General features: G+C 73.5%; 52 protein-coding genes and 1 riboswitch (2 of these 53 only partly in view). Of the genes, 16 read left to right on the top strand and 36 right to left on the bottom strand.

Going from position 1 to position 55,737, the window contains the following annotated elements; genetic code table 11:
* Together ACQ1X7_RS14230 and ACQ1X7_RS14225 are read left to right on the top strand one after the other, a co-directional pair.
* A protein-coding gene (locus ACQ1X7_RS14230) for a hypothetical protein (RefSeq protein ID WP_432478872.1) crosses the window boundary here: on the top strand, positions 1-470 show its 3' portion. It extends 178 nt beyond the left edge of the window; the window shows 470 of its 648 coding nt (coding positions 179-648); the start codon falls outside the window, past its left edge; its stop codon occupies positions 468-470.
* 29 nt (positions 471-499) lie between these two features.
* On the top strand, positions 500-844 hold the full coding sequence (locus tag ACQ1X7_RS14225) for a UBP-type zinc finger domain-containing protein (RefSeq protein ID WP_432478871.1): 345 nt from the start codon (positions 500-502) through the stop codon (positions 842-844).
* A gap of 16 nt (positions 845-860) precedes the next feature.
* Here the strand turns inward: ACQ1X7_RS14225 and ilvD are convergent, their stop codons facing one another.
* The 7 genes from ilvD to ACQ1X7_RS14190 all read right to left on the bottom strand — a co-directional run bounded on the left by ilvD (position 861) and on the right by ACQ1X7_RS14190 (position 8,562).
* A complete protein-coding gene (gene ilvD / locus ACQ1X7_RS14220) occupies positions 861-2,555 on the bottom strand; it encodes a dihydroxy-acid dehydratase (RefSeq protein WP_432478870.1) in 1,695 nt (564 codons plus the stop codon).
* A gap of 10 nt (positions 2,556-2,565) precedes the next feature.
* The gene (locus tag ACQ1X7_RS14215) at positions 2,566-3,105 is read right to left on the bottom strand and encodes a helix-turn-helix domain-containing protein (protein ID WP_432478869.1); all 540 of its coding nucleotides are present in this window, start codon (positions 3,103-3,105) and stop codon (positions 2,566-2,568) included.
* Between the two features lie 295 nt (positions 3,106-3,400).
* Positions 3,401-3,859, bottom strand: coding sequence for an SRPBCC family protein (locus ACQ1X7_RS14210; RefSeq protein WP_432478868.1), 459 nt, complete (start codon positions 3,857-3,859; stop codon positions 3,401-3,403).
* Between the two features lie 9 nt (positions 3,860-3,868).
* The gene (locus ACQ1X7_RS14205; RefSeq protein WP_432478867.1) at positions 3,869-5,512 is read right to left on the bottom strand and encodes an alkaline phosphatase D family protein; all 1,644 of its coding nucleotides are present in this window, start codon (positions 5,510-5,512) and stop codon (positions 3,869-3,871) included.
* Between the two features lie 81 nt (positions 5,513-5,593).
* Positions 5,594-6,688 (bottom strand): exo-alpha-sialidase, encoded by a 1,095-nt coding sequence (locus ACQ1X7_RS14200; RefSeq protein WP_432478866.1) that lies wholly within the window; start codon positions 6,686-6,688, stop codon positions 5,594-5,596.
* Between the two features lie 9 nt (positions 6,689-6,697).
* Entirely contained in the window at positions 6,698-7,552 is an 855-nt protein-coding gene (locus tag ACQ1X7_RS14195) for an ABC transporter permease (protein ID WP_432478865.1), read from the bottom strand.
* Complete coding sequence (locus tag ACQ1X7_RS14190) at positions 7,549-8,562, bottom strand: ATP-binding cassette domain-containing protein (RefSeq protein WP_432478864.1); 1,014 nt, start codon at positions 8,560-8,562, stop codon at positions 7,549-7,551. The genes ACQ1X7_RS14195 and ACQ1X7_RS14190 overlap by 4 nt, the downstream gene beginning before the upstream one ends.
* A gap of 108 nt (positions 8,563-8,670) precedes the next feature.
* Between ACQ1X7_RS14190 and ACQ1X7_RS14185 the strand changes: the two genes are divergently transcribed.
* The 4 genes from ACQ1X7_RS14185 (at position 8,671) to ACQ1X7_RS14170 (ending at position 12,038) form a co-directional block, all read left to right on the top strand.
* Entirely contained in the window at positions 8,671-9,525 is an 855-nt protein-coding gene (locus ACQ1X7_RS14185) for an EamA family transporter (RefSeq protein ID WP_432478863.1), read from the top strand.
* A gap of 102 nt (positions 9,526-9,627) precedes the next feature.
* Complete coding sequence (locus ACQ1X7_RS14180; protein ID WP_432478862.1) at positions 9,628-9,834, top strand: hypothetical protein; 207 nt, start codon at positions 9,628-9,630, stop codon at positions 9,832-9,834.
* A gap of 90 nt (positions 9,835-9,924) precedes the next feature.
* Positions 9,925-10,851, top strand: coding sequence for an alpha/beta fold hydrolase (locus ACQ1X7_RS14175; protein WP_432478861.1), 927 nt, complete (start codon positions 9,925-9,927; stop codon positions 10,849-10,851).
* Positions 10,851-12,038 (top strand): PQQ-dependent sugar dehydrogenase, encoded by a 1,188-nt coding sequence (locus ACQ1X7_RS14170; protein ID WP_432478860.1) that lies wholly within the window; start codon positions 10,851-10,853, stop codon positions 12,036-12,038. The genes ACQ1X7_RS14175 and ACQ1X7_RS14170 overlap by 1 nt, the downstream gene beginning before the upstream one ends.
* Before the next feature lies 1 nt (position 12,039).
* On the opposite strand, the gene ACQ1X7_RS14165 is transcribed toward ACQ1X7_RS14170, so the two are convergent.
* Genes ACQ1X7_RS14165 through ACQ1X7_RS14140 form a run of 6 tightly spaced genes read right to left on the bottom strand, consistent with a single transcriptional unit; the run spans position 12,040 to position 17,138 of the window.
* A complete protein-coding gene (locus ACQ1X7_RS14165) occupies positions 12,040-12,777 on the bottom strand; it encodes an adenosylcobinamide-GDP ribazoletransferase (RefSeq protein ID WP_432479073.1) in 738 nt (245 codons plus the stop codon).
* Positions 12,778-12,806: 29 nt separating this feature from the next.
* Positions 12,807-13,856: a nicotinate-nucleotide--dimethylbenzimidazole phosphoribosyltransferase gene (gene cobT / locus ACQ1X7_RS14160; protein WP_432478859.1), complete on the bottom strand. Its 1,050-nt coding sequence runs from the start codon at positions 13,854-13,856 to the stop codon at positions 12,807-12,809.
* Positions 13,853-14,428: a bifunctional adenosylcobinamide kinase/adenosylcobinamide-phosphate guanylyltransferase gene (locus tag ACQ1X7_RS14155; RefSeq protein ID WP_432478858.1), complete on the bottom strand. Its 576-nt coding sequence runs from the start codon at positions 14,426-14,428 to the stop codon at positions 13,853-13,855. The genes cobT and ACQ1X7_RS14155 overlap by 4 nt, the downstream gene beginning before the upstream one ends.
* On the bottom strand, positions 14,425-15,204 hold the full coding sequence (locus ACQ1X7_RS14150; RefSeq protein WP_432478857.1) for an ABC transporter ATP-binding protein: 780 nt from the start codon (positions 15,202-15,204) through the stop codon (positions 14,425-14,427). Before ACQ1X7_RS14150 ends, ACQ1X7_RS14155 begins: the two co-directional genes overlap by 4 nt.
* Positions 15,201-16,298 carry a FecCD family ABC transporter permease gene (locus tag ACQ1X7_RS14145; protein WP_432478856.1) on the bottom strand — a complete coding sequence of 366 codons (1,098 nt, stop codon included), beginning with the start codon at positions 16,296-16,298 and terminating at the stop codon, positions 15,201-15,203. Before ACQ1X7_RS14145 ends, ACQ1X7_RS14150 begins: the two co-directional genes overlap by 4 nt.
* A gap of 6 nt (positions 16,299-16,304) precedes the next feature.
* On the bottom strand, positions 16,305-17,138 hold the full coding sequence (locus ACQ1X7_RS14140) for an ABC transporter substrate-binding protein (protein WP_432478855.1): 834 nt from the start codon (positions 17,136-17,138) through the stop codon (positions 16,305-16,307).
* Between the two features lie 266 nt (positions 17,139-17,404).
* A riboswitch (cobalamin riboswitch) is annotated at positions 17,405-17,482 on the bottom strand.
* 111 nt (positions 17,483-17,593) lie between these two features.
* Here ACQ1X7_RS14140 and ACQ1X7_RS14135 point away from each other — a divergent pair.
* Positions 17,594-19,072, top strand: coding sequence for a cobyric acid synthase (locus ACQ1X7_RS14135; protein ID WP_432479072.1), 1,479 nt, complete (start codon positions 17,594-17,596; stop codon positions 19,070-19,072).
* Positions 19,073-19,188: 116 nt separating this feature from the next.
* Here ACQ1X7_RS14135 and gatB read toward each other — a convergent pair whose 3' ends face one another.
* The 3 genes from gatB to gatC are packed head-to-tail and all read right to left on the bottom strand — an operon-like array spanning position 19,189 to position 22,510.
* A complete protein-coding gene (gatB, locus tag ACQ1X7_RS14130; RefSeq protein WP_432478854.1) occupies positions 19,189-20,682 on the bottom strand; it encodes an Asp-tRNA(Asn)/Glu-tRNA(Gln) amidotransferase subunit GatB in 1,494 nt (497 codons plus the stop codon).
* Positions 20,679-22,199: an Asp-tRNA(Asn)/Glu-tRNA(Gln) amidotransferase subunit GatA gene (gene gatA / locus ACQ1X7_RS14125; RefSeq protein ID WP_432478853.1), complete on the bottom strand. Its 1,521-nt coding sequence runs from the start codon at positions 22,197-22,199 to the stop codon at positions 20,679-20,681. Before gatA ends, gatB begins: the two co-directional genes overlap by 4 nt.
* Positions 22,196-22,510, bottom strand: a complete 315-nt coding sequence (gene gatC / locus ACQ1X7_RS14120; protein WP_432478852.1) for an Asp-tRNA(Asn)/Glu-tRNA(Gln) amidotransferase subunit GatC — start codon at positions 22,508-22,510, stop codon at positions 22,196-22,198. The genes gatA and gatC overlap by 4 nt, the downstream gene beginning before the upstream one ends.
* Positions 22,511-22,582: 72 nt before the next feature.
* Here gatC and ACQ1X7_RS14115 point away from each other — a divergent pair, with 72 nt between their 5' ends.
* Genes ACQ1X7_RS14115 through ACQ1X7_RS14105 form a run of 3 tightly spaced genes read left to right on the top strand, consistent with a single transcriptional unit; the run spans position 22,583 to position 26,584 of the window.
* Positions 22,583-24,595 (top strand): acyltransferase family protein, encoded by a 2,013-nt coding sequence (locus ACQ1X7_RS14115; protein WP_432478851.1) that lies wholly within the window; start codon positions 22,583-22,585, stop codon positions 24,593-24,595.
* Between the two features lie 53 nt (positions 24,596-24,648).
* Positions 24,649-25,644 (top strand): cobalamin B12-binding domain-containing protein, encoded by a 996-nt coding sequence (locus tag ACQ1X7_RS14110; RefSeq protein ID WP_432478850.1) that lies wholly within the window; start codon positions 24,649-24,651, stop codon positions 25,642-25,644.
* Between the two features lie 31 nt (positions 25,645-25,675).
* A complete protein-coding gene (locus ACQ1X7_RS14105) occupies positions 25,676-26,584 on the top strand; it encodes an SGNH/GDSL hydrolase family protein (protein ID WP_432478849.1) in 909 nt (302 codons plus the stop codon).
* A 35-nt stretch (positions 26,585-26,619) separates the two neighbouring features.
* Here ACQ1X7_RS14105 and ACQ1X7_RS14100 read toward each other — a convergent pair whose 3' ends face one another.
* The 3 genes from ACQ1X7_RS14100 to ACQ1X7_RS14090 form a co-directional block, all read right to left on the bottom strand.
* Positions 26,620-27,375, bottom strand: coding sequence for an MOSC domain-containing protein (locus ACQ1X7_RS14100; protein WP_432478848.1), 756 nt, complete (start codon positions 27,373-27,375; stop codon positions 26,620-26,622).
* A gap of 57 nt (positions 27,376-27,432) precedes the next feature.
* Complete coding sequence (locus tag ACQ1X7_RS14095) at positions 27,433-28,947, bottom strand: serine hydrolase (RefSeq protein WP_432478847.1); 1,515 nt, start codon at positions 28,945-28,947, stop codon at positions 27,433-27,435.
* A gap of 62 nt (positions 28,948-29,009) precedes the next feature.
* A complete protein-coding gene (locus tag ACQ1X7_RS14090; protein ID WP_432478846.1) occupies positions 29,010-30,221 on the bottom strand; it encodes an FAD-dependent oxidoreductase in 1,212 nt (403 codons plus the stop codon).
* Between the two features lie 67 nt (positions 30,222-30,288).
* Here ACQ1X7_RS14090 and ACQ1X7_RS14085 point away from each other — a divergent pair, with 67 nt between their 5' ends.
* The gene (locus ACQ1X7_RS14085) at positions 30,289-30,756 is read left to right on the top strand and encodes a MarR family winged helix-turn-helix transcriptional regulator (protein WP_432478845.1); all 468 of its coding nucleotides are present in this window, start codon (positions 30,289-30,291) and stop codon (positions 30,754-30,756) included.
* Here the strand turns inward: ACQ1X7_RS14085 and ligA are convergent.
* On the bottom strand, positions 30,745-32,871 hold the full coding sequence (gene ligA, locus ACQ1X7_RS14080; RefSeq protein WP_432478844.1) for an NAD-dependent DNA ligase LigA: 2,127 nt from the start codon (positions 32,869-32,871) through the stop codon (positions 30,745-30,747). The genes ACQ1X7_RS14085 and ligA overlap by 12 nt on opposite strands.
* Positions 32,872-33,158: 287 nt before the next feature.
* Between ligA and ACQ1X7_RS14075 the strand changes: the two genes are divergently transcribed.
* From ACQ1X7_RS14075 to ACQ1X7_RS14065, 3 genes are all read left to right on the top strand, one after another.
* Positions 33,159-33,779: an alpha/beta hydrolase gene (locus ACQ1X7_RS14075; RefSeq protein WP_432478843.1), complete on the top strand. Its 621-nt coding sequence runs from the start codon at positions 33,159-33,161 to the stop codon at positions 33,777-33,779.
* A gap of 175 nt (positions 33,780-33,954) precedes the next feature.
* Positions 33,955-34,542 carry a TetR/AcrR family transcriptional regulator gene (locus ACQ1X7_RS14070; RefSeq protein WP_432478842.1) on the top strand — a complete coding sequence of 196 codons (588 nt, stop codon included), beginning with the start codon at positions 33,955-33,957 and terminating at the stop codon, positions 34,540-34,542.
* Positions 34,543-34,568: 26 nt separating this feature from the next.
* Positions 34,569-36,218, top strand: coding sequence for an MFS transporter (locus tag ACQ1X7_RS14065; RefSeq protein WP_432478841.1), 1,650 nt, complete (start codon positions 34,569-34,571; stop codon positions 36,216-36,218).
* Between the two features lie 22 nt (positions 36,219-36,240).
* On the opposite strand, the gene ACQ1X7_RS14060 is transcribed toward ACQ1X7_RS14065, so the two are convergent.
* From ACQ1X7_RS14060 to rplU, 8 genes are all read right to left on the bottom strand, one after another.
* On the bottom strand, positions 36,241-37,215 hold the full coding sequence (locus ACQ1X7_RS14060; protein ID WP_432478840.1) for a methionine synthase: 975 nt from the start codon (positions 37,213-37,215) through the stop codon (positions 36,241-36,243).
* Entirely contained in the window at positions 37,212-38,399 is a 1,188-nt protein-coding gene (gene mnmA, locus ACQ1X7_RS14055; protein WP_432478839.1) for a tRNA 2-thiouridine(34) synthase MnmA, read from the bottom strand. The genes ACQ1X7_RS14060 and mnmA overlap by 4 nt, the downstream gene beginning before the upstream one ends.
* Before the next feature lie 159 nt (positions 38,400-38,558).
* Complete coding sequence (locus ACQ1X7_RS14050; RefSeq protein WP_432478838.1) at positions 38,559-39,749, bottom strand: cysteine desulfurase family protein; 1,191 nt, start codon at positions 39,747-39,749, stop codon at positions 38,559-38,561.
* Positions 39,750-39,795: 46 nt separating this feature from the next.
* Complete coding sequence (locus ACQ1X7_RS14045; RefSeq protein WP_432478837.1) at positions 39,796-40,260, bottom strand: SRPBCC family protein; 465 nt, start codon at positions 40,258-40,260, stop codon at positions 39,796-39,798.
* A gap of 61 nt (positions 40,261-40,321) precedes the next feature.
* Complete coding sequence (gene proB / locus ACQ1X7_RS14040; RefSeq protein WP_432478836.1) at positions 40,322-41,434, bottom strand: glutamate 5-kinase; 1,113 nt, start codon at positions 41,432-41,434, stop codon at positions 40,322-40,324.
* Positions 41,431-42,969: a GTPase ObgE gene (gene obgE, locus ACQ1X7_RS14035; protein ID WP_432478835.1), complete on the bottom strand. Its 1,539-nt coding sequence runs from the start codon at positions 42,967-42,969 to the stop codon at positions 41,431-41,433. Before obgE ends, proB begins: the two co-directional genes overlap by 4 nt.
* A 181-nt stretch (positions 42,970-43,150) precedes the next feature.
* Positions 43,151-43,405, bottom strand: coding sequence for a 50S ribosomal protein L27 (gene rpmA, locus ACQ1X7_RS14030; RefSeq protein WP_432478834.1), 255 nt, complete (start codon positions 43,403-43,405; stop codon positions 43,151-43,153).
* Between the two features lie 37 nt (positions 43,406-43,442).
* Positions 43,443-43,751 (bottom strand): 50S ribosomal protein L21, encoded by a 309-nt coding sequence (gene rplU / locus ACQ1X7_RS14025; protein WP_432479071.1) that lies wholly within the window; start codon positions 43,749-43,751, stop codon positions 43,443-43,445.
* A 194-nt stretch (positions 43,752-43,945) separates the two neighbouring features.
* Between rplU and ACQ1X7_RS14020 the strand changes: the two genes are divergently transcribed.
* Entirely contained in the window at positions 43,946-44,449 is a 504-nt protein-coding gene (locus ACQ1X7_RS14020; protein WP_432478833.1) for a hypothetical protein, read from the top strand.
* A 6-nt stretch (positions 44,450-44,455) separates the two neighbouring features.
* Here ACQ1X7_RS14020 and ACQ1X7_RS14015 read toward each other — a convergent pair whose 3' ends face one another.
* The 5 genes from ACQ1X7_RS14015 to ACQ1X7_RS13995 all read right to left on the bottom strand — a co-directional run bounded on the left by ACQ1X7_RS14015 (position 44,456) and on the right by ACQ1X7_RS13995 (position 52,975).
* Complete coding sequence (locus ACQ1X7_RS14015; protein WP_432478832.1) at positions 44,456-46,072, bottom strand: BCCT family transporter; 1,617 nt, start codon at positions 46,070-46,072, stop codon at positions 44,456-44,458.
* Positions 46,073-46,225: 153 nt separating this feature from the next.
* Positions 46,226-49,237, bottom strand: coding sequence for an Rne/Rng family ribonuclease (locus ACQ1X7_RS14010; protein ID WP_432478831.1), 3,012 nt, complete (start codon positions 49,235-49,237; stop codon positions 46,226-46,228).
* A gap of 324 nt (positions 49,238-49,561) precedes the next feature.
* A complete protein-coding gene (locus ACQ1X7_RS14005) occupies positions 49,562-50,257 on the bottom strand; it encodes a TIGR03936 family radical SAM-associated protein (protein WP_432478830.1) in 696 nt (231 codons plus the stop codon).
* Positions 50,258-50,414: 157 nt separating this feature from the next.
* Positions 50,415-51,638 carry a S8 family peptidase gene (locus ACQ1X7_RS14000; RefSeq protein ID WP_432478829.1) on the bottom strand — a complete coding sequence of 408 codons (1,224 nt, stop codon included), beginning with the start codon at positions 51,636-51,638 and terminating at the stop codon, positions 50,415-50,417.
* 140 nt (positions 51,639-51,778) lie between these two features.
* Positions 51,779-52,975 carry a winged helix DNA-binding domain-containing protein gene (locus ACQ1X7_RS13995; RefSeq protein ID WP_432478828.1) on the bottom strand — a complete coding sequence of 399 codons (1,197 nt, stop codon included), beginning with the start codon at positions 52,973-52,975 and terminating at the stop codon, positions 51,779-51,781.
* Positions 52,976-53,076: 101 nt separating this feature from the next.
* Between ACQ1X7_RS13995 and ACQ1X7_RS13990 the strand changes: the two genes are divergently transcribed.
* The gene (locus tag ACQ1X7_RS13990; RefSeq protein WP_432478827.1) at positions 53,077-53,715 is read left to right on the top strand and encodes a hypothetical protein; all 639 of its coding nucleotides are present in this window, start codon (positions 53,077-53,079) and stop codon (positions 53,713-53,715) included.
* A 6-nt stretch (positions 53,716-53,721) separates the two neighbouring features.
* Here the strand turns inward: ACQ1X7_RS13990 and ACQ1X7_RS13985 are convergent, their stop codons facing one another.
* From ACQ1X7_RS13985 to ACQ1X7_RS13975, 3 genes are all read right to left on the bottom strand, one after another.
* Complete coding sequence (locus ACQ1X7_RS13985) at positions 53,722-54,543, bottom strand: alpha/beta fold hydrolase (protein ID WP_432478826.1); 822 nt, start codon at positions 54,541-54,543, stop codon at positions 53,722-53,724.
* Positions 54,544-54,557: 14 nt separating this feature from the next.
* Positions 54,558-55,016: a GNAT family N-acetyltransferase gene (locus tag ACQ1X7_RS13980; RefSeq protein ID WP_432478825.1), complete on the bottom strand. Its 459-nt coding sequence runs from the start codon at positions 55,014-55,016 to the stop codon at positions 54,558-54,560.
* Positions 55,017-55,219: 203 nt separating this feature from the next.
* Positions 55,220-55,737, bottom strand: the end of a protein-coding gene (locus ACQ1X7_RS13975) for a TIGR03960 family B12-binding radical SAM protein (RefSeq protein WP_432478824.1). It continues 1,477 nt past the right edge of the window; 518 of the gene's 1,995 nt are visible here — the last part of the coding sequence; its start codon lies off the right edge, out of view — the gene reads right to left on this strand; its stop codon occupies positions 55,220-55,222.

Below are 55,737 nucleotides of genomic sequence, written 5' to 3'. Positions count from 1 at the left end.
AGGCCGCCGGCATCTACGGGATCTTCGGCGACGGCCAGCTCGGCGACCACCCGGACCTGACGTCCGCCGACCTCGGCCCGCGGTACACGCTCTCCTGGTACGAGGGCGACACGCTGATGATCGTGAGCCACGCGTACCCGTTCGCCGAAGGAGGGGCGTGGGCCGAGGTGCCGGACGGACAGCGGTTGTGGGGCGAGCCGCTCGCGGCCGGCTGGTGGGCCGGCGGCACCGAGCTCACGCGGCAGCTGGTCTCGCTCGGGGCGACGGAGCCGGCCGGCGCCGCGGACCCGGTCGACGGGGCCGACGCCGCGGTGGCGGCCGAGTCTCCCCCAGCGACTCCGCCCACGTCGTCGCCCGGCCTGGCCCTGGTGGTGACCGGGTCGGCGGTGCTGGTCGGGCTGGGGCTGCTCGCGGGCACGGGGTGGTGGTTCCGCCGCCGGCGCGGACTGCATCCAGCACGGCCTGTCTGAACCGGCCCGCCCTGCGGCACACTGGCCGCATGGCCCTGGAGCACGTCGACCCCGAGGTGCCGCCGAGCGGCACCGGCTGCACCGAGTGCGACGCCGCCGGCGGCTGGTGGGTGCACCTGCGTCGCTGCACGGAGTGCGGCCACGTCGGGTGCTGCGACTCCTCACCCGCCCGGCACGCGACCGCGCACTTCCGGGAGAGCGGGCACCCCGTGGTCCAGAGCTTCGAGCCCGGCGAGGACTGGGGGTGGGACTACGCCCGCGAGGTGCGCGTGCTGCTGCCTCCGCTGGCCCCGCCGACCTCGCGTCCCGGGGACCAGCCGTCACCAGGCCCGGCCGACCGGGTGCCGTCCGACTGGCGTTCCCACCTGCATTGACGGGCGCCGGCCGGGGTCAGCCGCAGACCGCCCCGTGGGCAGCGGACTGCACGACCTGGGCGTACTTGCCCAGCACCCCACGGGTGTACTTGGGAGGCAGCGGCTCCCACCCCTCGCGGCGAGACTCCAGCTCCTCGGCGTCGACGTCGAGGTCGAGCCTGCGGTGGGCGACGTCGAGCGTGACCTGGTCGCCGTCCCGGACGAACGCGATGGGACCGGCGTCGACCGCCTCCGGCGCGATGTGCCCGACGCACAGGCCGGTCGTCCCGCCGGAGAACCGGCCGTCGGTGACCAGCAGCACGTCCTTGCCCAGTCCGGCTCCCTTGATGGCACCGGTGATCGCGAGCATCTCGCGCATGCCCGGCCCGCCCTTGGGACCCTCGTAGCGGATCACCACCACGTCGCCGGCGACGATGGCACCCTCGGCGAGGGCGTCGAGCGCGGCTCGCTCGCCGTCGAACACCCGGGCGGTGCCGGTGAACGTCGAGTCGTCGAAACCGGCGCTCTTGACGACCGCACCCTCGGGCGCCAGCGACCCGTTGAGGATGGTGAGGCCGCCGGTGCGGTGGATCGGCTTCTCGAGCGACCGCACGATCCGGCCGTCGAGCGAGGGCGGGTCGATCTCGGCGAGGTTCTCGGCCAGCGTCTTCCCGGTGACCGTGAGCGCGTCGCCGTGCATCAGGCCGGCGTCGAGCAGCGCCTTCATGACGACGGGGATCCCACCGACCCGGTCGAAGTCGACCCAGACGTAGCGTCCGAACGGCTTCATGTCGGCGAGGTGGGGCACCCGCTCGCCGATCCGGGTGAAGTCCTCGAGGGTCAGGTCGACCTCCGCCTCGCGGGCGATGGCCAGGAGGTGCAGGACCGAGTTGGTGGAGCCGCCGAGGGCCATCGCCATCGCGATCGCGTTCTCGAAGGCCTCGCGGGTGAGGATCTGGCGGGCGGTGATGCCGCGCCGCAGCATCTCCACGACGGCCTCCCCCGAGCGGTGGGCGATCCCGTCCCGGCGACGGTCGACCGCCGGTGGTGTCGAGGAGCCGGGCAGCGCCAGGCCGAGCGCCTCGGCCACGCTGGCCATCGTGTTGGCCGTGTAGGCGCCGCCGCAGGCACCCTCGCCGGGGCAGATCGCGCGCTCGACCTTGTCGACCTGCTCGCGGGAGATCTTGCCGGCCAGGCAGGCGCCGACGGCCTCGAAGGCGTCGATGATCGTGACGTCCTCGCCGTCGACCTGGCCCGGGAGGATGGTGCCGGCGTACAGGAAGACGCTGGCGAGGTCGAGTCGTGCCGCCGCCATCAGCATCCCCGGCAGCGACTTGTCGCAGCCGGCGAGCAGCACCGAGCCGTCGAGCCGTTCGGCCATCATCACGGTCTCGACGGAGTCGGCGATCACCTCCCGCGAGACGAGCGAGAAGTGCATGCCCTCGTGGCCCATCGAGATGCCGTCGGAGACCGAGATGGTGCCGAACTCCAGCGGGTAGCCGCCGGCGGCGTGGACGCCGTTCTTGGCGGACTGGGCGAGCCGCTGCAGCGACAGGTTGCAGGGCGTGATCTCGTTCCAGCTCGACGCGACCCCGATCTGGGGCTTCTCCCAGTCGTCGTCCCCCATGCCGACGGCACGCAGCATCCCCCGGGCGGCGGCCTTCTCCAGGCCGTCGGTGACGTCCCGCGAGCGGGGCTTGAGGTCGACCTTGGGTTCCGCGGCGTGGGTCATGCAGCCGAGGCTAGTCGGGTGCCTCCGGCTCGTCGTGGGACGTCTCACCGAGCCAGGCGCGGACCTCGGCCACCAGCGCCGCCCGGGTCGGGTGGTCGGGCGGCACGCCGAGCAGGCCGCGGAGCAGGTCCCGCCACGCGGCGTGCTCGAAGCGCACCCGGGGCCGCTGCTCCTCCGCGGCCCGTCGCCAGGCCTCGGCCCACTCCCCTGTCATGTGGACCCCGGGCGGTACGCGCCACTCGCGTGCGTGCGGGTCGAGGTGCGAGGGGTAGCGGCGTCCGGCGCGGTCGCGGGCGGCGTCGGCCCGCATCGGCTCCACGACCTCACCCTCGGCGTCGACGGCCACCAGCCGGAGCCCGGCCAGGCCCGCGAGCCGCTCGAAGGTGGCGAGGTCGGGACTGGTGACGCCGGTCTCCCAGCGGGCGACCGTGGAGTGGCTGATCCCGAGCCGGTCGGCGAGGCCACGCTGGGACAGGCCCGTCAGGCGTCGGGCCCGCCGGACCAGGTCCGGCAGCCGGGAGCGGCGGGTGGGTGAGGTGAGGGGTGGCACTACTCCGTCTCCGTCGGCTGGTGATGGTGCCTCCCATCCAACGCGTCGTCGGGGCGTGGCGGGGGCTGCCCGTTCGTACTCCACAGGTGGGCACCCGTCCCGGCCAGGTGGTGCCGCCGCCAGGCGGGTTTCTGGGGCCGGCAGATCGGGGCTCGTCGTCCCCTGCGACCTGGGTCGCCCAGCGAGGCAGGTCGAACCTGGGTCGCCCAGCGAGGCAGGTCGAACCTGGGTCGCTCAGCGAGGCAGGTCACAGCGCGAGGAAGAGGGGTCGGGCGGCGGGGCGGTGGGCGGCGGGTCAGCCTTCCTCGGCGACGGCCTTGAGGCGGGCGAGGCCCTTGTCGAAGTCCTTGCCGAGCATCTTGTCCATGTTGAACACCTTGGCGAAGACCGCGGCCATGCCCGTGTTCTCACCGCTCATCGTCCAGGTGACGCGGGTGCCGGCGCCGGTCGGCGCGAAGCTGAACTCGACGGGGTTCTCGGCCTTCCACGGCTTCTCGAACACCAGCTTCACCGCGATCTGCTCGGGGGTGGAGCCCACGATCTCCATCGACCCCTGGCCGGCCCTGCGGTTGCCGGACCAGGCGTAGTGGGCGCCGACGCCGCGCTCCGCGCCGGAGTACGTGCGCTGCAGGGCCGGGTCGACGTCCTCCCAGGGGGACCACTTGGTCCACTCGTGGAAGTCGTCGACCAGGGCGTGCAGGGTGCTCGGCTCCGCATCGACGTCGATGGAGCGGGTGATCGTGTAGCCGGCCATACTCCGACTCTAGCCCTGGGGACGGCCGGTCTCCTCCCGCAAGGTGTCCTCGATGATCTGCCGGTCCGAGGGGGGTGCGAACCGGGCCGAGACCAGAGGGTTGTCGGCGGTCTGCTGCATCCCGCGCACCCCGTCCTCCACCACGTAGCTGGCGCGGGTGAAGACCTCGGACCTCGGCTGCTGGACGAACCTGACGCAACGGTAGTCGACCGTCATCTCGCTCGGCGTGATCCGGGTGCTGACGTAGCCGCGCAAGTTGGTCCAGAACCTCAGGTTCGGGTTGTACGCCGCCCACGGGTGCTGCCCGTCGGGCTTGTCGTAGCCGTCGCCCCCGGTCGTGATCGAGCTGGTGACGAACTCCGAGGCCACGATTCCGGAGTCGGGGTCGTCCTGGTCGCGGAAGACCTCGGAGGCCCAGTGGGCGTGCACGTCACCGGTGACGACCACGGGATTGCGCACCCGGCCGGTCTCCATGCCCGCGATCATCCGGTCGCGGGAGGCGTGGTAGCCGTCCCAGGCGTCCATCGAGACCTGCTCGACCGCCGGGTCGGCGTTGGCGTCGCGGCGCCCGAAGAAGACCTGCTGGCCGAGCACGTCCCAGGTCGCCGTCGACCTCCGGAGACCGTCCAGCAGCCAACGCTCCTGCTCCCACCCGGGCAGGCTGCGACCGGGCGCGAAGGCGTCGGGGCACTCCTGGTAGCCGTCGCCGCAGGCCTGGTCGTCGCGGTACTGACGAGTGTCGAGCATGTGGAAGCTGGCCAGCCGACCCCAGGACACCCTGCGGTAGAGCTGGAGGTCGATGCCGCGGGGCACCGAGCGGCGCCGCAGCGGCATGTTCTCGTAGTAGGCGCGGTAGGCGTCGGCGCGACGCTGCAGGAAGGAGCCCTGCTCGCTCGGGTTCTCCGAGATCTCGTCGGCGTAGTTGTTGTCGAGCTCGTGGTCGTCCCAGACCGGCAGCCACGGCGACGTCGCGTGGGCCGCCTGCAGGTCGGGGTCGGTCTTGTACTGGGCGTAGCGGCGGCGGTAGTCGGCCAGCGAGACGGTCTCCCCACCGATGTGGGACCGCTCGCCGTTGTTGGCGGGACCCTCGTACTGGTAGTCGCCGAGGTGCAGCACCACGTCGGGCTGCTCGTCGGCGAGGTGGCGGTAGGCGGTGAAGTAGCCGTGCTGGTAGCTGGAGCAGGAGACGAACGCCATCGTCAGCGACGACACCCGGTCGCCGACTCCGGGCGTGGTCAGGCTGCGGCCCGCGGGTGAGCGCCAGCGTCCGCACCGGAACCGGTACCAGTACTCCCGGCCGGGCCGGAGGCCACCGACCTCGACGTGGACGCTGTGGGCACCCTCGGGCCGGGCGACCGCCACGCCGCGGCGCACCACGCGCCGGAAACCGGGATCGGTCGCCACCTGCCAGGCCACCCGGTGGTCGCGCGCTGGCATCCCCCCGAGACCGGTGTCGGCCAGCGGGTCCGGCGCGAGCCGGGTCCAGATGACGAAGCCGTCGGGGCCGGGGTCTCCGCTCGCGACGCCGAGGGTGAAGGGGTCGGCCGGCAGCGGGGGCGCCGCCGCCGAGGGTCGGGTGCCGGCGAGCGCGCCGGCAGGCACGAGGGTGGCGAGGGCGCCACCGCGCAACAGGGTCCTCCGAGTCGAATCCATGCGGGCAGCCCAGCGCAGCCGGGCGTCGCGCGGGTGACACGCCGGTGAACCCTCGTCGCCCGACGGCTGACATCACCGCGGTCAGGAGAGCGCGGCCGCCCGCACCACCATCACGTCGGGCAGCCCGGAGACGACCTCGCTCCACGTCTCACCCTCGTCCGGTGAGGCCCACACCGCGCCGTTGCGCCCGCCGAAGTAGAGGCCCGCCGGGTCGTGGGCGTCGGCGCACATCGCGTCGCGCATCACCGCCGCGAAGTAGCCATCGGGCAGGTCGCCGTCGCCGAGCGCCTGCCAGGAGGCACCGGCATCGTCAGTGCGCCACACCCGAGCGTGACCGTCGACCGGCCAGCGGGCGCCGGCGTCGCTGATCGGGAAGGTGTAGGCGGTGCCGGTCCGGCGCGGGTGGGTGACCATCGCGAAGCCGAACTCGGTGGGCAGACCGGGTGCGATGTCGTTCCAGGTGCCGCCGCCGTCGTCGGAACGGTAGACGCCCCCGTGGTTCTGGAGGAACAGCCGGTCGGGGTCACCGGAGTCACGGGCGACCTTGTGCACGCACTGCCCGAACTCGGGGTAGCTCCGCTCCCCCGGCATGAACTCCGCCTTGACGCCGGAGTTGGACGCCGACCACGACTCGCCCCCGTCGGACGTGCGGTAGACGCCGCCCGTGGAGATCGCGGCGAGGACCGACTGCGCGTCGTCGGGGTGCGGGAGGATCGTGTGGAAGGCCTGCCCACCGAACCCGGCGCCCCACTCGGCGCGCTGGGGGTGGTCCCACAGGCCGCGGACCAGCTCGAAGGTCTCGCCGCGGTCGGTGGACCGGAAGATCGCCCCGGGCTCGGTGCCGGCCCACACGACGCCGTCGTCGACCCCGGGGACGAGCTGCCACACCCGCTCGAGCGCCGTTCCCGTGTCGTCGGGGAACCGCAGGGCGCCGTTGGGGGTCTCGTCCCAGGTCGCGCCCAGGTCGTCGGAGCGGCGGACCTGGGGGCCGAACCAGCTCGAGGAGCAGCCCGCGAGCAGCCGCGGCTGCGCGCCCCTGGCGTCGAGGAGGACGGAGTAGACCTCCTCCATGGGGAAGTGGGGTCCGGTCACCTCCCAGTCGCGGCGCTCCGCGTCGGAGGTCGCCAGCCAGAGCCCCTTGCGGGTGCCGATCATGAGCAGGGTGGCGGGTGCCATGAGGACTCCTTACTGCTGGGTGCGCTTCTTGAACGCACGGATCGAGAGCGGCGCCAGCGCCGCGGTCAGGGCGAAGGTCCAGATCAGGGTCGCCACGACGGGGTACTGCAGCGGCAGCGCCGCGTCCGGGGGCGCCGGAACCGTGTTGCCCCAGAGCTCACGCAGCGCCTGGACCAACGACGAGATCGGGTTCCACTCGGCGATGGTCCGGAGCACCGTGCCCATCGCCTCGGTCGGTGCGAACGCGTTGGAGAGGAAGGTGAGCGGGAAGATGGTCGTGAACATCACGCCCTGGACCGCCTCGACCGAGCGCATCGACGCGCCGACCAGGATGCCCAGCCAGATCATCGCGAAGCCCCACAGCAGCAGGAGCCCGTAGCCGGCGACCGCCTCGAGGACGGTGCCCCTGATCCGCCAGCCGATGACCAGACCGGTCAGCGACATGACGACGATGCCGATGCTGGAGTGGATCAGGCTGGAGATGCTGCGACCGACCAGGACCGCGGCGCTGTGGATGGGCAGCGAGCGCATCCGGTCGACGATGCCCTTGTCGATGTCGGCGGTGAGTCCGACGGCGACGATGAACGAGGCGAAGGCGATGGTCTGGCCCATGATGCCGGCCATCAGCCATTCCTTGTAGCCGGCCGGGGCGTTGGTGGCGATCGCGCCGCCGAAGACGTAGGCGAACAGCACCACGAACATGACCGGCTGGATGGTGACGTCCATCAGCATCTCGGGCATCCGCCGGATGTGGATCAGGTTGCGACGCGTGATCGTCCAGGACTGACGCAGCAGCCCGGTGCGGCGGATCTCGGGCCGCGCCAGGGACGGGTGGTGGGCGAGGTCGCTGCGGGTGGTGGTCATGCCGAAGCCTCTTCCTGGTCGTCGGTGGGCTCCTCCTCGGCGCGGTGGCCGGTGAGGTGGAGGAAGACGTCGTCGAGGCTGGGCCGCTGCAGCCCGAGGTCGTCGAGGTCGATGCCGCAGCCGTCGAACAGGTTCGCCACGCGGGTGACGTCGGAGAGACCGTCGGCGGGGGCGGTGAGGGTCCGGGCGGCCTCGTCGACGTGGAGCTCGGGGACGGCCGGGCGCAGCAGGTCGGCCGCCTGGGCGAGGTCGTCGGGTCGTGACACGGTCACCACCAGGGCCGCCTTGCCGGAGGCGTCCTTGAGCTGGAGCGGGGTGCCGTGGGCGATCACGGTGCCGTGGTCGATGACGACGATGTCGTCGGCGAGCTGGTCGGCCTCCTCGAGGTACTGGGTCGTGAGCAGCAGCGTGGTGCCGTCGCGCACGAGGTCGCGCAGCACCTCCCAGAGCTCCACCCGGCTGCGGGGGTCGAGCCCGGTGGTGGGCTCGTCGAGGAACAGCACGGGTGGGGTGGCGATCAGGCTGACCGCGAGGTCGAGCCGGCGGCGCATGCCGCCGGAGTAGGTCTTGATGATGCGGTCGCCGGCGTCGGACAGCGAGAACCGCTCCAGCAGCTCGTCGGTCTGACGCCGGATCGTGGCCTGGTCGAGGCCGTAGAGGCTGCCGATCAGCCAGAGGTTCTCCCGACCGGTCAGCAGCTCGTCGACGGTCGCGGTCTGGCCGGTCAGGCCCATCGCCCGTCGTACGGCGTCGGGCTCGCGGAGGACGTCGTGACCGGCCACCCGGGCGGTGCCGCTCGTCGGGGTCGTCAGCGTCGTCATCATGCGGACGGTCGTGGTCTTGCCTGCGCCGTTGGGCCCGAGCAGGCCCAGCACCGAGCCGCGGGGCACGCTGAAGCTGACCCCGTCGACGGCGACCGTCTCGCCGAAGTGCTTCACCAGCTCCTCGGCCTCGATCGCCGGGCCCGCCGTCACTGCGCCCTGACTCGTCCCGGTTGCCGTGGTGGTCACGCGTGGTCCTCCCCGTTGCATGGTCGTCGGCCTGTGGAGGCGACGCTAGCCCTGCCCACTGACAGGGTCATCCGAATTGCGTCGCACCGCACGTCCTACATTGACCGGGTGGCGCCCCGATTCTCACCGGTCTGGCTGGTGCTTCTCGGAATTCTCTCCGTCCAGCTCGGCGCCGCGGTCGCGAAGCTGCTGTTCGGGGAGATCCCTCCGACGGGCATGGTGTGGCTGCGCCTGGTGACCAGCGCACTGGTCCTCGGGCTGGTCGCCCGCCCCGCCTGGCGAGGCCGCACCCGCGCCGACTGGGCGGTGGTCGTGGGCTTCGGCGTCACCCTGGGCGTGATGAACTGGTCGATCTACCAGGCCTTCGCCCGGATCCCGCTCGGCGTCGCCGTGACCATCGAGTTCGTCGGGCCCCTGACCATCGCGGTGCTCGGCTCGCGCCGGGCACGCGACCTGATCTGGGTGGGCCTGGCGGGGACCGGCGTGCTGCTGCTCGGGATCCAGCCGGGCGAGGTGACCCTCGTCGGCGCCGGCTTCGCGCTGCTCGCCGGGGCCGCCTGGGCGGCGTACATCCTGCTGAGCGCCCAGACCGGTGCCCGGTGGCCGGGGCTCGACGGCCTCGCGGTGGCCAGCGTCGTGGCCACGGTGCTGCTCGCACCCGCGGCCGTGGTCAGTGCCGGCGCCACCCTGCTCGACCCCCGGATCCTCGCCATCGGTGCCGCGGTGGGCCTGCTCAGCTCGGTGGTGCCCTACAGCGTCGAGATGATGGCGTTGCGTCGCCTGCGGCCGGCCGTGTTCTCGATCCTGATGAGCCTGGAGCCGGCGGCCGCGGCCCTGGTCGCGATCCTCGTGCTCGGTGAGTTCCTCACCCCCGCCCAGTGGGTGGCGATGGCCTGCGTGGTGGTCGCCTCGGTGGGTGCCACCCGCTCGGGCCGCGGGCTCACCGAGCCGGCGCCGGACTGAGCGGGGCCGGATCGTTCACACGGCCGTCACACACGGTTGACGCGAGCGCAAGACTCCCGGCCTAGCGTCGCCCGCGTCGCAGCTCTCCGACCCAGGACCGCCATGCACCTGCCGCCCGTCGTCCGCCTCGACCAGTGGGTCGACCGGTGGGCCGTCGCCTCCCAGCAACGGTCCTGCCGCAACGCCATGGTCGCCGCCACGGTGCTCACGCAGCGCCGGGCGGAGTCCCGCGAGGTCGAGGACTTCCTCGCCGCGCGCGGCGTACGGCGGGCGGCCGACCAGCAGCCCGAGCTGGCGCTCTCGCAGTGAGTCGGGTGGCGCGGCCGCCTCTCCGGTCGCGCCACCCTCCACGGGCGGTTCGGCCACGGCCGGGCTGGCCCGCTCCGGCACACTGTCGCCATGGCACCCCCTGCCGGCCCCGCCACCGAGGCCCTGACCAGCCACCCCCGCCTGGCCTTCACCGACCTCCTCTCCGACGACGGCACCCGGCTCCGGGCGTGGACCAACGACCCCGACGGTGCGATCGACGGCCCGACCGTGGTGCTGTGCAACGGGCTCGGGACCAACCCCTGGGCCTGGCCGGCGCTGCTCGAGCCCGACTGCGGGTTCCGCGTGGTGAGCTGGAACCACCGCGGCACCGGCGGTTCGGCCCGGCCGGAGGACCCGGAGCGGGTCGGCATCGACGAGTTCGTCGAGGACGCGCTCTCGGTGATGGACCACTTCGGCGTCGACCACGCCGTGATGATGGGCTGGTCGATGGGCGTCAACACCATGTTCGAGCTGGCCACCCGCCACCCCGAGCGGGTGCGCGGCCTGTTCGCGGTGGCCGGCGTCCCCGGTGGGACCTTCGCCACGATGCTCGGACCCTTCCACCTCCCCCACGTCGTGGCCGGGGCCGTCGCGGTCGGCTGTGCCCGGCTGCTGGAGCGCGGGGGCCGCGTGCTGACACCGCTCACGACGCGGATCCCGGTCGGTCCCCGCACGGTCGCCCTGCTCGGCCGGACCGGCTTCATGCTCCCGGTCGCCGACGCCGAGCTCGCGGCCACGGCGGTGCGGGAGTTCCTCCGGACCCCGGTCGACTGGTACTGCCACATGGCGCTGCGCACCTCCGAGCACGCCCGGGTCCGGCTCAGCCGGGTGACGGCGCCCGCGTTCTTCGTCGCCGGGCGGTGGGACGTCCTCAGCGGCGCCCGCGACATGTTCACGGCGGCCGAGCGGCTCGCCGACGCGACGTACGTCGAGCTGGACGGCACCCACTTCCTGCCGATGGAGCAGCCCGACCAGGTGCACGCGCTGCTGCTGGAGTTCGTGGAGCGGGTCGGCTGATGCGCCGTACCGCCGTGCAGGGCCTGGGCCTGTCTCTGGGACTCGCGCTGGTCCTCGGACTGGGCGCCTGCTCCGGCGACGGTGACGACGGTCCCGGCCCGGACACCGTGACCGCGCCGACCGACGAGGGGTCCCCGAGCGACCCGAGCTCGCCGCCGTCCGGGAGCCCGTCGCCGCGCGGCCCCTCGGCGGGGCCCGGTGAGGGGCGCACCGTGAAGGTCGTCGACACGGTCGCCACCGGGCTGGAGGTCCCGTGGGGGCTCGGCTTCCTCCCGGACGGCCGCGCGGTGGTGACCGAGCGCGACACCCGTGAGGTGCTGGTGGTCGACCCCGACGGCGGTGACCCCCAGACCGTCGGCGTCGTCGAGCAGGCGGTCCCCGAGGGCGAGGGCGGGCTGCTGGGGGTCGCGGTCTCCCCCGACTTCGCCCGCGACCGGATGCTGTACTTCTACGCCACCCGGGCGAGCGACAACGCGGTGCTGAGGGCACGGCTGGGGCGCGACGACCGGCTCGGCTCCCTCGAGACGGTGCTCGACGGGATCCCGAAGGGGTTCATCCACAACGGCGGCCGGCTCCGGTTCGGTCCCGACGGGTACCTCTACGTGTCCACCGGCGAGACCGGCGACGGCGCCCAGTCGCAGGACCGGTCGTCGCTGGGCGGCAAGATCCTGCGGATCACGCCCGACGGCGACCCCGCCCCGGGCAACCCCGACCCCGACTCGCCGGTCTGGACGTGGGGCCACCGCAACGTGCAGGGGCTCGCCTTCGACGACGGCGACCGGCTCTGGGCCAGCGAGTTCGGCCAGTCGACGTACGACGAGCTCAACCTGGTCCGGAAGGGCCGCAACTACGGCTGGCCCGAGGTCGAGGGGCGGGGGGACGCCGGTGAGTTCGTCAACCCCCTCGTCGTGTGGAGCACCAGCGAGGCCTCCCCCTCCGGCATCGCCTGGACCGAGGACCACGTCTGGATGGCCGCGCTCGGGGGGACCCGGCTCTGGCGGGTGACGACCGACGGCCCCCGGGCCGGCGACCCGACGCCGTTCCTGGTCGGCGACTACGGGCGGCTGCGCACCGTCGAGGTCGCCCCCGACGGGATGCTGTGGGTGACGACGTCCAACCGCGACGGCCGAGGGGCCCCGTCGGGCGACGACGACCGGATCCTGGTGGTGCGGCCCGGCAGCCGGTGAGTCACTGCAGGCCGACTGCCTGGACCACCAGGAAGGCCGTCAGAGAGACCTCGACGACGGCACCCAGCACGTCGCCGGTCACCCCACCCAGACGGCGGCAGGCCGTCAGCACCACCAGCGCCGCGGACACGACCACCAGGACCACGCCGGCCAGCCCCCGACCGCCGTCCAGCAGCAGCGCCACCGCGGCGAGCGCCAGCACGACGAGGGCGACGCCGGCCACGGGGACCGTGCCGGCGACCGCGCTGCCCAGCCCTTCGACTCGTGCCGCCGGGACGCCACGGGCACAGCCGATGGACAGGCAGCCCCGGCTCACGACGACCGCGACGCCGACGGCGATCGCGGCGTCGGGCCCGGTGTGGCGATCGAGCACGCCACCGATCGCCGAGGCCTGGAGCAGGATCACCAGGACCACCGTCGCCGCCCCGACCGGGCCCACGTCACCCGAGCGCATGACGTCGAGCCGTCGGCCGACGTCGCCGGGCACCGCGAGCCCGTCAGCGGTGTCGGCCAGGCCGTCGAGGTGCAGCCCTCCCGAGCCCAGCGCGAGGACCGCGACCGCGAGCGCGCCGATGAGCAGGGGCGGGGCGAGCACGGCGTCACCTGCCCACACCACGAGTCCCGCGACGACGGCGAGCGGGAGCACGGCCACGGGGGCGAGAGCCATGGCGACTCCCGCCACCCGGCCTCCGACGGGCTGCCGCGGCGGCGCGACGGGCAGCACCGTCAGCGTGCCCACCGCCAGCCGGGCCGCATCCCCCGCAACGCTCACACCGACTCCGGCTCGGGGAGCGTGACCGAGTCGAGGGTGGTCATCCCGGCCAGCAGCAGCGGCGCGGTCCGCAGCAGCGGCAGGGCGGCCAACGCGCCGCTCGCCTCGCCGAGGCGGAGCTCCAGGTCGAGCAGCGGCAGCAGGTCGAGCGCCTCGAGCGCGAGCCGGTGTGCCGGCTCCGTCGAGCGGTGGCCGGCGTACCACCAGGCGACGGCGCCGGGCGCCAACTGCTCGGCCAGCAGGGCACACGCCCCCGACACGACCCCATCGAGCAGCACGGGGACTCCGCGCTCGGCCGCCCGGACGAGGAAGCCGGTCGCGGCCGCCAGGTCCGCGCTCCCGACGGTCCGCAGCAGCCCGACAGCGTCGGCGCGGTGCGGACGCGCGCGTTCGAGGGCCGCTGCGACGACGTCCCGCTTGACCCTCCACGTCTCGTCGTCGACACCGGTCCCCCGCCCGACGACGTTGTCGGCGTCGAGCCCGAGGACGGCACCGACGAGCGTGGCCGCGACGGTCGTGTTGCCGATCCCCATGTCGCCGGGCACGAGCAGGTCGGCGCCGGCGTCGATCTCCTCGTCCGCGACCGCCCGGCCGGCCGCGAGCGCGGCCTCGACCTCGCCGGGCGCCAGGGCATCCTCGCGGTGGATCGGACCGGACGTACGCCGGACCTTGTGGCGCCGCACCTCGGCGGGCGTGTCGGCGAGGTCGTCGTCGACGGCGATGTCGACGACCCTCACCCGGGCACCGTGTGCACCGGACAGCACGTTGACCGCCGCGCCACCACGCAGGAACTCGCGCACCATGGCCGCCGTCACCGCCCGGGGGTACGCCGACACCGAGCTGTCGCTGGTGACGCCGTGGTCACCCGCGAACACCACCACCGACACGTCTCGCGGCGCTCGCGGCTCCGCGGTGCCCTGGACGCCGGCGAGCCACACGGCCAGCTCCTCCAGCCGTCCCAGCGAACCGAGCGGCTTGGCCAGCCCGTCGACGCGACGGCGGGCACCCTCCCGGGCTGCTTCGTCGATGGTCCTCACTCTGGTCACGCCCGCTCTCCGTCCAGTCGGATGACTCGTCCGGCCACCACCAGGCGGACGTCGTCGGTCAGGTCGGCGACCCGCGTGTTGAGTCGGCCGAGGGCGTCCCGGAACAGCACACCCGACCGCGTGCCGGGCACCACTCCGGAGCCCACCTCGTTGCTGACGGCCACCACCGGCACCCGCGCCGAGCGCCAGGCACCGAGCAGTCGGTCGACCTCGTCGTCCAGCCGGGGCAGCCAGGCGGTGTCCCCCTCGACGGACTCCCAGGCACCTGCTCCGCCCATCGTCGCGGCCAGCCAGGTGGCGAGGCAGTCGACGAGCACCGGCCGGTCGGCGGCCTGGAGCGCGGCCGCCACGTCGGTCGTCTCCAGCGTGGTCCATCCGGCCGGGCGGTCGCGCCGGTGGGCGGCGACGCGGGCATCCCACTCGACATCGGTGCCGTCGGGCACCGGCCCGGGCGCCACGTACAGCACGGCTGGCACCTCGGACAGCAGGCGTTGCGCGTGCCGTGACTTCCCCGAGCGCGCCCCGCCCAGGATCAAGGTCCGGTGCGCCAGGGGCGCGGCCCCCGCGCTCACCGGTCGGCCCTCACCGGCAGCACCGCGGGACCTCCGTCGCGCTCCAGCACCTCGACGCGGGCGCCGTAGACCTCGGCCAGACGAGCCGGCTGCAGCACCTCCGTGGGGCTGGCGTCAGCGACCACGCGACCCTGGTGGAGCAGCACGACGCGACGGCCGTACTGCCCCGCCAACGTGAGGTCGTGCATCGCGGCGACCACGGTCAGCTCGTCCTGCAGCCGCATCCGGTGGACCAGGTCGAGGACGCTCTGCTGGTGCCCGATGTCCAGGGCGCTGGTCGGCTCGTCCAGCAGGAGGACCTGTGGCTGCTGGGCCAGCGCGCGGCCGAGCACGACCCGCTGCAGCTCGCCGCCGGACAGACCGGCCGCTGGACGCTCGGCGAGCCCGAGCAGGTCCAGGCGGTCGAGGGTCCGCTCCACCGCGTCCCGGTCTGAGGCCGTCTCGGTGCCGAAGCGGCGCAGGTGGGGAGTGCGGCCGAGCGCGACGAGCTCCCGCACCGTGATCCCCTCCGGCACCACGGGTCGCTGCGGCATGAGCGCGAGCACCCGCGCGATCCGCCGGCGCGACGTCCGCCCCGGATCCAGACCGCACACGGACAACGACCCCGTGGCGGGGATCAGGCCGGCCACGGCATGGAGCAGCGAGGTCTTGCCGGCTCCGTTCGGTCCGACCACGGCGACCCAGTCACCGGGCTCGACGACCAGGTCGACGTCGGTGAGGACCTGGACGCCCCCACGGTCGACGCAGACGCCTCGACACTCGACGGGCGCGGTCACAGCGCCCCCTTGTGACGGCGCAGCACGACGAGGAAGAACGGCGCTCCGACCAGGGCGGTGACCACACCGATGGGCACCTCCGCCGGCGCCAGGGCGGTCCGGGCGACCACGTCGCACAGCACCAGGAACGCCGCTCCGAGCAGCAGCGCCAGCGGCAGCAAGGTGCGGTGGCCGGCCCCGAAGAGCAGCCGGACGGCGTGGGGCACCACGATGCCGACGAAGCCGATCAGCCCGCTGACACTGACCACAGCGGCGGTGCCGAGCGTGGCAGTGACGACGAGCAGGAGCCGCACGCGAGCGGGGTCGACCCCCAGGCTGGCCGCCTCGACGTCGCCGACGGCCATCACGTCGAGCAGTCGTCGGTGTCCGAGGACCACCGCGCAGGACACCACGACGTAGGGAAGGGCCACGACCACGTCGGACCAGCCGTCGGTGCTCAGCCTGCCCAGCATCCACGAGTAGACCGACAGCAGCGAGTCGTCGTACTGCTGCTGGACGAAGTTCTGGATCGCGTTGAAGAACGCCCCTACCGCGACGCCCGCCAGGATGATCACGACCGCCCCACGACCACCGCCCACGGTGCTGCCGAGGGTGTACGTCGCCGCCACCCCCAGCAGGCCTCCGACGAACGCCAGCAGCGGGATGCCGACCGGCCCGACCGCACCGCCGGCCACGATGCCGAGGGTGGCGCCGAGACCCGCGCCGCTGGAGATCCCGAGCAGGTAGGGGTCGGCCAGCGGATTGCGGAAGACCCCCTGGTAGGCCGTTCCGGCCACGGCCAGCATCGCTCCGACCAGGACGCCGAGCACGACGCGCGGCAGGCGGATCTCCCAGAAGATGGCTTGCTGCGTGACCGACATGCCGGAGTCCACCTCGATGCCGGGTACGGCGTCGAGCAGCTCCAGCAGCACGCCCCGGACCTCGAGCCCGGCGGGGCCGACCAGACACCCGACCAGCACCGCGCCCAGGCACACCACGACGCCGATGGCGATCTTGGTGCGACGCAGGCCGGGCCGCGCGGCCAGCTCCCGCAGCGCGCGCGCCCGCGCGACCGCCGCCGATCCGCGGCGCCCGCTGGCCAGGTCGAGAGCCATGGCCGGTCAGCCGCCCGGGAGCGCGTCCTCGCGCTCCTGCAGCAGCTGGCTCACCTGCTGCACGAAGTCGAGCGTCCGTGGTCCCCAGCGGCTGGCGATGTCCTCGTCGAGGACGTGCACCTGCTCTTCGGCCACGGCGGGGACCTGCTCCCAGCCCGGTCGCTTCGCGACGTCCTTCTCAGCCACCCCGCAGCACTGGCTGTCGGCCAGGAACACGAGGTCGGGCTCCGCACCCACGACGTACTCGCTCGAGAGCTGCGGGTAGTCGTCGCCCCCCTTGGCCTCGTCGGCGACGTTCTCGAGGCCGAACAGCCCGTAGACCTCGCCGATGAAGGTGTCGCTCGTGGCGGTGTAGAGGTCGGGACTGAGCTCGTGGAAGTAGCTGACGCCGTCGGTCGGCGGGGCGTCCGCCACGGCCTGCTCGATACCGATGCGGGTCTCCTCGACCAGCTGGCCGGCCTCCTCCTCGTGACCGGTGGCTGCGCCGATCCGCTCGATCTGGGAGTACGTCTCGTCGAGGTCGGCCGCTGCGGGCATCAGCAGGGTCGGCACCCGTGCCTTCTCCAGCCCCGAGACGAGGTCACCGGTGTCGTCCGAGGCGATCACCAGGTCGGGCTCCTTGGCGAGGATCGCCTCGACGTTGGGCTGGTAGCCCGACAGCTTCGTCGTCGGGACGTCCTCGGGGAAGTCGGACTGGTCGTCGACGGCGACCACCTGGTCGCCGGCGCCGACCGCCCACAGCATCTCCGTCGCCGTCGGGCTGAGCGAGACGATCGAGACGGGCTCCGCCTCGATGGTGACCTCGGTGTCGCCGCCGATCGGGCCCGACAGGACCGCCACGGGGAACTCCGGGTCCGTCGACGAGGACGGTGAGGCCTCCGAGGCTGACTCATCGACGGTGTCGACGTTCCCGCAGCCGGCCAGCACGAGAGCTGGCAGGGTGAAGGACAAGAGCAGGAGGCGCCGCCGACGGCGGCGCGAGGTGGTGATGTGGTGCACAGCATCCTCCGGACTCGGAGGACGAGAGTCTTCGGGCCGCCACGGGCCCGGGACCCGCTGCTGCACGAACTACCCTTCGTCCGAGGCTAGTTGCGTGGCCACGGGCCAGGTGACCTGGCTCGTCCGGGCCCTGGGGACCGGCTTCACAGTTGCGGGACAGCACCGGGTTCGCACCGGATTTCACTGAAGCGTCGTGGCACTCCCGCATCGGGCGGAAGCGTCTCGCACTCTAGCCCACGGCGCCGATTCCTCCGCCACCCCGGCCCTCTAGGGTCACTCGGGTGAGCGGCAGCCTGATGGTGCTCGGAACGACGTCCGACGCGGGCAAGACGGTGATCACGACCGGACTGTGTCGGGCGCTCTCACGTCGAGGGCTGCGGGTGGCGCCGTTCAAGGCGCAGAACATGTCCAACAACTCGATGGTGACCGCCGACGGGGCCGAGATCGGGCGCGCCCAGTGGATCCAGGCCGTGGCCGCGCGGTCCGAGCCCGAGGCGGCGATGAACCCCGTCCTGCTCAAGCCGGGCAGCGACCTGCGCAGCCACGTCGTGGTGATGGGCCGCCCGGCCGGCACGCTCGACGCCGGCGAGTTCGCGGGCGGGCGAGCGGCGCTCGCCCGTGCGGCGTACGACGCCTTCGACGACCTGGCGGGCCGGTACGACGTCGTGGTCTGCGAGGGTGCAGGCTCACCGGCCGAGATCAACCTGCGCGCCCACGACTACGTCAACCTCGGCCTCGCCCGGCACGCCTCGATCCCGTCGGTGCTGGTCGGCGACATCGACCGCGGCGGGGTGTTCGCCGCCATGCACGGCACCCTCGCGCTGCTCGACGAGGCCGACCAGGCACTCGTGTGCGGGCTGGTGGTCAACCGGTTCCGGGGAGACGTCGGGCTGCTGCGGCCCGGGCTGCACGACGTGGCGAGGCTGACCCATCGGCCGGTGCTCGGCGTGGTGCCGTGGCTGTCCGGGCTGTGGCTGGACTCCGAGGACTCGCTGTCGGTCCGCGACCGGCCCGCCCCACGCCGCGGCACACGACCGCTGCGCGTGGCGGTCGTGCGGTTGCCGCGGATCAGCAACTTCACCGACGTCGACGCACTCTGCCTCGAGCCCGGGCTGGACGTCGCCTTCACCGACGACGCGCTGGACGTGCGCTCGGCCGACGTGGTCGTCGTCCCCGGCACCCGGGCGACCATCGCCGACCTGGCGTGGCTGCGCGAGCTCGGTCTGGCGGACGCGGTGTGCGAGCACGCGGCGCGGGGCGGGGCGGTGCTCGGCATCTGCGGCGGGTTCCAGATGCTGGGCCGCGAGGTGTCCGACCCGGACGGCGTCGAGGGCGACCCCGCCGCGCGGGCGCCCGGCCTCGGCCTGCTCGACGTCACGACCACGTTCGGCAGCGACAAGGTGCTCGGCACCCCCTCCGGCACCGCACGGGGCGTGCCGATCAGCGGCTACGAGATCCACCACGGGCGAGTGCACGTGGGCACGGGTGAGGCCTTCCCCGGGGGCGTCCGGTCGGGCGCCGTCGTCGGCACCATGTGGCACGCCTGCCTGGAGGGGGACCGCTTCCGGGCGGCCTGGCTGCGGGAGGCCGCGGGCGCGGCGGGACACGAGCTCCCCGACGTCGGGAAGACCTCGTTCGCCACAGCGCGCGAGGCCAGGATCGACGCGATCGCCGACGCAGTCGAGGAGCACCTCGACCTCGACGCCGTCCTCCGGCTCGTCGAGCTCGGACCCACCCCCGGACTGCCCCCGGTGCGCGGCGGCCTGGTCCCCTGACGCCGACCCGTCACTCGTGCAGGTTCACGACCCCGCGACCCGTCACTCGTGCAGGTTCGGCCCTGCAGAAGTGACGGCTCGCGCCCTCTCCAGGCTGCAGAAGTGACGGGTCGAGGTCAGGTGAGCTTCTCGAGGATCAGCTCGCGCACCCGGGCCGCGTCGGCCTGGCCGCGCATCTCCTTCATGACGACGCCGATCAGGGCGCCGGCGGCGGCGACCTTTCCGTCGCGGATCTTGTCGGCGACGTCGGGGTTGCCGGCGATGGCGTGGTCGACGGCCTCCGACAGCGCCCCCTCGTCGGAGACGATGGCGAGCCCGCGGGCCTCGACGACCTCCTGCGGCGTACCCTCCCCGGCGAGCAGGCCGTCGAAGACCTGGCGGGCCAGCTTGTCGTTGAGGGTGCCGGCGTCGACCAGGTCCTGCACCTCGGCGACCTGGGCGGGGGTCACGCCGAGGTCGGCGAGGTCGCTCCCGGCGTCGTTGGCGCGCCGCGCGAGCTCGCCCAGCCACCACTTGCGCGCCGCCTGGGGCGCGACACCCGCCGCCACCGTCTCCTCGACCAGGCCGAGCGCGCCGGCACCGACGGTGTCGCGCATCTCGAGGTCGGAGAAGCCCCACTCGGCCTGCAGCCGGGTCCGCTTCGCGGTCGGGTTCTCCGGAAGGGTGCCGCGCAGCTCCTCGACCCACTCGCGGGAGGGTGCGACCGGCACCAGGTCCGGCTCGGGGAAGTAGCGGTAGTCCTCGGCGTCGGACTTCTCGCGCCCGGAGGTGGTGATGCCGGTGTCCTCGTGCCAGTGGCGGGTCTCCTGCAGCACCGAGCCGCCGCCGTCGAGGATCGCCGCGTGCCGCTGCACCTCGAACCGTACGGCGCGCTCGACCGAGCGGAACGAGTTGACGTTCTTGGTCTCGGTCCGGGTCCCGAGGGCGTCGGCCCCCTTCGGCGCGAGCGAGAGGTTGACGTCGGCGCGCAGGTTCCCCTGGTCCATCCGTGCCTCGGACACCCCCAGCGCGACGATCAGGTCGCGCAGCTGCTGGACGTAGGCCCGGGCCACCTCGGGCGCCCTCGCGCCGGTGCCGGTGATCGGCTTGGTGACGATCTCGATCAGGGGGATGCCGGCGCGGTTGTAGTCGACGAGGGAGTAGTCGGCTCCGTGGATCCGGCCGGTGGTGCCGACGTGGGTCGACTTGCCGGTGTCCTCCTCCATGTGGGCACGCTCGATCCCGACCCGGACCACCTCACCCTCCACGTCCACGTCCATCCAGCCGTCGAAGGCGATGGGCTCGTCGTACTGGGAGGTCTGGAAGTTCTTCGGCATGTCCGGGTAGAAGTAGTTCTTCCGCGCGAACCGGCACCAGTCGGCGATGGAGCAGTTCAGCGCCAGCCCGATCCGGATCGCCGACTCCACCGCGACCCGGTTGACCACCGGCATCGCGCCCGGCAGGCCCAGGCAGGTCGGGCACACCTGGGTGTTCGGCTCGGCGCCGAACCCGGTGGGGCAGCCGCAGAACATCTTGGTGGCGGTGTTGAGCTCGACGTGGACCTCGAGGCCGAGGGCGGGATCGAACTTCTCCAGCGCCTCCTCGAACGAGAGCAGCGTGTCGGTGCTCACGCTGCACCTCCTTCGAGACCCGTGGCCCGGTCGAGCAGGGGGCCACCCCACTCGCGCGTGAGCAGCGTCTCCAGGGCAGCGCCGACGCGGTAGACCCGGTCGTCGGCCATCGCCGGGGCGAGGACCTGGACGCCGGACGGCAGGCCGTCCTCGTCGGCCAGCCCGTTGGGCACCGAGATGCCGGGCACGCCGGAGAGGTTGGCGGGGATGGTGGCCAGGTCGTTGAGGTACATCGCCAGCGGGTCGTCGACCTTCTCGCCGATCCGGAACGCCGTGGTGGGCGCGGTCGGCGAGACCAGGACGTCGGCCTGCTCGAACGCGGCCTCGAAGTCCCGCGTGATCAGCGTCCGCACCTTCTGGGCCTGTCCGTAGTAGGCGTCGTAGTAGCCGCTCGACAGGGCATAGGTGCCGAGGATGATCCGCCGCTTCACCTCGTCGCCGAAACCGGCGTCGCGGGTGGCGCGCATCACCTCCTCGGCGCTGGGGCTGCCGTCCGGGACGACGCGGAGGCCGTAGCGCATCGCGTCGAACCTGGCGAGGTTGCTCGAGGCCTCCGCCGGGAGGATGAGGTAGTAGGTCGCCAACGCGTGCACGAAGTGGGGGCAGGACACCTCGACCACCTCGGCGCCGGCCTTGACCATCAGGTCGACCGACTCCTGGAACCGGCGCAGCACGCCGGCCTGGTAGCCCTCGCCGCCCAGCTCGGTCACCACGCCGATCCGGACGCCGGTGAGGTCGCCCGACTCGCCCCGCCGGACCGCGTCGACGAGCGCCGGCAGCGGCTGGTCGATGCTGGTCGAGTCGAGCGGGTCGTGGCCGCCGATCACCTCGTGGAGCAGCGCCGCGTCGAGCACGGTGCGGGTCACCGGCCCCGCCTGGTCGAGCGAGTTGGCGAGCGCGACCAGCCCGTAGCGGCTCACGCCGCCGTACGTCGGCTTCACGCCGACCGTGCCGGTGACGGCGCCCGGCTGCCGGATCGAGCCGCCGGTGTCGGTGCCGATCGCGAACGGCGCCTCGTACGCCGCCACGGCCGCCGCGGAGCCGCCGCCGGAGCCGCCCGGGATCCGGTCGAGGTCCCACGGGTTGCGGGTCGGCCCGTACGCCGAGTGCTCGGTGGAGGAGCCCATCGCGAACTCGTCCATGTTGGTCTTCCCGAGGATCGGCAGGCCCGCCTCGCGGAGCCGCCGCACGACCGTGGCGTCGTAGGGCGGCACCCAGCCCTCGAGGATCTTCGACCCGCAGGTCGTCGGCATCCCCTTGGTGGTCAGCACGTCCTTGACCGCGATCGGCACGCCGTCGAGCACCGACAGCGGCTCCCCCGCCGCGCGGCGCTCGTCGGACGCTGCTGCGGCCTCGAGCGCGCCCTCGGCGTCGACGTGGAGGAACGCGTGCACCCGGTCGTCGACGTCGGCGATCCGGTCGAGGTGCCGCTGGGTGACGTCGACGGAGGTGACCCGGCCGGCCGCGAGCTCGTCTGCGAGCCACGCGGCGGTGGTCGCCGTACCCCCGGCGTTCACTGCTCGTCCCCCAGGATCCGGGGGACGCTGAACCGCTGGTCCTCGGCCTCGGGCGCCCCGGCGAGCGCCTCCTCGGCGGTCAGGCCGGGCACGACGACGTCGTCGCGGAAGACGTTGCTCATCGGGAGGGCGTGCGAGGTCGGCGGGACGTCATCACCGGCGACCCCCTGGATGGACGCGATCGACTCCAGGATGACCTCCAGCTGCGGGGCGAGGTGGTCGAGCTCGGCGTCGGAGAGGTCGATCCGGGCGAGGTCCGCCAAGTGGGCGACCTGCTCCCGGGAGAGGGACGCACCAGGGGTGTCGGGCATGGCCGCCATCCTAGGCGTGAGCGGTCTCGCCGATTTCCGGGGTGCCCGCCCTCCGTGCCTATCCTCGCGGGCATGTCTGGGTCCCGTCCGGGCGGCTCGCCCTGGTCCTACCGTCCTGCCCTCGACGGGCTCCGGACCCTGGCCGTCTACAGCGTGCTGCTCTTCCACACCGGGCACCCGTGGGCCGAGGGCGGGTTCGTGGGCGTCGACCTGTTCTTCGTGCTCTCGGGCTTCCTGGTGACCAGCGTCATCGTGAGCGAGATCGAGGCCACCGGGTCGCTGCGCCTGGGCCACTTCTACGCCCGCCGCGTACGCCGGCTGCTGCCCGCGGCCGCGGTGGTCGTCGTGGCGACGGCGGCGGTGTACGTCCTGGTCGCCCCGGTCTCCGAGCGACTGTCGCTGGTCCGCGACGCCCAGAGCGCCCTCCTCTACGTCGCCAACTGGAACTTCCTCGCCCAGTCCGGCGACTACTTCGCGGCCGACGCCGCGCAGAGCCCGTTCCTCCACTTCTGGTCTCTGGCCATCGAGGAGCAGTACTACGTCTTCTTCCCGGTGCTCCTCCTGGTGCTGAGCCGGCGCGGCCGCCGGTGGGTGGTCGCCGTGCTGGCCGCCCTGTTCGCCGCGTCGGTCGCCAGCCAGCTGGTGTGGGCCCAGGTCGACGCCGACCACGCCTACTACGGCACCGACGCTCGGCTCTACCAGCTGCTCGCCGGGTCGCTGCTCGCCCTGGTCCTGCACCGCCTGCAGCCCCACGCCGCGCGGCTCCGCCCGGGCGTCGTGGCGTGGGCCGGGCTGGTCGGGTTCGTGGTGCTCTGCAGCGGCCTGCTGCCGGCCTCGCCCTCGGTGCGCGGGCTCGCCGCCACGGCCGCCTCGATCGCCCTCGTCGGGTCGCTCATGCTGGCCGACGGCTCACCGCTGGCGCGGCTGCTGTCGCGGCGGGTCCCCGTGTTCCTCGGCCGGGTCTCCTACGGCACCTACCTGTGGCACTGGCCGGTGATCCTGGTGCTCGAGCAGGTCCTCGACGTCGGCCCGGCGGTCGTGGCGGTCCTCGCGGTGGCGCTCAGCACCGGCCTCGCGGCGGCGTCGTACGAGGTGCTGGAGATGCCGGTCCGCAAGTCGCGCCGGCTCGACGGGCTGCGCTGGTCGCCCGCCGTGGTCGGCGTGGCCGCCAGCGCGCTCCTCGCGGCCACGGTCGTCCCCCTCACCCTGCAGACCGAACGCCGGCCCTCGCTCGCGGCGGTCGACGCGGAGCGGTCGGACGTCGTCAGCCGCAGCAACGTGCAGATCCCCGCCGACGTCGACTGGGAGGCCGTCACCACCGACTACGGCGACACCGGCTGGTGCACCGCCGACGACCCGTCGGCGTGCACCGTCGAGCAGGGCTCCGGCCCGCACGTGCTGCTCGTCGGCGACAGCCAGGCGCAGTCGCTCGTGCCGATGTTCCGCACCCTGGCCCGCGAGCACGACCTCACGCTCTCGCTCAACGTGGTCGAGGGCTGCCTGTGGCAGGAGCGCCTCGCCAACGGGAAGTCCTCCGACGAGGAGCAGCGGAACTGCGAGGACGCGCGTGTCGGCTGGTACGACGACGTGCTGCCGGAGCTCGACCCCGACGTGGTGGTGATCATGTCCCGACCGCGCGACGACGCTCAGGCCTGGTCCGGTGTGGTCCGCCGGCGCGACGGCGTACGGCAACCGCTGGCGCAGATGACCGTGCAGGAGTCGCGGCGGACGCTGCGCGACATCACCCGCACCGTGCCACGGACGTTGCTGGTGGAGCGGCTCGTGATGCCGGAGACCTTCGACCCCGCCTCGTGCCTCACCACCGAGCAGGACGCCGACCGCTGCGCCGTCCCGGTAACGGCCGGCGAGAGCGTCACCGACGGGCTCTCGGTGACCGAGGCGGCGACGTCACGGAAGGTCGACACCCTCGACCTCAACCCGGCGTTCTGCCCCGACGCCCCGGTCTGCCTGCCCGTGGTCGACGACGAGGTGGTGTGGCGCGACGACCACCACGTCACGGCGCAGTACGCCGAGAGCCGGCGCCGGCAGGTCTGGCGGATCCTGAGGGACAGCGGCGCCCTCTGATCCCCCTTTCGGGTCGTGACGGCTCCGCGGCCGCGACCTACGATTGAGGGGTCATGCGCCTGCAACCGCAGCTCATCCCTGCCGCGGACCACTACTGGTCGACGCTGGTGCGCAACGACGTGGAGGCGGCCATCGGCGTGGTCGGCCGGGTGATCGACGCCGGGGTGCACCCCGCCGAGGCGCTGGCCGGGATCGTCGTCCACAACCAGCAGCGGATCGGCGACTCCTGGGCCGCCGGCCACTGGACGGTCGGTCAGGAGCACACCGCCACGGCCGTCAGCGAGCAGGTGGTCTCGTGGGTCGGCGAGAGCCTCCCGGCTCCCGACCCGGACCGGCCGCGGGTGCTGGTGATCTGCGCCGAGCGGGAGTTCCACAGCCTGGCCGCCCAGGTGGTCGCCGTCTCCCTGCGCTCGTGGGGGTGGCCGGCCGACTACCTCGGCCCGGACACCCGCCGCGAACGGCTGCTCCGCCGGCTCGGGGCCGCTCCTCCCGCCGCGGTGCTGGTCAGCGCCTCGCTGTCGTCCTCGCTCACCCGGGTCGCACGGCAGATCGCCGACGTCGCCGCCACCGGTACCCCCGTCATCGTGGGGGGCGCCGCCTTCGACGAGGGCGGCCTCCGCGCCGGCCGTCTCGGGGCCAGCGGCTACGGGGCGTCCCCCGAGGAGGCGCGCACCCTGCTCGGCCGGCTGCCCGACATCGTGATCCCGCAACCGGTGACCCTCGCTGCCGAGGCGGTCCGGCTGGCCGCGCTGTCGGACACCATGGCCCGCTGGGTGCTCGAGGCCACCGAGTCCCAGCTCCACGTCGAGCCCCAGGCGTTGAACCCCGACCACTGGCAGGTGGTCCTCGCGACGTTCACGCCCCACCTCGTGGCCGCGGTCGCCGGAGGCGTCGCCACCGCCGACCCGACCGTCCCGACCGCCGCCCGGACGTGGCTCGACGACGTGCTGCGTCGCCGCGGTGCGCCGGACGACGTCACCGACCTGCTGTGGAAGCAGCTGCGCGACCAGCTCCACGACTTCCCGGCGTCACTGGCGCTGCTGGACTGACCGCTTGGGCCCGCGTGCCACCGTGAGACCCATGTCGCGCCGTCCGCTCCTCGCCGCCGCCCTCGCCGGCGTGCTGCTGCTCGCCGCGTGCACGGCGGGCGGCGGGGACCCGGCGGACGCGCCCGCGGCCGACCCCACGTCGGGTCCCGCGCAGCCGACGTTCTTCTACGTCGCGCTCGGCGACTCGTTCACGGCCGCGCCCGGGATCCCCCGGACCGACGGCTCCGACGGCTGTCTGCGGTCCTCCAGCAACTACCCGTCGCTCGTCGCCGACCGTCTCGGCGCCGACTACGACGTCGACCTCTCCGACCGCAGCTGCAGCGGCGCCGACACCAGCAGCCTGGGCTCGAGCCAGACCTTCGGCCGTACGCCGCTCCCACCCCAGCTCGACGCGCTCGACCGCGACACCGACCTGGTGACCCTGTCGATCGGCGGCAACGACTTCGGCGTGTTCCTGCAGCTCGTCGGCGGGTGCGTGTCGCTGGCCGCCCAGGACCCGTCCGGCTCGCCGTGCCGGGACGCCGCGCAGGAGCAGGGTGACCTGCTCGCGGAGACGCAGGCGAGGATCGAGGGTCGGCTCGTCCGCGCGATCCAGGAGGTGCGCCGGCGGGCGCCGGACGCCGAGGTGCTCGTGGTGGGCTACCCGCAGCTGGCGCCCGCCCGCGGCGGCTGCCCCGAGCTGCTGCCGCTCGCCAGCGGCGACCTCCCGTTCGCGCGCGAGGTCAACAAGTCCCTCACCGACAACCTCGCGCGGGCCGCCGAGCGAACCGGGACGACGTACGTCGACGTCTGGCGTGCCAGCCAGGGCCACGACATCTGTGCCGACCAGCCCTGGGTCAACGGCCAGACCGGCGTGCCGGGCGGCGCGATCCCGTTCCACCCGCTGCCGGCCGGCCAGCAGGCCGTCGCGGACCTGGTGCTGGCCGCGGTGGACCGCTGATCCCTGCCGGTCGGGAGCCTGGGTCCGCAGCCCGGTCAGGGCCGGCCGAGGACGGCCCGGTCACCGGTCCCGACCTCCCCGGGCACCGTGACCTCGGCGTCCAGGCCGAAGGCCACCTCACCCCGCGCCGGCCAGTACCGCGCGAGGGCTGCCAGCAGGCCGAGGTCGCGGACGCCGGACGCGGGGTCCAGGTCGATCACCGCACAGCGCTGGACCACGCGGCGGACCCGCACCTCGGCCGTGCCGATCCGCAGACGACGGCCGACCCACTCCTCCTCGACGTGCGGACCCACCTCGCCGCTGTCGAGCTCGAACGTGGCCCGGAAGCGGGCGCCGTCGACCGGCGCGCCGACCTCCTCGGCCAGCCGCGCGAGCGAGGCGCTGGTCACCAGCGTGACCGCGCCTCCGTAGACCACTGCACCCGGCGCGCCGGCGGCCAGCACGACGTCGCGGCCGAGGTGGGCGGAGTACGCCGCAGCCCACGGACCCTGCACGACCTCCAGGTCGGTGGCCCGGCCCCAGTAGTCCACGCGGCGGACCTCGCCGGTCCGCCCCGGCTCACCGGCGACGGTGCCGGACGGCAGGTCGACGGACAGCACCGTCCCGTCCCACGAGGCGCACGCCCGGAGCAGCGTGGGGTTCTCGACGGTGCGCAGGCAGCGGTCGGTCACCGGGTCGACCAGGCAGAACACCCGATCGCCCTGCGGCCCCTCCCGGGTCAGCGACACCGACGCGTGGGTCCGGTGGCGGGCTCCCTTGACCGGCGTGAACCCGATCCGTGCGACGTGCACGTCGCCACCCTGCCATGCGGGGCGACGTCCGTCGGGGCACGCCCCACGTCTCGCCGGTCAGGCCGGCGGCAGGGTGCCGAGGATGAGTGCGGCGTCGTCGTTCCCGGGGTCGAGCTCCAGGGCGCGCCGCAGCAGGGTCCTGGCCTGCTCCGGACGCCCGTCGACCTGGTGGGCCCACCCCGTCATCGTCCACGCGGCGGACGAGTGCGGACGCACGTCGGCCCACACCCTGAGGAGCGGCCAGGCCAGGTCGGTGCGGTGCAGCTCGACGGCTCCCCACACCGCGTCCTCGAAGACCTCGTCGTCGAGGTCGTGCTCGGCCGGGTCGGCCGCAGCCAGCCGGTGGAACGTCGCCACCGCGGCGTCCGGACCGTCGGTGCCGAGCGCCCGGGCCACCGGGCCGACGACCGGAGGCAGCAGCGCGTCCATCGCCGCGACGCCCGCACCCAGGTCACCCGGTGACGAGCCGGACGCCACCGGGACGCCGTCCTCGGCCAGCGCGACGTCGAGCGCCGCCGTCGCGAGGTACCCGGTCGGGACGGTGTTGGAGTTGGCCAGCACGACCACCCCGGTCCGCCGCTCGGGCAGCACCACCAGCTGCGACCCGAACCCCGGGTCGGAGCCGCTGTGGCTGAGCGCGCGGTGCCCGCCGTACCGGCCCACGGCCCAGCCGAGCCCCACAGCCTCCTCCCACGGGGGATCACCCACCGGCTGCACGGGCCGCCACATCAGGTCCCGCAGCCCCGCGTCCAGCGGCGCCGGCCCGCCAGGGGTGGCGCCGGCCGGTGGTCCGAGGAGGGCGCGCACCCACCGGCACATCTCGACGAGGTTGGAGTGCAGGGTCGAGCTGGGCGCGTGGCGCCGGGTGTAGGGGTAGGCGCCGTCCGGCACGGTCAGCGGCATCCCGACGTGCGGTGACGCGGCGAGGCGGGACGGCACCTCGGCGCGCAGGAAGGTGCTGGCGTGCATCCCCAGGGGGTCCAGGACCAGCTCGCGCATCGCGGCCTCGAACGTCGTGCCGACCACCCGCGACAGCAGCAGCCCCAGCAGCTCGTACCCGGCGTTCGAGTAGGAGAACGTCGAGCCCGGCTCTGCCTGCAGGCGGAACCCGGACAGGCTGCGGGCGAAGTCGCTGAGCGCGTCGTCCCCCAGCTGCGGATCGTGCCAGCCGTACTCGGAGACGTCCGGGAGCCCGCTCGAGTGGCTCAGCAGGCCCCGCGCCGTGACCTCTCCCTCTCGCCCGTCGGCCAGGGTGAGCTCGGGCACCCGGTCGACGATCGGGGCATCCAGGTCGACCGTCGGCCGACCGGCGCCCGGGGAGGTGGTGGCCAGCCCGACGATCGCGGTGGCGACGAACGGCTTGGACACCGACGCCAGGTGGAACATCGTCTCGGGCGTGACCGGCGCCCCGGAGCCGGCGTCGCGGACCCCGAAGCCACGCGCGACGACCTCGTCGTCGCACACGACCGCCACGGCCACGCCCGCCGCCTCGTGGGCGTCCAGGTAGCGCTCCACGCGTGGCCACAGGGTGGCCTCGACGCCCGTCCGCAGAGGTCCCGTGCCCCCGTCCACGCCCCGACCCTACGCCGATGCGCGGGGTGCCAGCGCCCTCCCCGGAGTCCGGGCCGAGGTGCTCAGCCACGACCCGTCGGTGCCGGGACCGGGGAGTCGAGGCTGACCCGGTGGTCGCTCATCCAGGCCACCGAACGGTCGGTGACGACGTACCGGAAGACCAGGCGCAGCATCGCGTCGCGGACGACGCGGCCCACCCGGCCCGGCACCTTGCTGCTGCTGCTCCGGGCACCGGCCTCGACGATCCGCTCCACCCGCTCGCGGCGCAGCGCCTCGTACGCCGCGAACGCGTCCTCGACCCCGGACGGGACGTCGCGCAGGCACCGGGCCAGCTCGACGGCGTCCTCGAGCGCCATGGAGGCCCCCTGACCGGAGCTCGGCGCCGGGGCGTGGGCCGCGTCGCCGACCAGGACGACGCGTCCGCGGTGCCACACGGGCACGTGTCCCAGGTCGTAGGTGCTGTCGCCCGCCAGCTCCAGCCGGCCGGTGCGGACCAGCTCTGCGGCCGGGCCCGCGTCGTCGGCCAACAGGTCGGCCAGCCACCCCTGCCACTGCTCGTCGCTCGTCGCCGCCCGCTCGTCGGCCCCGATCGCCGGGCGCGGCACGTTGGCGAACCAGACCACGTCCCCCTCCGGCGTGCGGTGCGCCCCGAAGAACGCCCGGGCGCCGAACACCATCTGCCACGCCTCGCGGGGAAGCTCCTCGGCCCGCGGGGTGTCGCGGGTGATGCCGCCGAAGTTGGTGAGGCCGACGTAGCGCCCCTCGGGTGCCGACGGGTCGACGAGGCTGCGGACCCGCGAGCGTACGCCGTCGGCCGCGACCAGCAGGTCGCCGCCGACCCGGCTGCCGTCGTCCAGCTCGACCTCGACCCGGTCCGTCCCGTCGTGCACGGCGACCACACGGGCGCCGTACCGGACCTCGGTCCCGCGCGCGGAGGCGGCAGTGGCGAGCAGCTCCGCGAGCGCCGGGCGCTTCAGCGTCAGTCCCGTCGTACCGTCGGACAACGGGCTCCCCAGGGGGACCGAGCCGAGCGCGCGCCCGGTGCCGGACACCAGGTCGTTGCGCCGGGTCGGGAACGCCGCCGCACGCAGCTCCGCCGCCACGCCGAGCTGGTCGGCCGCGTGCACGCCGTTCGGCGACAGCGTGAGGTACGACCCCGCCCGCAGCTGCGCCTCGGTCCTGGCCTCCAGCACCACGGCGTCGACGCCCACGCGCTGCAGGCCCAGCGCCACGGCGGGACCCGCCACTCCCCCTCCGACCACCAGAGCCTTCATCCCGCTATCCTTTCGATCACCATCGTTGTCTGATTTCCAGATATTTCGATATTCGAAAGGTAGTCGAATGAGCCAACCCCGTCAAGCGCTGGTGACCGAGCTCGGCGTGGCCCTGCAGCGCTACCAGCGCAGCGTGCAGGCCTTCGACGACGCCGTGGGACGGGCGCTGCGGCTCAACCCCACCGACCTGCGGTGCCTCGACTGGCTCGCCGACGGGCCCAAGTCGGTGGGCGAGCTCGCGGAGGCCACCGGGCTGCGGCCGGCCGCCACCACCGCCCTGGTCGACCGGCTCTCCGGGCGTGGCCTGGTCCGGCGGGCACCCAGCGCCGCGGACCGGCGGAAGGTCCTCGTCGAGATGACCGAGCAGGGCGCCGCCCTCACGTGGGAGTGCTACGGACCGCTGGTCGCGGAGGGCGACCACCTGCTCGCCGACCTCGATGCCGACGAGCTGGCCGCGATGCGCACCCTGCTCGACGCGATGCGCGACCTGACCGACCGCCACCGCGACCGGCTGGCGGCGACCTCAGAGGGCTGAGGGCCCGCCCTCGAGCAGCTTCTTGAACGCCGCCTCGTCGAGCGTCGGTACGCCGAGCTGCTCGGCCTTCTCGGCCTTGGAGCCCGCGTTGTCGCCGACCACGACGTAGTCGGTCTTCTTGGACACCGACCCGGAGGCCTTGCCGCCGCGGCTGATGATCGCCTCCTTGACCGAGTCACGTGTGAAGTCCTGCAGCGACCCGGTGGCGACGACCGTCAGCCCCTCGAGGGTCCGGGCGACGGACTCGTCGCGCTCGTCGGCCATCCGGACGCCGGCGGCCTCCCACTTGTCCACGATCGCCTGGTGCCACGCTGAGTCGGGGCCGTCGAACCACTCGCGCACCGCGGCGGCGATGGTGGGGCCGACCCCCTCGGTGTCGGCGAGCAGCTCCTCCTCGGCGTCGCGGATCGCCGCCATCGACCCGAACCTGGTCGCCAGGGCCCGGGCCGCGGTCGGCCCGACGTGCCGGATCGAGAGCGCCACCACGACCCGCCACAGCGGCACGTCCTTGGCCTGGTCGAGCAGGCTGAGCAGCCGCTCGCCGTTGGCCGAGAGGACCCGGCCGTCGGTGGCCCGGCCGGCCTCGGCCTTCTTCGCGGCGCGCGTGAACAGGTCGGTCTGCAACAGCTTGGCCTCGTCGAGGTCGAACACGTCGCCCTCGTCGTCGATGACGCCGGCCTCGAGCAGGGCATGGGCCGCCTCGGACCCCAGTCCCTCGATGTCGAAGGCGCCCCGGCCGGCGACGTGGAACACCCGGTCGAGCAGCTGGGCGGGGCACCTGCGGTGGTTGGGGCAGCGCAGGTCCTTGTCCCCCTCCTTCTGCTGCACCAGGGCCGTGCCGCACGACGGGCAGGCGGTCGGCATGACCCATTCGGCCAGCCCCTCGGGCCGCAGCGGCAGCACCGGACCGACGATCTCGGGGATCACGTCGCCGGCCTTGCGCAGCACGACGGTGTCGCCGGGGCGGACGTCCTTGCGCTTCACCTCGTGGGCGTTGTGGAGCGTCGCCCGCTCCACCGTCGACCCCGCGACCCGGGTCGGCTCCATCACCCCGAACGGCGTGACCCGACCGGTGCGACCGGTGTTGACCTCGATGGAGAGCAGCCGGGCGTTGACCTCCTCGGGCGGGTACTTGAAGGCGATCGCCCAGCGGGGCGCGCGGCTGGTCGAGCCGAGCCGTCGCTGCAGCACCACGTCGTCGACCTTCACCACCACGCCGTCGATCTCGTAGGGGACGATCGAGTGGCGATTCTCGCCGGCGTTCTCGATGTAGGCCTGGACGTCGTCGAGGGTCGGCACCACGCGGACCTGGTCGCTGGTCGGGAGCCCCCAGGCCGCCAGCGCCTCGTAGGCGTGCGACTGGGCTTCCGGCTCGAACCCGTTCCGTTCGCCGATCCCGTGGCAGACCATGCCGAGCGCGCGGGTCGCGGTGATCCGGGGGTCCTTCTGGCGCAGCGACCCGGCCGCGGCGTTGCGCGGGTTGGCGAAGACGGGCTTGCCGGCGTCGGTCATCGACTCGTTGAGCCGCTCGAACGCCGTCACGGGGAGGAAGACCTCGCCGCGGACCTCCAGCAGCGAGGGCGCCGGGAACTCCCCCGTCGCGGTGAGCCGGTGGGGCACCGAGTCGATGGTCTTGACGTTGGGGGTCACGTCCTCGCCCGTGGTCCCGTCACCGCGGGTCAGCGCCCGGACCAGCCTCCCCTCCTCGTAGAGCAGGTTGATCGCCAGGCCGTCGACCTTGAGCTCGCACAACAGCGCCGGCGACTCGACCCCGTCGCGGGCGAGCCGCGCGTACCAGCGCTCGAGCTCCTCGTGGGTGAAGGCGTTGTCGAGGCTCTCCATCCGCCGCAGGTGGTCGACCGCCGTGAACTCGGTGGACACCGCACCGCCGACCTTCTGGGTCGGCGAGTCGGGGGTGCGGAGCTCGGGGTGGTGGTCCTCGAGCTCCTCGAGCTCGCGCATCCGGACGTCGAAGTCGGCGTCGGACAGGGTCGGGTCGTCGAGCACGTAGTAGCGCCAGCGCGCCTCCTCGACCTGCTCGACCAGCGCCTGGTGGCGGTCGCGGGCCTCGGGCGACGCGGGTGCGGGAGCGCGGGCGGGCTCGACGTCGGTCATGCGCCTATCCTGCCCGAGCCCCTGGCCCTGAGCCTGCGAAGGGACAGGCAGGGCGAGGGGGTTGAGGAGGCTCGACCCGGACCGGAGCGGGCGACGGGCCGAGTGAGCCGTCTCGAAGCACCCGAGCCCCCTGACCCTGAATCTGCGAAGGGACAGGCAGGGCGAGGGGGTTGAGGAGGCTCGACCCGAACCGGAGCGGACGACCGCCGTCGGAGCCGCCCGACGCACGAGGAGCCATCTGACAGGCTGCTGGTGCCGAAACACCCTCCGTGGAGGAGACCTCACCGGTGCCCGAGCACGCCCCGACGCTGACCGAGCACGCCGCCCCGGCCGACCCGTCCGGGCTGGTGCTGATGCTGCACGGCGGCAAGGACCGCGGCTGGTCCGTCGTCGACGGCCGCAGCGCCTCGTGGCGTCGTTCGGCGGCGATGGCCGACGCCCTGTCCCGGGGCTGCGCCCAGGCCGGCGTGGCGGTGTGGCTGCTGCGCTACCGGCACCGCGGCTGGAACGGTGGCACCGGGCCCGTCGAGGACGCCCGGTGGGCGCTGGCGCAAGCACGGGAGCGCCTGGCCGGCGTGCCCGTGGTGCTGCTCGGGCACTCGATGGGCGCACGCACCTCGGTCCGGGTCGCCGACGACCCGGCCGTCCGCGGCGTGGTCGCGCTGGCGCCGTGGTTGCCCCCGGACGAGCCGGTCGCCGCGCTCGTGGGCCGAGGACTCGTCGCCGCCCACGGCAGCCGCGACCGGATCACCTCCCCCCGCGCCACCCGGGCGTACGTCGAGCGCGCCCGCGCGGCCGGCGCCGACGCGGCGTACGTCGACATGGGTCCGGTCGGGCACTACCTGCTCCGCCACGCCGGTGACTGGAACCGGACCGCCCTGCACCACGTCCTGGCGCTGCTGAGGTAGGGGCGGCGGTTTCCCCGCCCGGCCGGGGAAACCGGAGGTTGGCGCGGGAAACCTCCCGCGCCAACCTCCTGACTCGCGCACGAAGCTCCGGGTCAACGGGACTTGCGAAACGGAACGGTTTCGTTCTACTGTTCGGAACGAAACCGTTTCGTACCGTCCGCAGGAGTCCGCCTTGGTGCCCGACCCCGCCACCACCCGCCCCCGCGTCGAGGGGGACCGCGAGCAGGAGATCCTCGACGCCACGCTCACCGTGCTCGCCGACGCCGGCTACGACCGGCTCACCATGGACGCGGTGGCCGCCGAGGCCAAGGCGTCCAAGGCGACCCTCTACCGCCGCTGGAGCTCCAAGCCCGCCCTCGTCGTCGACGCGGTCTGCTCCCACAAGGTGCACCCGGCGATCCCCGACACCGGCTCCCTGCGCGGCGACCTGCTCGCCGCACACAGCGGGATGGGCGGGCTCAACGACACGCGCGCCCTCGCCGTCCAGGCCGCGGTCGTCACCGCGATGGCCCGCGACGCCGAGTTCGCGGCGACCTACCGCCGCGACTTCCTCGGCCCCAAGCTGGCCGCAGCCCGGACGATCTTCGAGCGCGCCCGCGCACGCGGCGAGATCCGCGACGACGTCGACCTCGACCTGGTCGCCCCGGCGCTGCCGGGGATCGTCCTGCACCGCGTCTTCCTGCTGGGGGACGAGGCCACTCCCGACCTGGTGACGCAGGTGATCGACGAGATCATCCTGCCCGCCGTCTCCCACCGACCCTGACCGCAGCACACGTCCGAAGGAAACCCATGTCCGACACCACCCTCACCGAGCGGGAGGTCACCCCGGCCCAGCACCGCCGCCTCACCTGGGCCCTGGTGCTGCTCTCCCTCGCGCAGCTGATGGTGGTGCTCGACAGCACCATCGCCAACATCGCGCTGCCCTACATCGGCGCCGACCTCGACATCGACCAGGCCGACCTGTCCTGGATCGTCACCGGCTACGCGCTGACCTTCGGCGGCTTCCTCCTGCTGGGCGGCCGCCTGGCCGACCTCTGGGGCCGTCGCCGGGTCTTCATGACGGGCGTGCTGGTCTTCGCCGCCGCCTCGCTGGTCGGCGGTACGGCGCAGTCCGAGGCCGTGCTGCTCGGCGCCCGTGGCCTGCAGGGTCTCGGCGCCGCGATGGCCTCCCCCGCCGCCCTGGCGCTGATCACCACCACCTTCCCGGCGGGCCGGGAACGCAACCGCGCCTTCGCCGTGTTCGCGTCGATGGCGGGCGTCGGCGCCGCGGTGGGCCTGGTCCTCGGCGGCTGGCTGACCGGGCTCGACTCTCCCCTCGGCATCGCCGGCTGGCGCTACACCTTCCTGATCGTCGTCCCGATCGGCCTCGCCGCGGCGTTCTTCGCCCCGCGGTTGCTCCCCGAGTCCGAGCGCCACGACGGCCAGCTCGACGTCCCCGGGGCCGTCCTCGGCACCGGCGGCCTGCTCGCGATCGTGTACGGCCTCTCCCGGGCCGGAGACGCGCGCTACGGCTGGGGCGACCAGTGGACGGTCACCAGCCTGGTGGTCGGAGCGGCGCTGCTCGGGATCTTCCTGCTGATCGAGTCACGGGTGGAGCACCCGCTGCTGCCGTTCCGGATCCTGCGCAGCCGCAACCGTGCGGTCGCCTTCGCGGTCATGATGATCGCACCCGCGGCGATGTTCGCGATGTTCTTCTTCCTGAGCCTGCTGATCCAGCTGGTCGTCGGGTACTCCCCGCTCCACACGGGTGTGGCGTTCCTGCCGTTCTCGGTGGCGATGATCATCTCGGCCACCGCGGCCTCCAGGCTGATCACCCGGGTCGACCCCCGGTTCCTCTCCGGCATCGGCACGCTGCTCTCGGCCGGCGCGCTCTACGGCTTCCACCTGATCACGGTCCCGTCCGACGGCGGGTCGTTGCTCGCGACCCTGCCGACCAGCATGGGCGGCCAGGGGCTCGAGCTCGGCGCCGACGTCAACTACTGGACCCAGGTGCTCCCCTTCGTGGTGCTGATGGCGTTCGGCATGGGCCTGAACTTCGTGCCGCTCACCCTGGTGGCCGTGCACCACCTGCGCCGCGAGGACACCGGCGTGGGCTCGGGCGTGCTCAACACGATGCAGCAGGTCGGCGGGGCGCTCGGCCTCGCCACCCTCAGCACGGTCGCCCTGCACGTCTCGCAGAGCCGGGCCGAGGAGCTCGCCCCGGGGGTCACGCAGGCGGCCACCGCGGCCGGCCTCGACCGGGCGATGCCGGCGGGCGACTTCCAGCAGATGATCGGCCAGCTGTCGAACCTCGGAGCGTTCGCCGATGGTGCCACCACGGCGTTCCTGGTCGGCAGCCTGATGATGGTCGCGGCCTCCGCCATCGTCTGGCTCTTCCTCGACGTCAAGCACGAGGAGCTGGCCACCGACGCGCCGGCCGAGGGCGTCCACGTCGGGTGACCGGCAGCCAAGGGCGGTCACCTCACAGGTGCGAGGCGGCCGCCCGGGCGAGCTCCAGCACCCGCCGGGCGGTTGCGGGTGAGGCGCCCGCCAGCCCGCACGACGGGCTGAGGACCAGGCCGTCGCCCGGCTCGAGGCCGACCATCTCGAGCCAGCGGGACGCCGCCTCGGTGACGGCGGCCTCGGAGGCGTCGTCCGACGTCGGCACCACCCCGAGGACGACGGTCTCCCCCGCCTCGAGGGTGCCGGCGAGCACCTCGTGCCCCTCCGCACCGACGAGCGTGAGGTCGACGGCCAGCCCACGGGCGCCCGCGCCGCGGACCAGCCCGAGGGGCGCGTCGGCGGCGCAGCAGTGGACCCAAGGCTCGGCGCCCGCCTCCGCGACGGCCTCCAGGACCCAGCCGAGCGCGGCGCTCGCCTCGGGCGGCTGCACGACCCGGTGCTTCCCGAAGCCCGACGCCGTCGGGATCGCGCCGGCGAGCACGCCGGGCAGCGCGGGCTCGTCGACCTGCACCACCCACCGGTCGACGCCGGGGAGTCGCCGGCGCAGGTCGGCGAGGTGTCGGCGTACGCCCTCGGCGAGCGCCTGGGCGAGCTCACGCCGGGCGCCGTGGTCGGCGAGCACCCGGTCGCCGCGCGGCCGCTCGGTGGTCGCCGCCAGGGTCCACGGACCCGTGAGCTGGGCCTTGAAGGCCCCCTCGTAGCCCTGGGCCTGCTCCTCGACCTGGTCGAGGTCCTGGGCGAGCAGGCTGCGAGCCCGCCGCTGGTCCACCCCCTCGGCGTCGGTGAGCCGCCAGCCCGCGGGCTGCAGGTCGAAGGCGAGGTCCGTGGCGACCGCCACCGCCCGACCGGTCATCGTCGCCGTCGCGCCGCGGCCCGGCAGCTCGGGGACGTAGGGCAGGTGTCCGGCGAGCTCGCCGAGCACGACCTTGACCGCCTCGACGTACGCCGCCGCGTCGTCCCCCGGGTGGGACCCGATGCCGGTGGCGAGCGTCACCGGCCCTCCCCCGAGGCTGGTGGGCGAGTCTGCCGCCTGGCGGGGGAAGCTTCCCGCGCCAGGCTCCGGTTTCCCCGCTCAGGCGGGGAAACCGACGCCCTCGAGGTGCCGCTGATCGTGGCCGACCCGACCACGCGGGTGCCGTCGTACACGACGGCGGCCTGGCCGGGTGCGATGCCGTACGCCGGCTCGAGCAGCTCGATCTCCACGGTCCCGTCCGTGACGGCGACGACGGCCGGGTGCTCGGCCCCGTGGGCGCGCAGCTGGACGGTCCCGTCGAGCCGTTCGGGCACGGTGCCGCACCAGCGGGGCCGGATGCCGGAGATCCGGTCGACCGCGAGGTCCTCGCGGGGGCCGACGGTGACCGTGCCCGACACCGGCTCGATGTCGAGCACGAAGCGCGGCTTGCCGTCGGCGGCCGGCCGACCGATCCGCAGGCCTCGCCGCTGGCCGACGGTGAAGCCGTAGGTCCCCTCGTGCGTCCCGAGCACCTCGCCGCTGGCGGAGTCGACGATCTCGCCGCCGTGGTTGGGCGAGCGCTCGCCGAGCTTCTCCGCGAGCCACCCGGCGTTGTCGCCGTCGGCCACGAAGCAGATGTCGTGGCTGTCGGGCTTGTCGGCCACCAGCAGCCCGCGCCGGGCCGCCTCCTCGCGCACCGACGCCTTGTCGGTGTCGCCGAGCGGGAACAGCGAGTGGCGCAGCTGCTGCTGGTCGAGGACGCCGAGCACGTAGGACTGGTCCTTGCCGTGGTCGACCGCCCGGTGCATCTCCACCAGCCCGTCGTCACCAGTGCGCAGCCGGGCGTAGTGGCCGGTCGCGACCGCGTCGAAGCCGAGGGCGAGCGCCCGGTCGAGCACCGCCGCGAACTTGATCTTCTCGTTGCACCGCAGGCACGGGTTGGGCGTCCGGCCGGCGGCGTACTCGTCCATGAAGTCCTCGACCACGTCGTCGTGGAACCGCTCGGAGAGGTCCCAGACGTAGAAGGGGATCCCGATCACGTCGGCCGCGCGGCGGGCGTCGTTGCTGTCCTCGATGGTGCAGCAGCCCCTGGCCCCGGAGCGGTACGACGCCGGGTTGCGCGACAGCGCGAGGTGGATGCCGGTGACGTCGTGCCCGGCCTCGACGGCCCGCGCCGCAGCGACCGCGGAGTCGACGCCGCCGGACATGGCAGCGACGACTCTCATCGTGTCGCTCCGTCAGCGCCGTCGCGAGCGGTGTATCCGCGGAGCGCGTCGCAAGGCGGAGGAGGGAGGCATGACGGAGTCATGACGACTGACGACAACGCGGCGAGGGGCCCGCGGGGCGCCGCGCAGCAGGCGCCTGGTGGAGGGACACGATGAGGATCATCGTGTCGCTGCCCTCGCGCGTTCGACGGCCGGCACGATCGCGTCGACCACCGCGTCGACGTCGGCGGGCGTGGAGGTGTGGCCGAGGGAGAAGCGCAGCGAGTGCCGTGCCTGCTCCTCGTCGCACCCCATCGCGAGCAGCACGTGGGAGGGCTGCGGGACGCCGGCCGAGCAGGCCGAGCCCGTGGAGCACTCGATGCCGCGGGCGTCGAGCAGCATCAGCAGCGAGTCGCCCTCGCAGCCGGGGAAGCCGAGGTGGGCGTTGCCGGGCAGCCGGTCGGTGGCCGCGCGCTCGAGCTGGGGGCCGTGGAGGTGGGCGCCGGGCACCGCCTCGACGACCCGGCGGACCAGGTCGTCGCGCAGCGCCTGCACCCGGTCGGCGTACTCCGGTTGCGCCTTCACCGCGGCCTCCACCGCGGCCGCGAACGCCGCGATCCCGGGGGTGTCGAGCGTGCCGCTGCGCACGTCGCGCTCCTGGCCCCCGCCGTGGCCCAGCGGGGTCACGGACAGCTCGCGGCGGACGACCAGCGCGCCCACGCCGTAGGGACCGCCGAGCTTGTGGCCGGTGAGGGTGAGGGCGTCGACGCCCGAGCCGGCGAAGTCGACCGGCACCGTGCCGACCGCCTGCACCGCGTCGGTGTGGACCGGGATCCCGTGTGCCGCCGCGACCTGGACCACCTCGGTGATCGGCTGCAGCGTCCCGACCTCGTTGTTGGCCCACATCACGGTGACCAGCGCCACCGAGTCCGGGTCGCGCTCGATGCTCTCCCGGAGGGCGTCGACGCTGACCCGGCCGCGCTCGTCGACCGGGAGCAGCTCCACCTCGGCGCCCTCGTGCTCGGCGAGCCAGTCGAGGGGGTCGAGCACGGCGTGGTGCTCGACGGCGGTCGAGAGGACCCGCGTACGGCGCGGGTCGGCGTCGCGGCGCGACCAGTAGACGCCCTTGACCGCAAGGTTGTCGGCCTCGGTCCCGCCGGAGGTGAACACCACCTCGCCAGGCCGGCAGCCGATGGCGCGGGCGATCGTCTCGCGCGACTCCTCCACGACGCGACGCGCGCGCCGGCCGCTGGCGTGCAGCGAGCTGGCGTTGCCGACGTCGGCGAGGTGGGTCGTCATCGCCTCGACGGCCACCGGCAGCATCGGCGTGGTGGCGGCGTGGTCGAGGTAGACGGGGGTGGGCGCGCTCATGGCTGGTCCAGAGTACGGCGTGCCGGCGCCCGCTCCGGAATCCGGCTCAGCGGACGGCAGCCGCGGCCAGGTTGCCGAGGCTGGCCTCGAGCTGCTGGTGGCTGACCAGCGGGAACCCCACCTGCTGCAGGGTCGTGGGGTCGCTCACCTTGCTCCAGTCGTAGGTGAGCACCACGTCGGTGGCGTCGGAGCCCTGCGCGGTGAGCTCCCAGGTCCACTCCCAGCCCGGGGGCTCGGTGTCCGCGGGCGCGGTATGCCAGGCGATCAGGTGGTTCGGGTCGAAGCCGGTGACCGTGTTGTCGGTCTGGTAGTCACCACCCATGTGGTCGCCGGTCATGTTCATCCGGAAGACCTGGCCGGTCCCGGTGATGCGATCGGTCTTCTCGTCGCTCACCACGAAGCCGGAGGCGTCGACCTCCGGGTGCCGCTCGGGGTTGGACAGCACGTCGAACACGGCCGTGGTCGGGGCGTCGATGGTGCGCTGGACGGTGATCCGCTTCTCGTCGCTCATGGGTCCCACCCTGCGCGGGACCGGGGGCGCGTTCAACCGCCCGACCGGGTGGTCGACGTGCTCAGAGCAGCACCAGGTCGTCGCGGTGGACGACCTCCCGCTCGTACGCCGTGCCGAGGTCCCGGGCGAGCTCATGGGTCGATCGGCCGATGAGGGCCGGGATCTCCTCGGCGTCGAAGTTGACGAGGCCACGGGCCACGACAACACCGTCGGGGCCGGTGAGGTCGACCGGGTCGCCGGCGACGAAGCTGCCCTCGACGCCGGTGACACCGGCAGCCAGCAGCGAGGCACCCCGGTCGACCAGCGCCCGGACCGCACCCGCGTCGAGTCGGAGCAGCCCCAGCGGCTCGGTGGCGTGCGCCAGCCAGAGCAGCCGGGTCGGGCGCCGCTTGCCGGTGGGGTGGAACAGCGTCCCGACGGGGTCACCGGCCAGCGCGGGCCCCGCCTGCCCCGCCGACGTGAGCACGACCGGGATCCCGGCGCCTCCGGCGATCCGGGCGGCGTCGACCTTGGTGCGCATGCCGCCGGTGCCGACGCCGGCCGACCCGGCGGTGCCGAGGTGCGCCCACGCGAGGTCGTCGTCGGCGCCGACCTCGGGGAGCAGGACGGTGTCCGGCCGGGCAGGGTCGCCGTCGTAGAGGCCGTCGACGTCGCTGAGCAGGACCAGCAGGTCCGCGTGGACCAGATGGGCGACCAGCGCGGCGAGCCGGTCGTTGTCGCCGAACCGGATCTCGGAGGTGGCCACCGTGTCGTTCTCGTTGACGATCGGGAGCACACCGAGCTCGAGCAGCTTGGCGAAGGTCTGGTAGGCGTTGCGGTAGTGCGAACGGCGCGTGACGTCGTCGACGGTCAGCAGCACCTGCCCGGTCGTCAGGCCGTGCCGCGCCAGCTCCTCGGTGTAGCGGTGCACCAGCAGCCCCTGGCCCACCGAGGCGGCCGCCTGCTGGGAGGGGAGCCCACGGGGCCGCCGGCGCAGCCCCAGGGGCGCGAGGCCGGCGGCGATCGCGCCGGAGGAGACCAGCACCACCTCGGTCCCGCGACGCCGGACGGCGGCCAGCACGTCGACCATCGTGCGCAGCCGCCCGGGGTCGATGCCTCCGGCGGCGGTGGTGAGCGACGACGACCCGACCTTCACGACCACCCGTCGGGCGGCGGTCACCGCCTCGCGGGTCACCGCTCGGGGTCCGCGTCGGGGTCGTCGGCGCCGCCGATCTCGTACGACGTGGGTCCGGCCGGGCGGCCCTCGGGGTCCTCCTGGCGCAGCCGTCGGGCGACGTCGGCCCGGGTCTCCCCCTCCTCACGACCGGCCATGCCGGCCTGGATGTCGCGCCGACGCCGGGCCGCGGGCCGCGACTCGTCGAAGCGGGAGTCCTCGCCGCGGCGGGCGAGGTTCTCGGCACCGGCGTCGACACCCGGCTTGAAGTCGAACACCACGGCGTCGTCGGGGTGGCCGATGAGGACGGTGTCGCCCTCGACCGCGCCCAGCTCGAGCAGCCGCTCCTCGACCCCGAGCCGGTTGAGCCGGTCGGCGAGGAAGCCCACGGCCTCGTCGTTGCTGAAGTCGGTCTGCCGGACCCAGCGCTCGGGCTTCTCCCCCCGCACCCGCCAGCCCTCGCCGGTCTCCTTGACCGTGAAGTCGGCGCCACCGTCGACGCCGGCGGGCCGGAGCACGATCCGGGTCGCCTCGACGACCTCGCGCTGACCCCGCGCCTCCTGCACGATCCCGGCCATCGCGAAGGTGAGCTCGCGCAGTCCCGCCCCCGACGCAGCGGAGACCGGGAACACCCGGAGCCCGCGCGCCTCGAGGTCGTCGGTCACGATGTCGGCGAGGTCGCGGCCGTCGGGGACGTCGACCTTGTTCAGGGCCACCAGCCGCGGCCGGTCCTCCAGCCCGCCGTACCGGGCGAGCTCGTTCTCGATCACGTCGAGGTCGTCGACGGGGTTGCGGCCGGGCTCCATGGTCGCGGTGTCGACGACGTGGACCAGGGCGGCGCAGCGCTCGATGTGGCGCAGGAAGTCGTGGCCCAGCCCGCGGCCCTCGCTGGCACCCTCGATCAGGCCGGGCACGTCGGCCACCGTGAACGTCGTCTCGCCCGCGGTCACGACCCCGAGGTTCGGCACCAGGGTGGTGAACGGGTAGTCGGCGATCTTGGGCCGGGCGCGCGACATCGCGGCGATCAGGCTGGACTTGCCGGCGCTCGGGAAGCCGACCAGGCCGACGTCGGCCACCACCTTGAGCTCGAGGACGATGTCGAGCTCGTCGCCCGGCTCGCCGAGCAGCGCGAAGCCGGGAGCCTTCCGCTTCGACGACGCCAGGGCGGCGTTCCCGAGGCCGCCCCGGCCGCCCTGGGCGACGACCAGCTCCGAGCCCGGACCCACCAGGTCGGCCAGCACCCGGCCCTGCGGGTCGGAGACGACCGTGCCGTCGGGGACCGGCAGGACCAGGTCGGCGCCGTGCGCACCGTTGCGGTGGCCGCCGGCGCCGTGGCCGCCGTGCTCGGCCCGCCGCTTCGGGCTGTGGTGGTAGTCGACCAGGGTGGTCACGTCGGGCTCCACGCGGAGCACGACCGAGCCGCCCGGACCCCCGTTGCCGCCGTCGGGGCCGCCGAGCGGCTTGAACTTCTCGCGGTGGACCGAGGCCACCCCGTTGCCGCCGCGGCCCGCGGCGACGTGCAGCGTCACCCGGTCGACGAAGGAGGGGATGGCCATCTGGTCACTCTGCCTTGGTCGGTTTCCCCGGCTGAGCGGGGAAACCTGCGCTTGGAGGGGGAAACTTCGTACACGAGGCGCCAGTTTCCCCGCCTGGGCGGGGAAACCGACACCCCGTCAACGTCGAAGGGCGCCCCGATCTCAGGGACGCCCTTCGGATGCTGGTGTGCGTGACGTCAGGTCACTCGCCGGGGACGACGTTCACGACCTTGCGGCCGCGCTTGGTGCCGAACTCCACGGCCCCGCCGACGAGGGCGAAGAGGGTGTCGTCACCACCGCGACCCACGCCGGAGCCCGGGTGGAAGTGGGTGCCACGCTGGCGGACGATGATCTCGCCGGCGCCGACGACCTGGCCGCCGAACCGCTTGACGCCGAGGCGCTGCGCGTTGGAGTCGCGACCGTTCTTGGTCGAGGCCGCGCCCTTCTTGTGTGCCATGTGAGTAGTCCTTCGCGTGAAGTCCTCGAGCCGAGGCTCAGAGGGAGATGTCGGTGACCTTGACCTGGGTGTACTTCTGGCGGTGACCCTGGCGCTTCTTGTAGCCGGTCTTGTTCTTGTACTTCTGGATGACGACCTTGGGGCCCTTGGTGCCACCGAGGACCTCGACGGTGACCGTGGCCTTGTCCAGCTTCGCGCCGTCGGTGGTGACCGAGTCGTCATCGACGGTCATGACCACGGGCAGGGTCAGCGTCTCACCCACGGGCGTCGAGACCTGGTCGATCTCGAGGACGTCGCCCACGGCGACCTTGTGCTGGGTGGCGCCTGCGCGCACGATCGCGTACACCGCGGTCTCCTTCACGTCATTGCTTGGTCTGCGGCCCTGCGGCACGCCTCGGACCGGTACGGGGGACCGGGATGCCGAGCAGGGAAGGCACGCGGAAGCGCACCGACGGTCAATAGTACGGACGGCGCGGTGCCGCCGCAAAACGTCGTACCCCCGGTACCGTCGGCGCGACCGACCGACTCCGAGGGGGAGACTTGTCCGAGTACCCGCAGTACCCGACCGAACCCGGCCAGCAGCCCGGAGGCCCGGCGTACGGCGCACCCGCCGCCCGCGGGCCCCGGCCGACGTCGGTCGACACGGCCGTCAAGCTGATCTGGGCCACGATCGTGCTCAGCCTGGTCAGCGCGGTGGTGACCTTCGTGCTGATCGACACGCTCATCGACCAGCAGCTCGAGGCCTCCGGGGTCACGCTCGACGAGGGCAGCATCCGCAGCATCGTGCTCGCCAGCGCCGTCTTCGGGCTGGTCATCAGCGTCGGCATCACGGCGCTCCTGGCGATCTTCATCGGCAAGGGTCACAACTGGGCCCGCATCGTCTACACGGTGCTGGTCGCGATCGGCGTCCTACTGTCGCTCTTCGGCATCGGCTCGCAGCCGGTGCTGCTGCTGGTCCTGGGCCTGCTGTCGGCCGTGCTCAGCATTGCCGCGGTGGTGTTCCTGTTCAGGTCGGACGCGAACGCCTGGTTCAAGGCCCGCTGACCCCGGTCACGGCCCCTGGGGGAACCGTTCGGCGTGCTCCCAGGCTCGCCGGCTGCGCCGCTCCATCGTGGACTCGAACCGCTCCTCGCGCAGCGCCTTCATCAGCGAGACGCACATGCCGATCAGGATCAGCATGAACGGTGCCGCGACCAGGATCACCAGGGTCTGCAACGCCGAGAGCCCGCCGGCCCAGAGCAGCACAGCGGCGACCGCGCCGGTGGCGACACCCCAGAAGATGATCAGCGGGCGGCGAGGCTCCTCCTCGCCGTTCTGGCTGAGCATGCCCATCACGATCGAGGCGGCGTCGGCTCCGGTGACGAAGAAGATCGCGATCAGGAACACCGCGAGGGCGACGGTGATCGACGAGAGCGGGTACTCCCGCAGGACGTCGAACAGCGTGGCCTCGAGCGCGATCGAGCCGTCGACCATCGGCGGCGACCAGCCCTCGTTCAGCTGCAGGTTGATCGCCGTCCCGCCCATGATCGCGAACCAGATGAACGACACCAGGCTCGGCATCAGGATCACGTAGATCACGAACTCCCGGATCGTCCGACCCTTCGAGATCCGCGCGATGAACATGCCGACGAAGGGCGTCCAGGAGATCCACCACGCCCAGTAGAAGATGGTCCAGCCGCCCAGCCAGCTGCTCGCCTCGGAGCTGTAGACGCCGGTGTTGAACGCCATCGCCGGCAGGTGGGTGAGGTAGTCGCCCATGGTCGTGGTGAACGTGCCGAGGATGAACACCGTCGGGCCGACCACGAACAGGAAGAGGGCCAGCAGGGCCGCTGCGACCGCGTTGGCGTTCGACAGCCACTTGATCCCGCGCTCGACCCCGGACACGGCGGAGAGCACGAAGCAGCCGGTGAGGACGGCGATCACGATGACCGCCAGCACCTTGCTGTCGGCCCCACCGCCGAAGACGTCGTCGAGGCCACCGGTGATCTGCAGCGCGCCGAGGCCGAGCGAGGTGGCGGACCCGAACAGGGTGGCGAAGATCGCGATCACGTCGATCGTCTTGCCGGTGCCGCCCGCGGCCCGGTCGCCGAGCAGCGGCCGGAACGTGGCCGACACCAGGTTGCCGTAGCCCCGGCGATACGCGAAGTAGCCGATCGCCAGACCGATCACGGCGTACATCGACCAGGGGTGGAAGCCCCAGTGGAAGAAGGAGTACTGCATCGCCAGCTCGGCAGCCGCGGCCGAACCGGGCGCCGCCTCGCCCAGCGGCGGCGTGTTGAGGTGGGTGAGGGGCTCGGCGACGCCCCAGAACATCAGCCCGATGCCCATGCCGGTCGCGAACATCATCGAGACCCACGACACCGTCGAGAACTCCGGCTCGGAGTCGTCGGGCCCGAGCTTGATGTTGCCGTAGCGGGTCACCGCGAGGTACGCCGAGAACAGCACGAACCCCGCACTGGTGAGGACGAACAGCCAGCCGAAGTTCGAGGTCACCCACGTCAGCGCCTCGCCCGTGGTGGTCGCCATGTCCTCGGGCCAGATCACCCCGACGAGGACGAACGCAACCGACAGGGCGGCCGCCACGCCGAAGACGACCGTGTCGATCGAGCCGCCGCCGCGTGCGGGTGGCGGTGAATCGACGTCGGTGCGTTCGTCGAGCTCGGCCATCGTGGTCCCTCCCGCCCGCCGCCGACCCGAGGTGGAGGAACCGGAGGGGGGTGTCCGTCCCGGGTGTTCGCAGCCCTGTCCGGCCGTCGTGTGAGGCCGGTCACGTTCAGGATCCTGCCGCCCCCGGGTGGCGTCAAGAGCGGCGCCGTCGGCTCAGCGCTTGCGCGACCCGCGCTTCTTGACCGGGACGTGCTCCACCGCAGCCGGCTCGGCCCCGGCCGTGCCGGGCTCGACCGTGCCCGACTCCGGTGGCTCGCCGACCGACCCCACGGCTCCGGGCGGCGGCGTCGCGGCGGGCGAGGCGCTCGTGGGCGGGCCGGCGGGGCGTCGTGCGCTCCGCCGTCGGGACCGGGTCACGACCGCCGGGCGGGGCGCCTCCGTCTCCTCCTCGACGGGCTGCGCGTCGACCGGCGCCTCGTCCACCGGCGCCTCGTCCACCGGCGCCTCGTCCACCGGCACCTCCTCGGCAGGCGCCTCGTCGACCGGCGGCTCGTCCAGCGGCACCTCCTCGGCAGGCGCCTCGTCGACCGGCGGCTCGTCCAGCGGCACCTCCTCGGCAGGCGTCTCGGCGGCAGGCGCCTCGTCGGCCGGCTTCTCGTCGGCGGCCTTCTCCCGAGCAGGCGCCTCCTCGACGGCGGTCTCGCCGGTGGCCTGCACCTCTGCAGGTGTGGGAGCCTCGACGGTGGGCTCCGCGGCTTCACCGACCGGCTCCTCCGTCACCACCTCGGCCGACGCGGCGTCGTCCTTGTGCGGGCGCGACATGGCGGCGACGTCCTTGGGTGACGGGGGTGCGGTCGGCTTGGACTCCTGCTTGCTGCCGGAGTCGCCGCCGCGGCCCTTGCCGCCGCGGGAACGACGGGAGCGGCGCGGCTCCTCGTCGGCCTTGGCGGGCTCCACCGGGATGTCCGACACCAGCAGCCCGCGCCCCTGGCAGTGCGAGCAGGTCTCCGAGAACGCCTCGAGGAGTCCGGTGCCGATCCGCTTGCGCGTCATCTGCACCAGTCCGAGCGAGGTCACCTCGGCGACCTGGTGGCGGGTCCGGTCACGGCCCAGGCACTCCACCAGCCGGCGCAGCACGAGGTCGCGGTTGGACTCCAGGACCATGTCGATGAAGTCGATGACGATGATCCCGCCGATGTCGCGCAGCCGCAGCTGGCGCACCATCTCCTCGGCCGCCTCGAGGTTGTTCTTGGTGACGGTCTCCTCGAGGTTGCCCCCGGAACCGGTGAACTTCCCGGTGTTGACGTCGACGACCGTCATCGCCTCGGTGCGGTCGATGATCAGCGAGCCACCCGACGGCAGCCAGACCTTCCGGTCCAGGCCCTTGGCGATCTGCTCGTCGATCCGGTACGTCGTGAACAGGTCGGTCTTCTCGCCGTCGTGCCTCTCCAGCCGCTCCTCGAGGTCGGGGGCGACGTGGGTGACGTAGCCGTGGACGGTCTCCCAGGCCCCGTCACCCTGGACGACGAGCTTGGCGAAGTCCTCGGTGAACAGGTCGCGGACCACCTTGAGCATCAGGTCCGGCTCGCCGTACAGCAGCTGCGGGGCGCTCCCCTTGGCCTTCTTCTCGATGTCGGCCCAGCGTGCCGTGAGCCGCTCGACGTCGCGGGTCAGCTCCTCCTCGCTGGCTCCCTCGGCGGCGGTGCGGACGATGACGCCCGCGCCGTCGGGGACGATCTCCTTGAGGAGGGTCTTGAGCCGGTTGCGCTCGGTGTCCGGCAGCTTGCGGGAGATCCCGCTGTTGGTGCCGTCGGGGACGTAGACCAGGAACCGACCGGCCAGGCTGATCTGGCTGGTGAGCCGCGCACCCTTGTGGCCGACGGGATCCTTGGTGACCTGCACCATCACGGTCTGGCCCGAGGACAGCACCGACTCGATCTTGCGGGGCTGACCGTCCTTGTGGCCGAGCGCGGTCCAGTTGACCTCGCCGGCGTAGAGCACCGCGTTGCGGCCCTTGCCGATGTCGATGAAGGCGGCCTCCATCGACGGCAGCACGTTCTGGACGCGCCCGAGGTAGACGTTGCCGATCAGCGAGGTCTGCGACTCGCGGGCGACGTAGTGCTCGACCAGCACCTTGTCCTCGAGGACGGCGATCTGGGTGAGGTCGTCGCGCTGCCGGATCGCCATCACCCGGTCGACGGACTCACGGCGGGCGAGGAACTCCGCCTCGCTCACGATCGGCGCACGACGGCGACCGGCCTCACGGCCCTCGCGACGGCGCTGCTTCTTGGCCTCCAGGCGGGTGGACCCGCTCAGCGAGGTGATCTGGTCCTCCGCGGACCGGCCCTGGCGCACCTTGGTGACGGTGTTCTGCGGGTCGTCGGTGCCCTGGCCGGAGCCACCCTCGTCGCCGGCCCGCCGCCTCCGACGACGCCGACGGGACGAGCTGCTCTCGCCACCCTCCTTGTCGCCGTCGGACTTCTCGTCCTGGTCCGGCTTCTCGGACCCGCCGGACTTCTTCTTCCCCTGCGAGGTCGTCGACCCGGCCTTCTCGTCCGGTGGGTCCTGCTGCTCGTCGGCGGACCCGCCCTCGCCACTGGGCTTGCGGCGGCGGCGGCCCCCGCGGCGACGCCGACGACGACCGGCGGACTCGCCACCCTCACCGGCCTCCGACCCGCCCTGCGCCTCCTCGGCGTCAGGCGTCGACGGCTGGGTCCCGGCCTCGCTCGCGGCAGCCGGCTGCTCGGCCGGCTGGTCGGCCGGCTGGTCGGCGGCGCCGTCCCGGTCGGCAGCCTTCGTGCGGGAGCGTCGCTGGGGGGCCGGGGCCCGGGCCGCGTCCGGGGCCTGGAACAGCGGGACGGTCCCGTTCGACACCTCGTCGCCGGCGGCGTCGTCGGACTCCTCGGTCCGGGGGGCCTGCTTCTTGGTCGACCGGCTGCGGGAGGCCGCCTTCCTGGCGGGTGGGGCGTCGGTGGCATCGGTGACGGGCTCGGGGGCGTCGCCGTCGGCCTGGGTCACCTTCTTGGCGGTCGTCTTCTTGGCGGTCGTCTTCTTCGTCGTGGTCTTCTTGGCGGCGGTCTTCTTGGCCGGCGTCTTCTTCGCCGCGGTCTTCTTGGCCGCCGCCTTCTTCGCCGCGGTCTTCTTCGCCGGCGCGGTCTCCGCGACGGGGGCCTGCGCGGTGGCGGTCTCGGTGGCGGGCTCCTGGCCCGGGGTGTCCTCGAGCATCCCTGCTCCCTCTGCCCGGCCGTTCGTGCGACCGGGCGGTCGGCGCCGGCGCCCGGCGAGCCGGGAGCGGCACAAAGCCTTCAGTGGCGACGACACCCTCCGCGGTGCGTCGAAGGACCTCGGTCACCGACCTGCCGCGGTCGCCGGGCCTGGTGCCGGAGGGCTGTCACCCTCTCCGGCTGGCCGCGTCGCGGTCTGGCTGGCAACGTCCGTCCGTCGTGCCGATCCGCAGGGGGCGCGGCCGGCGAGAACGTCGTCGGGCCGGCGCGGACGCCGACCGTGGCCGAGTATCGCACACGTGCCGCCTGCAGGTGGCATGCACGCTCAGCCGAGCGGGTCGGCCAGCTCCCCGCTGCCGACGTCGAGCACTCCCTGCCCGGTCCGGGTGAGCAACGGTGCGCCGGGAACCTCCAGCCCGGTCAGCCCGCGCAGCCCGGACAGCACGTCGTCGGGCCGGACGGCCGGCACCGTGTGGTGCAGGACCAGCTCCAGGGAGGAGCCGTCGGCGGCCAGGTCGTGCACCGCCGCCCGGCAGTCGAACTCCCGCATCCCCTTCTTGGTCATCCGCTCCACGAGCACGGAGTCGGCCGCGAGGAACACCGGCACCGCTTCCGCCAGCGCGGTGGGGTCGGCCTGGGTGTCGATGCGCCAGCGGCTGGCGGTGAGCAGGTCGGCGAGCGCGCCGCCCGGTGACTCGGCCACCGCCACCACGTCGAGGCCGTCGGGCATGACCGCGTCGAGCTCGCGGCGTACGTCGTCGGGATCGGTCCGGGTCGCGAGCCCGATCTCGAGGTACTCCGCCTCACTGGCCGCCCCGGTCGGGGCGGCGCCGGCGTAGGAGATCCGGGGGTGGGGGTTGAAGCCCGAGGAGTAGGCCATCGGGACCCGCGCGCGGACCAGGGCCCGCTCGAACGCGCGGGAGAAGTCGCGGTGGGAGGTGAACCGGAGACGGCCGCGCTTCGCGTACCGGATGCGGAGCCGCTGGACCGGGGGTGCCTGCTGTTCGGGCTGCTCACGCACCCGGACAGGGTAGGTCCGAGCCTCTGGCCCCGAGTTGGCGAGGGGGCAGACAGGGCGAGGAGGTTGAGGAGGCCCCGCTCAGACCGAGCGCGCTCGGGCTGAGCGAGGCCGTCTCGAAACCAGCTGAGCCGATGACCGGCTCAACCGTGCCTTCGCGTCAGCTGATGCGGGAGTACAGCAGCCGGTTCGGGGAGCCGCTGCCCGGGTTGGAGACCACGCCGGTGGTGGCACCGCCGAGGAGGGCGCTGCCGACCGCGCTCGGGGAGGCGCTCGGGTGTCCCTGCAGGTAGAGCGCCGCGGCGCCGGCCACGTGCGGGGAGGCCATCGAGGTGCCGGAGATGGTGTTGGTGGCGCTGTTGCTGGTGTACCAGGCCGAGGTGATGCCCGAGCCCGGCGCGAACAGGTCGACGCACGAGCCGTAGTTGGAGAAGCTGGACCGGGTGTCGCTGCTGGTGGTGGCGCCGACCGTCAGCGCCGACGAGACGCGGGCGGGTGAGCCGTTGCACGCGTTGGTGCTCTCGTTGCCCGCGGCCACGGCGTAGGTCACGCCGTCGGAGATGGACCGGGCGACCGCGTTGTCCAGGGTCGTGGAGACCCCGCCGCCGAGGCTCATGTTCGCCACGGCCGGGCCGGAGGTGTGGTTGCTCGTGACCCAGTCGACGCCCGCGATCACGCCGGAGGTCGAGCCGGAGCCGTTGCAGTCGAGGACCCGGACGGGCACGAGGGTGACCGCCTTGGCCACGCCGTACGTCGAGCCGCCGACGGTGCCGGCGACGTGGGTGCCGTGACCGTTGCAGTCGCTGCTGCCGCGGCCGTCGTTGATCGCGGTGGCGCCCGGCGTGACCCGGCCGCCGAACTCGTTGTGGGTGGCGTTGATGCCGGTGTCGATGACGTACGCCGTCACGCCCGACCCGGTGCGGTCGTAGGTGTAGGCGTTGTTCAGCGGCAGGTTGCGCTGGTCGATCCGGTCCAGGCCCCAGGTCGCGGGCGACTGGGTCGCGGCGGCGGTGACCTCCTGGTCGGCCTCGACGTAGGCGACGTCGGGGTGGCTGCGCACCTGCTCGAGGGCCTCGCCGCTCAGCTCGCCGGAGAACCCGTCGAGCACGGTGGCGTAGCGGTCGACGTCGCTGGCACCGGCGTCACGCGCCTCGGCGACGACGGCCTTCTCGTCGGCGTTCGTGGCGTCCCGGTCGAGGACGACGATGTAGCGGCCGTCGATCGCGGAGGACTGCTGCGCCCCGTACAGGGGGGCCGCGGGCTCCCCCGCGGCGGCGGAGGTGGGTGCGGCCACAGCCAGGGTGGCGAGGGCGAGAACTCCCGCCGCGGTGGCGGCAGTGGCGGTGCTGGCACGCCGGCGGCGCGCGAGGGCATGGGTCGTCATGCGATGTCTCCCGAGAAGGATCGTCGACCAGCGGTTGCTGGCTCGACGTCGAACCTAGCCGCGGGAGGGGCCGCTGGGCAGCGACAGGTTCGTGCATCGCACAAACCTGCAGGTCGGCGTCCGCTGACCGGTCGGCCCGCTCACGGCAGGGTCGCCCCCTTCATCAACCGCGACTTGTAGACGTTGCCCACCACCTCGCCACCCAGCCACGCCGTCAGCCGTTCCGCCTCGGCCTCCAGCGCGCGCCTGGCCGGCGCTCCCGGGTCCCCGCGGAGCACGACGTGGACCCGGCCGTCGTCGGCCTGCACCCAGCACCCCACGACCCGCCCGTCCCACCACGCGGTGGTGCCGGCGTTGCCGACCGAGTCGAAGAGGTAGGGGACGTCGTCGGGGGCGAGGTAGAAGTCGCGCTCCTTCCAGCCCATGGTCGTGGGGTCGAGCGTCGGCAGCAGCGCGGCGGCCGGGTCGACCTGCTCCTCGACGTCGAGATCGTCCGGCAGCAGCCAGCCGCTCCGGTCGGAGTCGAGGGAGACCGGCACCGCGCCCAGCTCGGCCAGGGCCCGGCGTACGGCGCCCTTGGTCGCGCCGAGCCACCAGACCAGGTCGGCCTCGGTGCCGGGTCCGAAGCGCGCCAGCCAGCGCCGCACGAGCTCGGTGTAGCCGTCGGCCTCGGACGACGGCTGCGGCTGCTCCCCCAGCCAGTCGGGCATCGGCGTCCAGCGGGGGCGGGACAGCCGCCAGTGGCCGCCGTTGACGCCGCGCACGATGTCGGCGCGGGCACCGAGCCACCCGAGCACCCGGGGAGCGACGGGGATCGGCCCGCCCCACTTGGAGCCGGGTGAGGTGGCGATCTTGACGTCGAGCGCCGGTAGCCGCTCGCGGAGCGCCTGGGCTCCCATCGGGCCCTCGGCGGCCAGCAGCCCGAGCACCTCCCGGCGCCGGTCGTCGAGCCACGCGTCGCCGTCGTCGGCGAGACCCGCCGCCACCACGTTGCCGCCGACCCGCTTCCGCTCGGCCTCGGCCACCCGGCTCGAGGCGCTGCCCCACGCCGCGGGGAGCAGGTCGCGCGGGAACGCGAACAGGGTTCGGCGCATCGCGAGCTGCTTCACCAGCGCGCGGTCGTCGTAGAGGGCGGAGTCGATGTCGGCCACGGAGACGCCCTCGGTGCGGGCCGCCACCGACAGGTGGACCGTGGCCGGCTCGGTGGCGTGGAGCACGACCACGGCCCGCGCGGCCGCCTCCGCGTCGGCGACGCGGTGGTCGGGGCCGATCGCGTGGCGGCGTACGAGACGTGCGCGGCGCTCGCCGTCGGAGACCTGCCGGGCCGGGCTGTCCATGGGGGAATCGTGCCCGATTCCCCCGACACCGGGGCGCGAGCGGGTCCGGGCGCCTACGATGCGCGGACGACGCGTGGGCGCGTCCGGGACGGGGAGACACCATGACGCAGCACCCGGGGTACGGCGGCCAGCAGCCGCCGGGCCCTCCGGCGTACCCGCCGGAGGGGTGGGGACCGCCGGTCGGACAACCGCCCCCTCCCCCACGGCGACCGCAGTGGGGCGCCGGCCGGATCCTGGTGGTCGTGCTGGCGGGCATGGTCCTGGTCGTGGGCGTGGTCGTGGCCCTGGTCGTGGCCGTCGTCCCGCTCCTCGAGGCGCCCGACGACGCCCGGCGGGACGACACCGGCCGGATCCTCGAGCAGGCCACGGTCAGCAAGAACGCGCTCCGGCCCGGCGACTGCGTCAACGACGCGGCCCTGCGCGACCTCGCGCTCGGCGACGACCTGCAGGCCACCAGCTCCACCGTCGACGTGGTGCCGTGCGGGGAACGCCACGACTTCGAGGTGACCGCCGCGTTCACCGTCCCCGATCGCGACTACTCGGAGGACGACGCGCTCCGGAAGGTCGTGCACCAGGGGTGCGTGCAGCGGCTGCGCGAGGAGTGGTCGCAGGACCGGGCGCTGCTGCGCAACAAGATCCTCGCCTACTACCTCCCGGCCGCCCGGGCAACGCAGCGGGACAACGCCGTCTGCATGCTGCAGCTGGCCTCCGAGGAGCAGATGCGGGGCCCGATCCGCTGAACCGGCTCAGCGTCGGGCCACGAAGCCCAGCACGTCGTGGACGACGCGCCGGCTGCTCGCCACCCTCATGTGCCCCTGCCCCTCGTAGCGCACCAGGGTGCACTCCGGGATGAGCCGCGCGGTCTCCTCGACCAGGTCGATCGGGAAGAACTGGTCGCGGTCACCGCAGAGGAGGATGACCCGCGACCCGATGTCCGCAAGCACCGGGCGGGCGTCGAAGGCCAGCTCCGCCCGGGTCTCGACCAGGACGTCGGCGGGCGGGTAGCTGGCGCCCGAGAGCAAGCTGCGTGCGACCAACGGCCCGGCCAGGCGACGGACCCACCGGCTTCGCTCACCCGGGAGCACGTACTCGGCGAAGATCCGGCCTGCCTGTGCCGGGTCGCCCGCGGCGAGGGCGGCAGCCGCCCGCGTGTCCACGTCCTTCCCCCACTCGCTCACCTCGGCGGCGGCCACCACGATGGCCAGGTCACGCCACCGGTCGGGGTGGCGAGCGGCCAGGTACTGGGCGATCATCCCGCCGTACGACTCGCCCACCACGAGGTCGACGCGTCCGTCGAGGTCCTCGTCGATCGCCTGCGCGTAGTCGTCGGCCATGTCGGCGACGGTGTGCCCGCTCGGCATGTTCCTGCGCCGGGTGACGTAGTGGACGGCGTACCCGGCCTGCACGAAGGGTGCGAACCACCGACGCGCCAGCCGCCCCGACATCCCCCGGGGCAGGCCGCTCCCCGGACCGCCCGGGATGAACAGCAGCGTCCTCGGCCCGCTCCCCCAGGCCTGGACCTCCATCCCGTTCGTGAGCGTCCGGTGGCGCACCTGCTGCCCGGCCAACCCTCACCCCTCGCTCAGCGACCGCAGCGGTCCGGCTGCTGCCACGGCCAGTCGGTCGCGAGCCACGCGGCCACCGCGTCGGCCAGCGGCTCGTCGAGGTCGGCCCGGTCGGCGCGCACCCACGACTGGACGACGACGTCGCCGCCGCGCTCCGGCGGGTAGAGGTAGACGCAGCCGATGACGTCAGTGCGGTCGGCCGGGTCGAGCACCGTGAACGTGAATCCCCTGCCTGCAGCGAAGTCGTCGGCGTGGCGACGCAGGTCGGCGAGGTTGGCCTCGAGCGACATCCCGCCGACCGGCGGCCAGCTGTCGTCCGGGTACCCGGGGGTGGCGTGGATGTGCTCGATGCTGGAGGTCCACGCCGCGAGGTCCGCCTCGTTGTGCTGGGGTCCCAGCGGCTCGAGCACGAACCGGTCGGTCGTCAGCGACGTGGGCGGTTCGAAGTCGGTCGGCACGAACGCCTCGGCTCCCATGGGGGGAGCGTATCGAGGTCATCGCCCGTCCCACCTGCCCTTCTCCGGGCGTCACCACTCCGCACCGCGGGCTTCGACACGGCCTGGACGGCCCTCCTCAACCACCGACACCGGCACCACCACTCGGCGTATGGGCCGCCGGTGGTTGAGGAGGTCGCGCAGCGACCGTCTCGAAACCACCCCGGCCGGACTCTCGCCGGAGGTCAGACGACCGAGAGCGGGAGCAGCTTCTGGCCGGTGGGGCCGACCTGGATCTCGGTGCCCATCTCGGGGCAGACGCCACAGTCGTAGCAGGGGGTCCAGCGGCAGTCCTCGACGTCCTCGACGCCGTCGGGGTCCTCGGCGGCGGCGAGGGAGTCCTCCCAGTCGGCCCACAGCCAGTCCTTGTCGAGGCCGGAGTCGAGGTGGTCCCAGGGCAGCACCTCGTCGACGTCGCGCTCGCGGGTCGTGTACCAGTCGACGTCGACACCGGTCCCGACGAGCGCCGTGGCGGCGGACTCCATCCAGCGGTCGTACGAGAAGTACTCGCTCCAGCCGTCGAAGCGCCCGCCGTCGCGCCACACCTGCTCGATGACCCGCCCGACGCGTCGGTCGCCGCGGGAGAGCAGTCCCTCGACGATGCCGGGCTTGCCGTCGTGGTAGCGGAACCCGATGGCGCGGCCGAACCGCTTGTCGGCGCGGACTGCCTCGCGGAGCCGGCGCAGCCGATCGTCGGTGGTCT

Origin of the sequence: Nocardioides sp. GXQ0305 (assembly GCF_050880345.1) — a bacterium.
In the GTDB taxonomy this organism is placed as follows: Bacteria; Actinomycetota; Actinomycetes; order Propionibacteriales; family Nocardioidaceae; genus Nocardioides.
Note: the sequence above shows the minus strand (reverse complement) of the source record. Positions and strands in the feature narration are given on the sequence as shown.

Excerpts from the sequence above, each read along its gene's own strand:
- ACQ1X7_RS13990 (WP_432478827.1), top strand. The coding sequence starts at position 53,077 with ATGACGCAGCACCCGGGGTACGGCGGCCAGCAGCCGCCGGGCCCTCCG.
- ACQ1X7_RS14205 (WP_432478867.1), bottom strand. The coding sequence starts at position 5,512 with ATGGATTCGACTCGGAGGACCCTGTTGCGCGGTGGCGCCCTCGCCACC.
- ACQ1X7_RS14085 (WP_432478845.1), top strand. The coding sequence starts at position 30,289 with ATGAGCCAACCCCGTCAAGCGCTGGTGACCGAGCTCGGCGTGGCCCTG.
- mnmA (WP_432478839.1), bottom strand. The coding sequence starts at position 38,399 with ATGAGAGTCGTCGCTGCCATGTCCGGCGGCGTCGACTCCGCGGTCGCT.
- ACQ1X7_RS14015 (WP_432478832.1), bottom strand. The coding sequence starts at position 46,072 with ATGGCCGAGCTCGACGAACGCACCGACGTCGATTCACCGCCACCCGCA.
- obgE (WP_432478835.1), bottom strand. The coding sequence starts at position 42,969 with ATGGCCATCCCCTCCTTCGTCGACCGGGTGACGCTGCACGTCGCCGCG.
- ligA (WP_432478844.1), bottom strand. The coding sequence starts at position 32,871 with ATGACCGACGTCGAGCCCGCCCGCGCTCCCGCACCCGCGTCGCCCGAG.
- gatC (WP_432478852.1), bottom strand. The coding sequence starts at position 22,510 with ATGCCCGACACCCCTGGTGCGTCCCTCTCCCGGGAGCAGGTCGCCCAC.
- ACQ1X7_RS14135 (WP_432479072.1), top strand. The coding sequence starts at position 17,594 with ATGGTGCTCGGAACGACGTCCGACGCGGGCAAGACGGTGATCACGACC.
- ACQ1X7_RS14090 (WP_432478846.1), bottom strand. The coding sequence starts at position 30,221 with ATGAAGGCTCTGGTGGTCGGAGGGGGAGTGGCGGGTCCCGCCGTGGCG.
- ACQ1X7_RS14050 (WP_432478838.1), bottom strand. The coding sequence starts at position 39,749 with ATGAGCGCGCCCACCCCCGTCTACCTCGACCACGCCGCCACCACGCCG.
- ACQ1X7_RS14110 (WP_432478850.1), top strand. The coding sequence starts at position 24,649 with ATGCGCCTGCAACCGCAGCTCATCCCTGCCGCGGACCACTACTGGTCG.
- ACQ1X7_RS14195 (WP_432478865.1), bottom strand. The coding sequence starts at position 7,552 with ATGACCACCACCCGCAGCGACCTCGCCCACCACCCGTCCCTGGCGCGG.
- ACQ1X7_RS14000 (WP_432478829.1), bottom strand. The coding sequence starts at position 51,638 with ATGACGACCCATGCCCTCGCGCGCCGCCGGCGTGCCAGCACCGCCACT.
- ACQ1X7_RS14065 (WP_432478841.1), top strand. The coding sequence starts at position 34,569 with ATGTCCGACACCACCCTCACCGAGCGGGAGGTCACCCCGGCCCAGCAC.
- ACQ1X7_RS14145 (WP_432478856.1), bottom strand. The coding sequence starts at position 16,298 with ATGGCTCTCGACCTGGCCAGCGGGCGCCGCGGATCGGCGGCGGTCGCG.
- ACQ1X7_RS13980 (WP_432478825.1), bottom strand. The coding sequence starts at position 55,016 with ATGGGAGCCGAGGCGTTCGTGCCGACCGACTTCGAACCGCCCACGTCG.
- ACQ1X7_RS14200 (WP_432478866.1), bottom strand. The coding sequence starts at position 6,688 with ATGGCACCCGCCACCCTGCTCATGATCGGCACCCGCAAGGGGCTCTGG.
- ACQ1X7_RS14175 (WP_432478861.1), top strand. The coding sequence starts at position 9,925 with ATGGCACCCCCTGCCGGCCCCGCCACCGAGGCCCTGACCAGCCACCCC.
- ACQ1X7_RS14210 (WP_432478868.1), bottom strand. The coding sequence starts at position 3,859 with ATGGCCGGCTACACGATCACCCGCTCCATCGACGTCGATGCGGAGCCG.
- ACQ1X7_RS14105 (WP_432478849.1), top strand. The coding sequence starts at position 25,676 with ATGTCGCGCCGTCCGCTCCTCGCCGCCGCCCTCGCCGGCGTGCTGCTG.
- ACQ1X7_RS14170 (WP_432478860.1), top strand. The coding sequence starts at position 10,851 with ATGCGCCGTACCGCCGTGCAGGGCCTGGGCCTGTCTCTGGGACTCGCG.
- ACQ1X7_RS13995 (WP_432478828.1), bottom strand. The coding sequence starts at position 52,975 with ATGGACAGCCCGGCCCGGCAGGTCTCCGACGGCGAGCGCCGCGCACGT.
- ACQ1X7_RS14115 (WP_432478851.1), top strand. The coding sequence starts at position 22,583 with ATGTCTGGGTCCCGTCCGGGCGGCTCGCCCTGGTCCTACCGTCCTGCC.
- rpmA (WP_432478834.1), bottom strand. The coding sequence starts at position 43,405 with ATGGCACACAAGAAGGGCGCGGCCTCGACCAAGAACGGTCGCGACTCC.
- ilvD (WP_432478870.1), bottom strand. The coding sequence starts at position 2,555 with ATGACCCACGCCGCGGAACCCAAGGTCGACCTCAAGCCCCGCTCGCGG.
- ACQ1X7_RS14180 (WP_432478862.1), top strand. The coding sequence starts at position 9,628 with ATGCACCTGCCGCCCGTCGTCCGCCTCGACCAGTGGGTCGACCGGTGG.
- ACQ1X7_RS14225 (WP_432478871.1), top strand. The coding sequence starts at position 500 with ATGGCCCTGGAGCACGTCGACCCCGAGGTGCCGCCGAGCGGCACCGGC.
- ACQ1X7_RS14045 (WP_432478837.1), bottom strand. The coding sequence starts at position 40,260 with ATGAGCGACGAGAAGCGGATCACCGTCCAGCGCACCATCGACGCCCCG.
- ACQ1X7_RS14010 (WP_432478831.1), bottom strand. The coding sequence starts at position 49,237 with ATGCTCGAGGACACCCCGGGCCAGGAGCCCGCCACCGAGACCGCCACC.